Annotated in this window: 49 protein-coding genes; 23 read left to right on the top strand and 26 right to left on the bottom strand. The window is 72.7% G+C overall.

What is annotated here, in order from left to right; genetic code table 11:
- Window positions 1-324: 324 nt before the first annotated feature.
- On the bottom strand, window positions 325-879 hold the full coding sequence (locus ACFV2J_RS23175; protein ID WP_385440333.1) for a TetR/AcrR family transcriptional regulator: 555 nt from the start codon (window positions 877-879) through the stop codon (window positions 325-327).
- Window positions 876-1,238, bottom strand: coding sequence for a DUF1304 domain-containing protein (locus tag ACFV2J_RS23170; protein WP_385081696.1), 363 nt, complete (start codon window positions 1,236-1,238; stop codon window positions 876-878). The genes ACFV2J_RS23175 and ACFV2J_RS23170 overlap by 4 nt, the downstream gene beginning before the upstream one ends.
- Window positions 1,239-1,391: 153 nt before the next feature.
- Between ACFV2J_RS23170 and ACFV2J_RS23165 the strand changes: the two genes are divergently transcribed.
- The 6 genes from ACFV2J_RS23165 (at window position 1,392) to ACFV2J_RS23140 (ending at window position 7,725) form a co-directional block, all read left to right on the top strand.
- Window positions 1,392-2,984, top strand: coding sequence for an oxidoreductase (locus tag ACFV2J_RS23165; RefSeq protein ID WP_385081697.1), 1,593 nt, complete (start codon window positions 1,392-1,394; stop codon window positions 2,982-2,984).
- Window positions 2,985-3,191: 207 nt separating this feature from the next.
- Entirely contained in the window at window positions 3,192-5,060 is a 1,869-nt protein-coding gene (locus ACFV2J_RS23160) for an ATP-binding protein (RefSeq protein WP_385081698.1), read from the top strand.
- Window positions 5,061-5,065: 5 nt separating this feature from the next.
- A complete protein-coding gene (locus tag ACFV2J_RS23155; RefSeq protein WP_385081699.1) occupies window positions 5,066-5,476 on the top strand; it encodes a roadblock/LC7 domain-containing protein in 411 nt (136 codons plus the stop codon).
- Entirely contained in the window at window positions 5,473-5,847 is a 375-nt protein-coding gene (locus tag ACFV2J_RS23150) for a DUF742 domain-containing protein (RefSeq protein WP_385440329.1), read from the top strand. The genes ACFV2J_RS23155 and ACFV2J_RS23150 overlap by 4 nt, the downstream gene beginning before the upstream one ends.
- Window positions 5,828-6,433: an ATP/GTP-binding protein gene (locus tag ACFV2J_RS23145; protein ID WP_385081702.1), complete on the top strand. Its 606-nt coding sequence runs from the start codon at window positions 5,828-5,830 to the stop codon at window positions 6,431-6,433. Before ACFV2J_RS23150 ends, ACFV2J_RS23145 begins: the two co-directional genes overlap by 20 nt.
- Window positions 6,430-7,725, top strand: a complete 1,296-nt coding sequence (locus ACFV2J_RS23140) for a cytochrome P450 (protein ID WP_385081703.1) — start codon at window positions 6,430-6,432, stop codon at window positions 7,723-7,725. The genes ACFV2J_RS23145 and ACFV2J_RS23140 overlap by 4 nt, the downstream gene beginning before the upstream one ends.
- Before the next feature lie 252 nt (window positions 7,726-7,977).
- Here ACFV2J_RS23140 and ACFV2J_RS23135 read toward each other — a convergent pair whose 3' ends face one another.
- Both ACFV2J_RS23135 and ACFV2J_RS23130 read right to left on the bottom strand, forming a co-directional pair.
- Window positions 7,978-9,606 (bottom strand): amidohydrolase, encoded by a 1,629-nt coding sequence (locus ACFV2J_RS23135; RefSeq protein ID WP_385440324.1) that lies wholly within the window; start codon window positions 9,604-9,606, stop codon window positions 7,978-7,980.
- 42 nt (window positions 9,607-9,648) lie between these two features.
- Window positions 9,649-11,142: an APC family permease gene (locus ACFV2J_RS23130; protein ID WP_385081705.1), complete on the bottom strand. Its 1,494-nt coding sequence runs from the start codon at window positions 11,140-11,142 to the stop codon at window positions 9,649-9,651.
- A gap of 118 nt (window positions 11,143-11,260) precedes the next feature.
- Between ACFV2J_RS23130 and ACFV2J_RS23125 the strand changes: the two genes are divergently transcribed.
- The 3 genes from ACFV2J_RS23125 to ACFV2J_RS23115 all read left to right on the top strand — a co-directional run bounded on the left by ACFV2J_RS23125 (window position 11,261) and on the right by ACFV2J_RS23115 (window position 13,045).
- Window positions 11,261-11,992, top strand: coding sequence for a helix-turn-helix domain-containing protein (locus ACFV2J_RS23125; RefSeq protein ID WP_385081706.1), 732 nt, complete (start codon window positions 11,261-11,263; stop codon window positions 11,990-11,992).
- A gap of 118 nt (window positions 11,993-12,110) precedes the next feature.
- Window positions 12,111-12,572, top strand: a complete 462-nt coding sequence (locus ACFV2J_RS23120; protein WP_385081707.1) for a pyridoxamine 5'-phosphate oxidase family protein — start codon at window positions 12,111-12,113, stop codon at window positions 12,570-12,572.
- Window positions 12,573-12,652: 80 nt separating this feature from the next.
- On the top strand, window positions 12,653-13,045 hold the full coding sequence (locus ACFV2J_RS23115; protein ID WP_385081709.1) for a VOC family protein: 393 nt from the start codon (window positions 12,653-12,655) through the stop codon (window positions 13,043-13,045).
- Window positions 13,046-13,080: 35 nt separating this feature from the next.
- Here ACFV2J_RS23115 and ACFV2J_RS23110 read toward each other — a convergent pair whose 3' ends face one another.
- Window positions 13,081-13,419 (bottom strand): DUF4235 domain-containing protein, encoded by a 339-nt coding sequence (locus tag ACFV2J_RS23110; RefSeq protein ID WP_385081711.1) that lies wholly within the window; start codon window positions 13,417-13,419, stop codon window positions 13,081-13,083.
- A 76-nt stretch (window positions 13,420-13,495) separates the two neighbouring features.
- On the opposite strand from ACFV2J_RS23110, the gene ACFV2J_RS23105 reads away from it, so the two are divergent.
- Complete coding sequence (locus ACFV2J_RS23105; protein WP_385081713.1) at window positions 13,496-14,599, top strand: cation diffusion facilitator family transporter; 1,104 nt, start codon at window positions 13,496-13,498, stop codon at window positions 14,597-14,599.
- Between the two features lie 186 nt (window positions 14,600-14,785).
- On the opposite strand, the gene ACFV2J_RS23100 is transcribed toward ACFV2J_RS23105, so the two are convergent.
- A complete protein-coding gene (locus tag ACFV2J_RS23100; RefSeq protein ID WP_385081714.1) occupies window positions 14,786-15,229 on the bottom strand; it encodes a nitroreductase family deazaflavin-dependent oxidoreductase in 444 nt (147 codons plus the stop codon).
- Window positions 15,230-15,641: 412 nt separating this feature from the next.
- A complete protein-coding gene (locus ACFV2J_RS23095) occupies window positions 15,642-16,268 on the bottom strand; it encodes a LysE/ArgO family amino acid transporter (RefSeq protein WP_385081715.1) in 627 nt (208 codons plus the stop codon).
- Window positions 16,269-16,689: 421 nt separating this feature from the next.
- Here ACFV2J_RS23095 and ACFV2J_RS23090 point away from each other — a divergent pair, with 421 nt between their 5' ends.
- On the top strand, window positions 16,690-17,877 hold the full coding sequence (locus ACFV2J_RS23090; RefSeq protein ID WP_385440317.1) for a cytochrome P450: 1,188 nt from the start codon (window positions 16,690-16,692) through the stop codon (window positions 17,875-17,877).
- A 19-nt stretch (window positions 17,878-17,896) separates the two neighbouring features.
- Window positions 17,897-18,091, top strand: a complete 195-nt coding sequence (locus ACFV2J_RS23085) for a ferredoxin (protein ID WP_385081737.1) — start codon at window positions 17,897-17,899, stop codon at window positions 18,089-18,091.
- A gap of 130 nt (window positions 18,092-18,221) precedes the next feature.
- Here ACFV2J_RS23085 and ACFV2J_RS23080 read toward each other — a convergent pair whose 3' ends face one another.
- Window positions 18,222-18,809, bottom strand: coding sequence for a TetR/AcrR family transcriptional regulator (locus tag ACFV2J_RS23080; RefSeq protein ID WP_385081717.1), 588 nt, complete (start codon window positions 18,807-18,809; stop codon window positions 18,222-18,224).
- 108 nt (window positions 18,810-18,917) lie between these two features.
- Here ACFV2J_RS23080 and ACFV2J_RS23075 point away from each other — a divergent pair, with 108 nt between their 5' ends.
- Window positions 18,918-19,376 carry a nuclear transport factor 2 family protein gene (locus ACFV2J_RS23075; RefSeq protein WP_385081718.1) on the top strand — a complete coding sequence of 153 codons (459 nt, stop codon included), beginning with the start codon at window positions 18,918-18,920 and terminating at the stop codon, window positions 19,374-19,376.
- Between the two features lie 210 nt (window positions 19,377-19,586).
- On the top strand, window positions 19,587-20,135 hold the full coding sequence (locus tag ACFV2J_RS23070; protein ID WP_385081719.1) for a flavoprotein: 549 nt from the start codon (window positions 19,587-19,589) through the stop codon (window positions 20,133-20,135).
- A 31-nt stretch (window positions 20,136-20,166) separates the two neighbouring features.
- Here ACFV2J_RS23070 and ACFV2J_RS23065 read toward each other — a convergent pair whose 3' ends face one another.
- The 7 genes from ACFV2J_RS23065 to ACFV2J_RS23035 all read right to left on the bottom strand — a co-directional run bounded on the left by ACFV2J_RS23065 (window position 20,167) and on the right by ACFV2J_RS23035 (window position 28,379).
- A complete protein-coding gene (locus tag ACFV2J_RS23065; protein ID WP_385081720.1) occupies window positions 20,167-21,867 on the bottom strand; it encodes a glycosyltransferase family 39 protein in 1,701 nt (566 codons plus the stop codon).
- Window positions 21,868-21,992: 125 nt separating this feature from the next.
- Window positions 21,993-23,312, bottom strand: a complete 1,320-nt coding sequence (locus tag ACFV2J_RS23060; protein ID WP_385081739.1) for an alpha-glucosidase/alpha-galactosidase — start codon at window positions 23,310-23,312, stop codon at window positions 21,993-21,995.
- Window positions 23,312-24,319, bottom strand: coding sequence for a carbohydrate kinase family protein (locus ACFV2J_RS23055; protein ID WP_385440312.1), 1,008 nt, complete (start codon window positions 24,317-24,319; stop codon window positions 23,312-23,314). The genes ACFV2J_RS23060 and ACFV2J_RS23055 overlap by 1 nt, the downstream gene beginning before the upstream one ends.
- On the bottom strand, window positions 24,316-25,134 hold the full coding sequence (locus ACFV2J_RS23050; RefSeq protein ID WP_168531607.1) for a carbohydrate ABC transporter permease: 819 nt from the start codon (window positions 25,132-25,134) through the stop codon (window positions 24,316-24,318). Before ACFV2J_RS23050 ends, ACFV2J_RS23055 begins: the two co-directional genes overlap by 4 nt.
- On the bottom strand, window positions 25,131-26,093 hold the full coding sequence (locus tag ACFV2J_RS23045) for a carbohydrate ABC transporter permease (RefSeq protein WP_385081723.1): 963 nt from the start codon (window positions 26,091-26,093) through the stop codon (window positions 25,131-25,133). Before ACFV2J_RS23045 ends, ACFV2J_RS23050 begins: the two co-directional genes overlap by 4 nt.
- 124 nt (window positions 26,094-26,217) lie before the next feature.
- On the bottom strand, window positions 26,218-27,516 hold the full coding sequence (locus ACFV2J_RS23040) for an ABC transporter substrate-binding protein (RefSeq protein WP_385081724.1): 1,299 nt from the start codon (window positions 27,514-27,516) through the stop codon (window positions 26,218-26,220).
- A gap of 8 nt (window positions 27,517-27,524) precedes the next feature.
- On the bottom strand, window positions 27,525-28,379 hold the full coding sequence (locus ACFV2J_RS23035; RefSeq protein WP_385081726.1) for an endo alpha-1,4 polygalactosaminidase: 855 nt from the start codon (window positions 28,377-28,379) through the stop codon (window positions 27,525-27,527).
- 291 nt (window positions 28,380-28,670) lie between these two features.
- Between ACFV2J_RS23035 and ACFV2J_RS23030 the strand changes: the two genes are divergently transcribed.
- Window positions 28,671-29,621 carry an alpha/beta fold hydrolase gene (locus tag ACFV2J_RS23030; RefSeq protein ID WP_385081727.1) on the top strand — a complete coding sequence of 317 codons (951 nt, stop codon included), beginning with the start codon at window positions 28,671-28,673 and terminating at the stop codon, window positions 29,619-29,621.
- Window positions 29,622-29,623: 2 nt separating this feature from the next.
- Here the strand turns inward: ACFV2J_RS23030 and ACFV2J_RS23025 are convergent, their stop codons facing one another.
- Window positions 29,624-30,445 (bottom strand): phytanoyl-CoA dioxygenase family protein, encoded by an 822-nt coding sequence (locus tag ACFV2J_RS23025; RefSeq protein WP_385081728.1) that lies wholly within the window; start codon window positions 30,443-30,445, stop codon window positions 29,624-29,626.
- A gap of 64 nt (window positions 30,446-30,509) precedes the next feature.
- Here ACFV2J_RS23025 and ACFV2J_RS23020 point away from each other — a divergent pair, with 64 nt between their 5' ends.
- Window positions 30,510-31,400, top strand: a complete 891-nt coding sequence (locus tag ACFV2J_RS23020) for a helix-turn-helix domain-containing protein (protein ID WP_385081729.1) — start codon at window positions 30,510-30,512, stop codon at window positions 31,398-31,400.
- Window positions 31,401-31,564: 164 nt separating this feature from the next.
- On the opposite strand, the gene ACFV2J_RS23015 is transcribed toward ACFV2J_RS23020, so the two are convergent.
- The 3 genes from ACFV2J_RS23015 to ACFV2J_RS23005 form a co-directional block, all read right to left on the bottom strand.
- Window positions 31,565-32,056: a universal stress protein gene (locus ACFV2J_RS23015; protein WP_385081730.1), complete on the bottom strand. Its 492-nt coding sequence runs from the start codon at window positions 32,054-32,056 to the stop codon at window positions 31,565-31,567.
- Window positions 32,057-32,072: 16 nt separating this feature from the next.
- Window positions 32,073-33,329 (bottom strand): arsenic transporter, encoded by a 1,257-nt coding sequence (locus tag ACFV2J_RS23010; RefSeq protein ID WP_385440339.1) that lies wholly within the window; start codon window positions 33,327-33,329, stop codon window positions 32,073-32,075.
- A 151-nt stretch (window positions 33,330-33,480) separates the two neighbouring features.
- A complete protein-coding gene (locus ACFV2J_RS23005) occupies window positions 33,481-35,865 on the bottom strand; it encodes a SpoIIE family protein phosphatase (protein ID WP_385081731.1) in 2,385 nt (794 codons plus the stop codon).
- Window positions 35,866-36,115: 250 nt separating this feature from the next.
- Here ACFV2J_RS23005 and ACFV2J_RS23000 point away from each other — a divergent pair, with 250 nt between their 5' ends.
- Window positions 36,116-39,214 carry a glycoside hydrolase family 2 TIM barrel-domain containing protein gene (locus tag ACFV2J_RS23000; RefSeq protein ID WP_385440303.1) on the top strand — a complete coding sequence of 1,033 codons (3,099 nt, stop codon included), beginning with the start codon at window positions 36,116-36,118 and terminating at the stop codon, window positions 39,212-39,214.
- On the opposite strand, the gene ACFV2J_RS22995 is transcribed toward ACFV2J_RS23000, so the two are convergent.
- Both ACFV2J_RS22995 and sigJ read right to left on the bottom strand, forming a co-directional pair.
- The gene (locus tag ACFV2J_RS22995) at window positions 39,125-40,672 is read right to left on the bottom strand and encodes a cytochrome bc complex cytochrome b subunit (protein ID WP_385081733.1); all 1,548 of its coding nucleotides are present in this window, start codon (window positions 40,670-40,672) and stop codon (window positions 39,125-39,127) included. The genes ACFV2J_RS23000 and ACFV2J_RS22995 overlap by 90 nt on opposite strands.
- On the bottom strand, window positions 40,669-41,604 hold the full coding sequence (sigJ, locus tag ACFV2J_RS22990; RefSeq protein WP_385081734.1) for an RNA polymerase sigma factor SigJ: 936 nt from the start codon (window positions 41,602-41,604) through the stop codon (window positions 40,669-40,671). Before sigJ ends, ACFV2J_RS22995 begins: the two co-directional genes overlap by 4 nt.
- A 184-nt stretch (window positions 41,605-41,788) precedes the next feature.
- On the opposite strand from sigJ, the gene ACFV2J_RS22985 reads away from it, so the two are divergent.
- From ACFV2J_RS22985 to ACFV2J_RS22975, 3 genes are all read left to right on the top strand, one after another.
- On the top strand, window positions 41,789-43,402 hold the full coding sequence (locus ACFV2J_RS22985; RefSeq protein WP_385081735.1) for an MFS transporter: 1,614 nt from the start codon (window positions 41,789-41,791) through the stop codon (window positions 43,400-43,402).
- Window positions 43,399-44,016 (top strand): hemerythrin domain-containing protein, encoded by a 618-nt coding sequence (locus tag ACFV2J_RS22980; protein ID WP_385081736.1) that lies wholly within the window; start codon window positions 43,399-43,401, stop codon window positions 44,014-44,016. Before ACFV2J_RS22985 ends, ACFV2J_RS22980 begins: the two co-directional genes overlap by 4 nt.
- A gap of 562 nt (window positions 44,017-44,578) precedes the next feature.
- Window positions 44,579-46,507, top strand: coding sequence for a ricin-type beta-trefoil lectin domain protein (locus tag ACFV2J_RS22975; protein WP_385440298.1), 1,929 nt, complete (start codon window positions 44,579-44,581; stop codon window positions 46,505-46,507).
- A gap of 330 nt (window positions 46,508-46,837) precedes the next feature.
- On the opposite strand, the gene ACFV2J_RS22970 is transcribed toward ACFV2J_RS22975, so the two are convergent.
- Together ACFV2J_RS22970 and ACFV2J_RS22965 are read right to left on the bottom strand one after the other, a co-directional pair.
- A complete protein-coding gene (locus ACFV2J_RS22970) occupies window positions 46,838-47,806 on the bottom strand; it encodes a 2-hydroxyacid dehydrogenase (RefSeq protein WP_385092926.1) in 969 nt (322 codons plus the stop codon).
- Window positions 47,803-48,972 carry a lactate 2-monooxygenase gene (locus tag ACFV2J_RS22965; protein ID WP_385092929.1) on the bottom strand — a complete coding sequence of 390 codons (1,170 nt, stop codon included), beginning with the start codon at window positions 48,970-48,972 and terminating at the stop codon, window positions 47,803-47,805. Before ACFV2J_RS22965 ends, ACFV2J_RS22970 begins: the two co-directional genes overlap by 4 nt.
- Window positions 48,973-49,085: 113 nt before the next feature.
- On the opposite strand from ACFV2J_RS22965, the gene ACFV2J_RS22960 reads away from it, so the two are divergent.
- Window positions 49,086-50,267 (top strand): PucR family transcriptional regulator, encoded by a 1,182-nt coding sequence (locus ACFV2J_RS22960; RefSeq protein ID WP_385440294.1) that lies wholly within the window; start codon window positions 49,086-49,088, stop codon window positions 50,265-50,267.
- A 45-nt stretch (window positions 50,268-50,312) separates the two neighbouring features.
- Here ACFV2J_RS22960 and ACFV2J_RS22955 read toward each other — a convergent pair whose 3' ends face one another.
- The 3 genes from ACFV2J_RS22955 to ACFV2J_RS22945 all read right to left on the bottom strand — a co-directional run bounded on the left by ACFV2J_RS22955 (window position 50,313) and on the right by ACFV2J_RS22945 (window position 53,462).
- Window positions 50,313-51,032 carry a cyclase family protein gene (locus tag ACFV2J_RS22955; RefSeq protein WP_385440291.1) on the bottom strand — a complete coding sequence of 240 codons (720 nt, stop codon included), beginning with the start codon at window positions 51,030-51,032 and terminating at the stop codon, window positions 50,313-50,315.
- The gene (locus tag ACFV2J_RS22950) at window positions 51,032-52,627 is read right to left on the bottom strand and encodes a purine-cytosine permease family protein (protein WP_385092935.1); all 1,596 of its coding nucleotides are present in this window, start codon (window positions 52,625-52,627) and stop codon (window positions 51,032-51,034) included. The genes ACFV2J_RS22955 and ACFV2J_RS22950 overlap by 1 nt, the downstream gene beginning before the upstream one ends.
- A 271-nt stretch (window positions 52,628-52,898) precedes the next feature.
- On the bottom strand, window positions 52,899-53,462 hold the full coding sequence (locus ACFV2J_RS22945) for a hypothetical protein (protein WP_385092937.1): 564 nt from the start codon (window positions 53,460-53,462) through the stop codon (window positions 52,899-52,901).
- A 350-nt stretch (window positions 53,463-53,812) separates the two neighbouring features.
- On the opposite strand from ACFV2J_RS22945, the gene ACFV2J_RS22940 reads away from it, so the two are divergent.
- Both ACFV2J_RS22940 and ACFV2J_RS22935 read left to right on the top strand, forming a co-directional pair.
- Entirely contained in the window at window positions 53,813-54,256 is a 444-nt protein-coding gene (locus tag ACFV2J_RS22940; protein WP_385092940.1) for a protease inhibitor, read from the top strand.
- 369 nt (window positions 54,257-54,625) lie between these two features.
- Complete coding sequence (locus ACFV2J_RS22935) at window positions 54,626-56,200, top strand: bifunctional phosphatase PAP2/diacylglycerol kinase family protein (protein ID WP_385440286.1); 1,575 nt, start codon at window positions 54,626-54,628, stop codon at window positions 56,198-56,200.
- Window positions 56,201-56,270: the final 70 nt, after the last annotated feature.

The raw sequence follows: 56,270 nt of genomic DNA, 5'->3' as shown, positions 1-56,270 counted from the left end.
GGGTGCGGGAACGCCGTTCCCGCACCGGTGGGCGGGCTCCGAAGCTCACGGACCGATCAGGAGAAGCGCCGCACCTCGACGCCTTGTGTGGTGTGCACGTGCGCTCCGGGCGACGTCACTGTCGCGGGCTTTCCAGGTATGACCGTTTATGTGCGCAATGTGTGACACCCGTGTCGGCCGCCGCGGGTGTCGAACCGGCCGGAGGGCCGTGATCACGGTCCCGGACGTCACGATCCCCGGGCCTCGGCTGTCATGTGCTTGTACAGCGCCTCAGGGGGCGGGGGCGGCCCGAGGTGAAGGACGCGGTGGTCCGCGGGTGAGGTGTCACCGGCTCATGTGCAGGGCCACCAGCAACTGCCACACCTGGTGGGCCACTTCCTCCGGCGTGCCGTCCAACTGGCCGTGCAGCCAGTCCGCGAGCACCCCGGCGAAGGTGGCGGCGACCGCGGAGGCGACGAGGGCGGCGTCCGGGGCGCCCGCGAGGGTCCGCTCGGCCAGACTGCGGGCGCGCAGGTCCCGGTGCAGGACGTGACCGAGCGGGCCGCCTCCGCCCGGGCTCAGGAGGGCCCGGTAGAGACCGGCGTGCGGCACGAGACCGCTGAAGAACGAGAGGAGCGCGGGCGGCGCCGACACCGGGTCGGGCCGCCCGCGCCACGCGTGCAGCGCGTCCACGGCCTCGCGCACGACATCGGCGCAGGCGTCCACCGCGAGCGCCTCCAGGTCGGCGTAGTGCACGTAGAACGTGGCCCGGCCCACCCCGGCGCGCCGCACCAGCGCGGCGACGCCCACCTCCTCCAGCGGGCGTTCCGCGCACTCCGCGAGGAGCGCCTGCCGCAGCCGTTCCCGGGTGCGGGCCGCCCGAGGGTCCCCCGCCGTCACCGGGCGACGAGGACGGCGGCCAGGGCGAGCGCGCCGGGCAGCGCCTGCGCGAAGAGGATGCGCCGGTTCGCGGTGACCGCTCCGTACACCCCGGCGACCACGACGCACACCAGGAAGAACACCCGCACGCGGAAGCCGGTCGGATCGGCGGCGAGCAGGCCCCACACCAGGCCCGCGGCCAGGAAACCGTTGTAGAGCCCCTGGTTGGCGGCCATCGGCGCGGTCGCCCGGGCCATCTCCGGATCGAAGCCGTGCAGCCCCCGCCCCGGCTTCTTCTCCCACAGGAACATCTCCATCACCAGGATGTACACGTGCAGCGCGGCCACCAGGCCCACCAGCACGTTCGCGACCGTCTCCATCGTCGGTGAGCTCCCTCATGTGATCCGAAATCCTGGACAGGTGTCCACTATAACTGGACAGCTGTCCAGGAAGTCCAGGTGTACCTCTGGTTGTGCCGTGCGCCCGCTGGGTAGAGCGATGCAGCGGTTTCCTTTGCATGAGGGGGAGTTCACGTGTCGGGCAGCCTCGCGCCAGGCGGATGGAGCGGGAGCGAGCGGGGAATGTGGGCCGCCTTCCGCAGGGGCGAGTGGTACGCGGACGGGGGCGAGGTACGAGCGGCGGTCGTCCGCAGACTGCTGCTCGCGCCACCGCCCGCCGAACCGGGCCACCTGCCCCGGCTGCGGCTGAGGGACGTACGGATCACCGGGCGGCTCGACCTCGCCGAGGCCGTCGTCGCGGGGACCCTGCGGCTGCGCAACTGCCGCTTCGAGCAGATCCCCTGCCTGGACGGCGCGGCACTGGGCGCCCTCGAACTGCGCGACTGCCGGCTGCCCGGACTCACCGGGGTCGGCGTCACCATCGGCGGGAAGTGCGAGATCACCGGGTGCCGGGTGGAAGGACCCGTTGATCTGTACGGCGCCTCGATCGGCGGCACCCTGCACCTGGAGAACAGTCGTCTGACCGGGCACGGTGAGCGACGCGGCGAACGCGCCCTGCAACTCCTGTGCGCGACCGTCGGCGGCGACATCCAGGCCGGCTCGGGCCTCGTCGTCGACGGCTGCACCGACCTGCGGGACACCTCCGTGCGCGGCAGCGTCGTGCTCACGGGCGCCGAACTGCGCAACCCGTCGGGGACCGCCCTCAAGGCCAACAGGCTGCACATCGGCGGGAACCTGAACTGCCGTGGCGGCCTGGTCGCCGAGGGCACCGTCGACCTGTGCGACGCCCGGGTGGGCGGCGGAGCCCTCTTCGAGGACGCCTCGCTCTCCGCCGGGCCCGCACCGGCCCTGCGCGCCCACGGCATAGACGTCGGGGCCGAGTTCAATCTCTGCGACGGGTTCACCGCACTCGGCAGGCTCTCCATGAGCAGCGTCACGGTGCGCAGCCGGTTCTGCTTCAAGGACGGCCTCATCGACGTGCCCGCCGGACAGCCGGCCCTCATCAGCCGGCGCTCCACCGCCTCCGAACTCGACCTGCGCTTCAGGGAACCCGTCAAAGGCGCGGTCTCCCTCAGCCACACCCGCGTCACGGTGCTGAACGCCACCCCGGAGAGCTGGCCCAGGGCACTGCGCATGGACGGCATGGTCTACGACAGCCTGCTTCCCCAACTGCCCGCCAGGCAACGGCTTCCGCTGCTCGCGCGGGACCCCGAGGGGTTCACCCCGCAGCCCTACGAACAACTCGCGGCCACCTACCGGCAGCACGGCCACGACCGTGACGCCCGCACGGTGCTGCTCGCCCAGCAGCGCAGGCTGCGCGGCACACTGCCGTGGCCGGGACGGGTGTGGAGCGGCTTCCAGGACCTCACCGTCGGCTACGGATACCGGCCGATGCGCGCCGTGTGGTGGCTGTGCGCGATCATGCTGAGCGGCATCCTGCTCTTCACGCGCTGGCCGCCGCAGGCGGTCGACCCCGGCAAGCCGCCCCACTTCCAGGCGGCCGTCTACACCTTCGACCTGGTGCTGCCGCTCGTCGACTTCGGACAGGAACAGGCGTTCAGCCCGCGGGGCGGCCTGCAGTGGGCGGCCGTGGTCCTCGTCTGCCTGGGCTGGCTGCTCGCGACGACGGCCGCCGCGGGCGCCAACCGCGTGCTCCGCCGGACCTGACACCCGTCCGCGGACTCCTGCCGGAGAGTGACGGCGTACGCGCCGGTCCGCGGTGCTCGGTTGATCCTTTTGATCTAGAACCCGATAAGCTCCCCTGGAACAAGGCGAGTTGAGACGGACACACTCGATCGTCCCGTGCCGCGCGTACGACGCGTACGGTGCCCGCACACCCCCCTGTGTCCGAGCGTGCTGGTTTGAAGGATGCAGATGGAACTCGCCACTTCGCCCCCGGCGGCGCGGGCACCCGTCGTCTGGTACAGCTGGTGGCTGATGCCGGTCGCGCTGGGAGCCGGAACCGTCGCCGCCGCGGTCGCCGGACCCGACCAGGCCCAGATCCCCGCGGCCTTCGCCGGCACGGCGGCCACCGCGGCAGGCGCGGTCTGTGTACGGCTCCTCCTGCGCACCCGCTCCCAACTGCGCCGCACCGCGGACGACCTCCGCGGCGCGCGGGCCGAGCAGACCAGGCGGACCGAGCAGTCGCGGCAGCACGTGGCCGGTCTGGAGCGGAAGTTCGCCACCGAACGCTCGGTCCTCGACGGGCAACTGGCCGAACAGGACCGCGCTTTCGAGGACCGCCTCGCCGAGCGGACCCGGACCTACGAAACCCGCATCGCGGAACAGGCGGACGACCACGAGGCGCGTCTCACCGAACGGTCCGAGGAGTACGAGGCACGGCTCGCCGAGCAGACAGAGGCCCACGAGGCACGGCTCGCGGCGCAGACCCAAACCCACGAGGCACGGCTCGCGGAAGAGATCCGGGTCCAGGAGGCCCGCCTCGCCGAGCAGGCGCGGGCCCACGACGCGCGGCTCGCCGAGCAGACAGAGGCCCACGAGACGGGGATCGCCGCACGGACCCAGGTCTGGCAGGAGCGGCTCGCGGTGCAACTGGCGGTCGTCGGCAGGCTCGGTGACACCTATCTTCCCGGCGCCCTCGAACGCCTGCGGGCCGGCGAGGCTGTCGACGACATCCTGCCGGAGGTCGCGCGGGATACGGACGCGAGCCCCGAACTCCGCGCCGAACTGCGGAAGATCCTGCGCACCGCGTTGATCGGCGTCGAGGCGGAGTTCGACCGCTCCACCTCGGCCGAGCAGGCCGTGATCAGCATCGGCAACCGCATGCACGTGCTGACCAGCAGGCTGCGCGGCCGGCTCCACGAGATGCAGGGCGAGCACGGCCGGCTGCCCGCGGTGGCCCGGGGCCTGATGGAGCTGGACCAGGAGATCGGCCCCGCCGACCGTCTCGCCGCCAGCATCGGTGTGCTCGGCGGCTCGGACCGGCCCGGACGCCAGTGGCAGGAGCCGCAGCGCCTGCTCAGCGTGGTACGCGGCGGAATCGGCCGCATCAAGGACTTCGACCGCGTCCAGGTCCGTCATCTGCCCGAACTCGGCGTCGACGGCGCTCTGGTGGACCACCTCACGCTGATCTTCGCCCACCTCCTGGACAACGCGGCACGCTACTCGCCGCCCACCGAACCGGTGCTCGTCTCCGGCCGTGAGGTACCCAACGGGGTCGGCATCGAGATCCAGGACGCGGGCAAGGGGCTGAGCGAGGAGAAGAAGCACGAGGCCGCGCACACCCTCGCGGGCACCGCGGCCGGGCCGGGCCTCGGCGGCATCTCGGAGGACGCGAACCTCGGCCTGCGCGTGGTGGGCACCTTGGCCCGCCGCTACGGCATCCGGGTCACCCTCGCCGACTCGCCCTGGCTCGGCACCTCGGTGGTCGTCGTCGTACCGCACAAGTACTTCAGCCCGCTGCCCGCCACGGTCACCGACCCCGCCCCGGCCGCCGGGAGCGCCGCGGACCAGGGCGCGAGGGACGACGAGGGGCCGGACACCACTCCCGGCGGACTTCCCCGGCGCCGCGGCGCGCGGACCGGGGCCTCGCGGTCCCGGTCCGGTGGCGCGCCCGTCCCCGGCCCGGCGGTCCGCAGCGAGGAATCCGTGGCCGCGGTACCCCCCTACGCGTCCTTCGCCGGTCTTGCCGCCTTCGCCACGGCGGGACGGGAGAGCGCGCCGCCGCGCGGGACGGCCGCCGGACCCGAGTCCACCGAGCACCGCACCGAAGAGAGCGACTAGTTCACATGACGCAACAGGGAACCGACGTGAGCTGGGCGCTCCGCGATCTGACGGAGAGCATCAAGGAGATCCGCTTCGCCCTCGTGGCCTCCAGCGACGGCAAGGCCATCACCTCCTACGGTGCCGACGACCCCGACGATGTGGACCGGTTCGCCGCCGTGGTCGCGGGTCTTCAGGCACTGGCCCAGCCGGTGGCCGAGCAGTTCCCCCGCTACGCCGGGGGGCTGCGGCTGGCGATGATCGAGGTCGACGGCGGTCATCTGTTCGTGGTGCGGGCCGGCGTGGAGACCTACCTCGGAGTGCTGGCCCGGGAAGGCCTCGACCAGGGCCTTCTCGGTCACCAGATGAGGGATCTGGCCCGCAGGATGGGTGAACTCCTCGGCACCGAGCCGCGCTCGGAGGAACACCCTGGATGAGTGCTCCCCGCCGGCCGACGGACCCGTCCGGCCTTGAGCGCTACTACGTCCTCACCGGCGGCCGCAGCGGGCCGGGCGACGGGCCGGCGGCGGACCTCGACGTCGCGACCCTCGTCGTCTCCCGCGCCGTACCCGCCCCGGGCATGCAGCGCGAGCACGAGGACATCCTCCGGCATTGCCGCGAGCCGCTCTCGGTGGCCGAACTCGGCGCCCGGCTCGAACTGCCCTTCAACATCCTCGCGGTGCTCCTGGCCGACCTGCTGGACGCGGGCCGCGTCGAGGCCCGCCATCCCGTCCCGGCGTCGGACGCCGGCGGTGGGCCCGGCCGCACACTCCTGGAGGAGGTACTCCGTGGACTCCAAAGGCTTTGACCGTCCCGACCGGGGGTCGGACGGCGGCCCCCGCTCGGTGAAGGTGATGATCGCCGGCGGCTTCGGCACCGGCAAGACCACCCTGGTGGGCTCGGTCAGCGACATCGAACCGCTGACCACCGAGGAGACGCTGACCGAGGCAGGCGCCGGCGCCGACGAGCTGGTCGGGGTGGCCGGCAAGACGCGGACCACCGTCAGCATGGACTTCGGCAAGATCTCCCTCAACGACGAACTGGTGCTGTACCTGTTCGGGACGCCGGGCCAGGAGCGGTTCTGGTTCCTGTGGAACGGCCTGTTCAAGGGCGCCCTCGGGGCGGTCGTCCTGGTGGACACGCGGCGTCTGGCCTCCAGCTTCCGGGCCATCGAGGAGATGGAACGGCAGGACGTGCCCTTCGTCATCGCCCTGAACGTCTTCCCGGACTCTCCGCGGCACCCGGTCGAGGAGATCCGCGACGCCCTCGACCTCCCTCCGGACACCCCGATCGTGACCTGTGACGCCCGGGACCGGGCCTCCGGCCGTGACGTCCTCATCGCCCTCGTACGCCACCTTCAGGAACGCTCCGCCGCCGCTCGGGAGCCACGATGAACGACCGGTCCGCGCACGACCCCGACGCCCCCCGCCGCTGCCCGGTCGCCCACGGCGGCGCCACCGGCCCGGAGGAGGGCGGTGCGGACGGCGGCACCACCCGGCTGTACGGACCCGGGGCGGCGACCGATCCGCACGGCATCTACGCCCGGCTGCGCAAGGAGTACGGGGCGGTGGCCCCGGTCCTCCTGGAGGGCGACGTTCCCGCCTGGCTGGTCCTCGGCTACCGGGAGAACCGACGGGTGCTCGACAACGCCCGTCAGTTCAGCCGGGACGCCCGCATCTGGCGGGACCGGAAGGAGGGCCGTGTCGACGCCACGTCACCGCTGATCCCGATGCTGGGCTGGCGGCCCGACTGCGTGTCCCAGGACGGCGCGCCGCACCGCAGACTCCGCGGCGCGGTCACCGACAGCCTGCGCACCGTCGCTGGACGGGGCATCCGGCGCCACGTCGCCCACTTCGCCCACCGGCAGATCGACGCGTTCGCCGGCACGGGCAGCGCCGACCTGGTGGGTGAGTTCGCCGAGCACCTGCCGATGCTCGTCCTGACCCGGCTGTTCGGTCTTCCGGCGGCCGAGGGGCGCAGGCTCGCCGTCTCCTGCGCCCAGGTCGTCAAGGGCGGCGCGGACGCCCTCGCCCACAACGCCCTGATCACGCGCACCCTCGCGGATCTCGCCGAGCGCAAACGCGCGGAGCCCGGCGCGGACTTCACCACCGGGCTGATCGGGCACGAGGCCGGCCTCGACGAGCACGAGATCCTCAGCCATCTGTGCCTGGTGCTGGTCACCGCGCACACCACGACCAGCAATCTGCTGGCCCGGGTGCTCCAACTGGTCCTGACCGACACCTCCCGGCTCGCCGGACTGGTCAGCGGAGAGCTGGACGTCTCCGCCGTGGTCGAGGAGGTGCTGTGGAACACCCCGCCGCTCGCCGTCCTGCCGGGGCGCTTCGCCGCCGTGGACCTCGAACTCGCCGGGCACCACGTCAAGGAGGGCGACCTGCTGGTGCTCGGGCTCGGCGCCGGGAACCTGGACCCGGAGATCCGGCCCGACGCGGGGGCCCCGGTGCGGGGCAACCGGTCGCACCTCGCGTTCAGCGGCGGCGCGCACGAGTGCCCCGGACAGGACATCGGCCAGGCCGTCATCGGGACGGCGGTCGACGTCCTGCTGCACCGGCTGCCCGGCCTGCGGCTGGCCGTGCCGGCCGGTGAACTCACCTCGACGGCCTCGACCTGGGAATCCCGACTGGACCGGCTGCCGGTCGAGTTCGAGGCGCAGACCGGGGAGGAGTGAACGGACGGTACCCCCGCCCGGCCGGGTGGCCGGCACGGGCGGCACGGCCCGACGGGGTGCCACACCACCAGATGGTTGCCCAGCCGGGCGCCGGGCGCCTGAACGCTCTTGCCATGACCTCGGCGCAGTCGCCTCGGCGCAGTCACCTCGGCGCGGTCGCCTCGGCGCCGTGACCTCGGCGCCGGGTGCCCGGCGTCCGCGACTCCGTCCGTGCGGCCTCGCGCGCGACCCCGGCGGCGCGGACCGCCGCCGTCAGGCGCCCGGTGCCTCGTGGACCCGCTCACCCCCCACATAGGTCAGGGCGACCCCCGTCGCGCCGATCTCCTCGGGCGGTCCGGCGTACGGGTCACGGTCCAGCACCACGAGATCCGCCAGCGCCCCCGCCCGCACGCTCCCGGTGTCGTCGAGGTGGTTGGCGTACGCGGATCCCGCGGTGTACGCGGTGAACGCGGCCGTCAGCCCGAGGCGTTCGGCCGGCAGGAACACCGGCCCGGTCCGGTCCGGGGCCACCCGGTTGACCGCGACGTGGATGCCCTGGAGCGGATCGGGACTGCTGACCGGCCAGTCGCTGCCCGCCGCGAGGCGCGCCCCGGACCGCAGCAGCGACGCGAACGGGTACTGCCGGGCGGCCCGTTCGGGTCCGAGGAAGGGAATCGTCAGCTCGTCCATCTGCGGTTCGTGCGCGGCCCACAGGGGCTGGATGTTGGCCGTGGCGCCGAGCCTCGCGAAGCGGGGTACGTCGTCGGGGTGCACGACCTGGAGGTGGGCCAGGTGCGGACGTGTGTCGTTCGTTCCGTTCGCCTTCCGTGCGGCCTCGACCGCGTCCAGGGCGTCCCGTACGGCCCGGTCGCCCAGTGCGTGGAAGTGGCACTGGAAGCCGAGGGCGTCCAACTCGCTCACGTACTCGGGAAGCCGGGCCGGGTCGATGAAGCTGTTGCCCCGGTTGGCGGTGGCGCAGCCGCACGGGTCGAGATAGGGATCGAGCAGGGCGGCGCTGCCGTTCTCCGCGACCCCGTCCAGCATCAGTTTGACGCTGGTGGCGCGGAACCGGCCGTGGCTCAACGCCGCCCTGCGTTCGACGAGTTCGGGGATCTGCTCGGCCCCGCGTTCCCGGTCCCACCACAGCGCGCCGACGACCCGCGCGGTCAGCGAGCCCTCGCGGGCCGCCGTCAGATACGCGTCCGACGGGTCCTCCATCCCCACGAAGGCGCCGACGAGCGCGTCCTGCCAGGCGGTGATGCCGAGCGCGTGCAGATGGCGTTGGGCGCGCAGCAGCGCGGCGAGCCGGTCCGCCGGACCGGCCTGGGGGGTGAGCCGGCCGACGTGACGCATGGCCCCTTCCTGGAGCATCCCGGTGGGCTCGCCCGAGGCGTCCCGCTCGAAACGCCCGTCGGCCGGGTCCGGAGTGTCGCGGGTGACACCCGCCAGCTCCAGGGCGCGGCTGTTGGCCCAGGCGCCGTGGTGGTCCCGGTTCGGCAGGTACACCGGCCGGTCGGGTACGACCGCGTCCAGCACCTCCTTGGTCGGCGTACCGCCCTCGAACGCCTCCATGGACCAGCCGCCGCCGGTGATCCACTCCCGGTCGGGGTGCGCGTCGGCGTACGCCCGGACGGCGCGCACGGTCTCCTCGGCGGTCCGCGCGCCCGTCAGGTCGCACTGGGCGAGTTCCAGTCCCGCCGGGACCGGGTGGAGGTGCGCGTCCTGGAAACCCGGCAGGAGCAGCCGTCCCGCGAGGTCGACGACCTCGGTCCGGGGGCCGGTCAGGTCGCGGGCCGCGGCCCCGACGGCGGTGATCCGGTCGCCGGTGACGGCGACCTCGGTGGCGGTGGGGCCCTCGGGCGTGAGGACCGGTCCACCGGTGAACAGGAGGTCAGCGTGCATGAGTCCGTTCCTGGGTCGGGTGTCGGCGGTGCGGGGGAGGGGTCAGCGGGGTGCGGCCAGCAACTGGGGCGCGTCGGCGTCGGTGCCGCGGCCGGTGCGGAAGTACGGGGATCTGCGCACCCACTTGGCCCAGGCGGCCGCGATGAACCCGGAGGCGATCATCAGGGCGGGCACGAGCAGCAGGAACCACCCGTTGTCCGCGCTGACTTCGAGGTGATCGGTGGAGATGTAGAAGGACCAGGCGAGGTAACCACCGAGGCCGAGCAGGGCCGCGGCGCTCACGGAGGGGAGCACCACAGCCCGTATCCCCTGACGCCAGTCCTCGCGCAACAGGCCGCGGAAGCGCACCGCCGCCGCGAGCGCGGTGAGCGCGTAGGACAGGGCGACGACGATCCCGACGGCGTTCACCGTGGCCATGATCATGTCGGCGAGCCGGGGGATGACCAGGGCGAGCGCCGCCACCGCCGCCGCCAGCGCGCCGATCAGCAGGGTCCCGGCCGCCGGAGTCCCGTACCGGGAGCTGACCTTGGCCCACACCGGCCCCAGCGTGCGGTCCCGGCTCATCGCGAACATCCCGCGAGCCGTCGGGATCACCCCCGCCTGCAAGGAGGCGACGGCCGAGAACATCAGCGCCACCAGAGGCAGCGCGGCGAGCGGCTGAGAGGCGAGACGGTCACCGAAGTACGCCAGCCCCTGGGCGCCGTGACCCGCCAACTCGTCCTCGGACAGCACGCGTTGGAAGGCGACCGAGCCGAGGAGAAACAGTCCGAGCATCGTGACCAGCGTGATGATCCCGGCCCGCGAGGCGTCCTTGGGGTCACGCACCTCCTCGTTCACGGTGAACGCCGCCTCGAACCCCCAGTAGCAGAACACCGACAGCAGCATGCCCTGCGCCAGGGCCGAGGCCGAGGGGATCTGGAACGGGTCGAACCAGCTCAGCCGGAAGGCGTGCGGACCGGTGACGATGCCGTATCCGCAGAACCCCAGCAGGACGACGTACTCGAAGACCAGCAGCCCGCCCTGCAACCGGGCGGCGGCTTTGACCCCGGTGACCGCGGTGAGGGTGACGGCGACGAGGACCACGACGCCCACCGCGGTCGTCTGGGCGGTCGAACCCGGGTCCAGGGCGAGCCCGCCCACCTCGTGCAGCCCCGCCTCACCGGCGAGTTGCAGCATGGCCGAACCGGTCACGGCGGTGGTGTAGGCGAGAAAGGCCACGGTGGCCACGATGTTCACCCAGCCGACCAGGAAGCCGAGCCAGGGAGTGAGCGAACGGCCCACCCAGACATAGCCGTTGCCCGCGTTCGGCTCCACCTTGTTCAGCCGGGTGTAGGCGCCCGCGATCCCCAGGACCGGGAGGAAGGCCAGCAGCATGATGGCGGGCAGATGCAGGCCGACCACGCCCGCCGTCACGCCCAGCCCGATGCCGATGCTGGTGGTCGCCGCCGTACTGGACGCGGCGATCGCGACGCCGTCCACGACACCGAGGGACTTGCGCAGGGACGGGGGATCCACACCGTACGGCTGCTGCGTCATGGCCTGCTCCGATCGCACCCGGGGCCTGGTTCCGGCCCGATGACCGGAAATGAAACTGCCCGGGGCCTTAACAGGTCAACGCCGTTGACATAAGGTGCCCGCACCGGAGGGAGAGCCCATGGCCGAACGAGTCGTCCCGCCCGCCGCCCGGCGGCGCAGACGCCCCACCAAGACGGGGGTCGTCCTCTCCGAGGAGCTCATCGTCGAGACGGCGCTGCGGCTGCTCAAGGAGCACGGCGCCGACGCCCTCACCGTCCGCCGGCTCGGCCTCGCCCTCGGCGCCGATCCCACGGCCCTGTACCGGTACTTCCGCGACACGGACGACCTGTTGCTCGCCATCGCGGACGAACTCATCGGCCGTACGCTGCGCACCTGGCGTCCCACCGGGGACTGGCGGGCCGACCTGCGCGACCTGGGCCTGCGGATGCACTCCGGATCGCTCGCCCATCCACAGGCCGCGGTGCTCAGCTCGTACCGCGTCACGGGCCGGGCCCACGAGATCGCGGCGGTGGAGACGATCCTCGGTGTGCTGCGCGGCGCCGGCTTTCCCGACGTCGAGGCCGTGCGGATCTACCACGCGTTCGTCGACCAGGCGCTGGCCTTCGCGGCCCTCGACGCGGCGAGCGTGGCCCTTCCCCGGGCCGCCCGCGAGGCGGAGGCGGGGGTGTGGCGGGCGACGTACGCGCGACTGTCCCCCGCCACGCACCCGCACATCGCGGCGACGGCCCGTCACCTGGTGTCCGACATGCGGCGCAGCGCCTACCCGGCCGCGCTCGACCTCCTGCTGTCGGCGGCGGCGGCCCGGCTGGACGAGATGCAGCAGCCCTCGCGGACCCGGCGGACGGAGTAGACCCAGCGGGCGGAGTGGACGACACGACCGAGGGGACCTCCCGCCTGTCACACCGCCGCACGCTGCCCCGTCATTTCCCCGGACCTGTCCCCGCACGGCCTCAGGAGGCTGACCGCACATGACCCCGCCCGCCCGTACCTTGAAGCAGCGCACCCAGGACACGCTCCACCGGCTGGAACAGGACGTCGACGTCTGGGTGTCCACCGCGGCCCCCGACGGGGCGGCGCCCCACCTGATCCCGCTGTCCTACCACTGGGACGGCACGACACTGCTGCTGGCGACGCCCGCGGCCAGTCCGACGGGCCGCAACCTGCGGACGACCGGCAGGGTACGCCTGGCCTTCGGGCCGACCCGCGACGTGGTCGTCGTCGACGGCACCGTGGAGACACTGGAAGCCGCCGGACTGCCCGCCGGTGCGGGCGACGCCTTCGCCGAGCGGACCGGCTTCGATCCGCGCCGCCTCACCACCGCCTATCTCTACTTCCGGGTCACTCCGCGGTGGGTACAGGCCTGGCGCGAGGCCGACGAGATCGCCGGCCGCGACCTCATGCGGGACGGCGAGTGGCTCGTGGACGACTGATTCCGCAGGACGGGGTATCCGGGAGGCGCGGGGCAGCGACGGCCCGGCCGACCGCGCCCCCGATCCCCTACGGAGGAAGCATGGCACTGGTACTGGCAGGCGTGGTGGTGCTGGACTGCGCCGAGCCCGAGAAGCTCGCCGCGTTCTACCGTGAACTCCTCGACGGCGAGGAGACGGACACGAGCGCGAACCGCATCGACATCAGGGGTGCGGACGGGACGCGGATGGGGTTCCGCAGGGACCTCACGGCCACACCGCCGAGCTGGCCCCGCCCCGAGAACTCCCTCCAGGTCCATCTGGACTTCCAGGTGACGGACCTGGACGAGGCGGAACGCCGGATCGTCGGTCTCGGCGGCCGCCCCATCGAGACCAAGGACGCCGCGGGACCCTTCGAGGAGCGGGGCTACGCCGACCCGTCGGGGCACTCGTTCACCCTGTGCCTCACGCCCACCATGGCGCCGAAGCTGGGCTGAACCCGCCGTCGCCCCGGGCCCGGCGGACACGGCCGTCAGCTCCTGAAACCCGGGGCGCCCTTGGCTCTGCCCTTCCCCTTCCCCTTGTCCGGGGACGGCCAGACCCCCGTCGAACGCTCGACGGCCTTCGCGCCCGTGCGGTCCGCCGCGCTGCGGGCGACGGCGAACAGCGCGCCCTGGAGGGCCGCGGCGAGCAGCACCTCACCCCAGCCGCGGTCCTTGTCCAGTGCGTCGGGAGCGTCCTCCTCGTGACGCACCGCCTTCCACGCCGCCTCGAAGGCCAGCCCGGCCAGGGCCCCGCTCGCCCAGCCCAGCGCGAACCCCAGCGGCTTGTAGGCGAGAGGGAGCTTGAGTTTCTTCCGCTTCTTGGGCATGTGGGTCTCCTCCTGTGGTCCGAGTCGACGGTGCCACCGAATCCGGGCCCCTGGTAGAGGGCCGCACCATCCGCCGATGTGTGAGCCGCGCGGGCCTGGGCAATCGGACGGGGTGAATCGGACATCGCAGGACCGGTCGGACCGGCCGAAGCCGTCGGAACCCTCCACGGAGCCGCGGGAACCGGCGCGGTCGGAGCCGTCGCCGAAGCCGAAGGGGCAGGACCACAAGACGCGCCTGACCGTGTTCGTGGCCCTCGGAGCCAACCTCCTGATCGCCGTGGCCAAGGCGGTGGGCGGGCTGCTCACGGGCTCTCCCGCGCTGCTCTCCGAGGCGGCACACTCCGTGGCGGACAGCCTGAACGAGGTCTTCCTCCTCGCGGCCCTGCGCCGCAGCCGCCGGCCCGCCGACCGCCGGCACCCGTTCGGCTACGGCAAGGAGAGGTTCTTCTGGTCGCTGCTCGCCGCCGTCGGCATCTTCGTGATGGGCGGCTGCTTCTCGTTCTTCCAGGGATTCGAGGCGCTGAAGAAGGGCGGCGAGGAGTCGTCCGGCGGCTATGTGGCGGGGCTGGCGGTCCTGGTCGTCGCCCTGCTCGCCGAGGGCGCGTCCCTGTTCCGAGCGGTTCACCAGGCGCGCGGTCAGGGCGGCGTCGGAGGGCTGCGCGACCCCGCCCTGCGCACGGTGGTCGCCGAGGACGGCACCGCGGTGCTGGGCGTCACGCTCGCGATCATCGGCATGGCGCTGCACATGATCACCGGGCAGATCGTGTGGGAGGCCTCGGCCTCGTTCGCCATCGGAGCGCTCCTGGTGGGCGTCGCCTACTGGCTGGGCCGCGACGCGCGCGAGCAGCTCATCGGCCGGGCCGCCGACCCCGAATCGAGCGGCCGGATACGGGCCCTGCTGGAGGCACAGCCCGAGATCGACAGCGTGGAGTCGCTGCTCACCATGGAGATCGGCCTCGACTCGACCCTGGTCGCCGCCCGGATCGACCTCGTACCGGGCCTGGACAGCGAGGAGGTCGAGGAAGTCGCCGTCCGCATCAAACGCTCCGTCGCGCACACCGTGCCGGAGGCGGACCAGATCTTCCTGGACGTGACCGACGCGGCGGCGGCCCGGGCCGCCGCGCGCGAGGACGGGACAGCGGAAGACCCCGCCGCGACGGGGGAGCGCGGCGGGGCCTGAGGCACGGGTGCCCGGCGGGCTACGGCTCATGCACGCCGCGTCCACGGGATCCCGGCGGCGGCTTCAGGCGCCCTGCGAGGGACTCGGCGCGAACGCGGCCAGGGCCCCCGGCCGGGCGCCGCCGGGACCGCGGTCACGCATTGCGCGTCGTTGCCGGAGGAGCCGCCGCACGGGCGTCCGCACCGCTCAGTCCGTCGGCTCCAGCACGAAGACGGGGATCTCGCGGTCCGTCTTCTTCTGGTAGTCGGCGTACGAGGGGTACGCCGCGACCGCGCGCTCCCACCACTCGTCCTTCTCCGCACCGGTGACCTCACGCGCGCGCAGGTCCCGGCGCCGGGCGCCGTCCTGGAGTTCGACGTGCGGATCGGACTTCACGTTGTAGTACCAGACCGGGTGCTTGGGGGCTCCGCCGAGCGAGGCGACCGCCGCGTAACGGCCGTCGTGCTCGACGCGCATCAGCGGGGTCTTGCGGATCTTTCCGCTCTTCGCACCGCGGGTCGTGAGAATGATGACCGGCAGTCCGGTGTCCTGCAGTGTGGTCCCCTCGGTGCCGCCGGAGCTCTCGTACAACTCCACCTGCTCGCGCACCCACTGCGTCGGGCTGGGTTCGTACTCACCCTCAAGAGGCATGACTTCCGTCCCATCTCGCGTCGTACTGAACCTGTCTCGGCATGATTCAACACCAGTGCGGACGCGATTCATCCGCACCATGACGCCGTGGGTGATCGCGGACGCGGGAGCCGTGCGGGACGGTGGAGCCGTTCCCGGCGGGGGACGACGACGAGGCGGCCCCATGCCGGCGGTCACCGCACACGTTCCGACGACCCGTGGCGTGACCGGGGAGCCGCCGCGCCGGATCGGCGCCGGCGGCCCCGAAAGGATCACGGAGCTGTACGCCGAACGGATCGACCGGAAGCTCAGCCGGCCACGGGCCGAGCACGGGCGCGCGGCGACCCCGTGGATCCGTCCGCGGTCCACCCGTACCGACGCGGGCGCCCGCTTCCGCGAGCCGGGCGCGCACCACCGGTCCGCGTGGTCACGGTCAGGCGACGAGCATCCGTACGGCCAGCACCATGATCACGGCGCTGGAGGTGAGCGCCGTGACCAGCCGTCCCCGGTGGCCCGTCAGGACCCGGCCCAGCAGCGCGCCGCCGCCGGCGATCAGCAGTTGCCAGCTCGCCGACGCGAGGAACGCGGCGAGCACGAACACCCCCTGCTCCAGGGGCCGTACCGCCTCGGTCGCCCGGCTGCCGAGGACCAGCGCGGCGAAGTAGACGATGGTGGTGGGGTTCAGGAGGGTGATCCCCAGCAGCGTCAGATACGCGCGCGCCGGGTGCGCCGGATCCTTCGTGGCGCGGGCGGTGAGCCGCCGCTCGCGGTACTGGCGCAGCGCGGTGACGGTGCTCCGTACCGCCAGGGCGACCAGGACCAGCCCGGACACCCAGCGCAACGGTGTCAGCACCGGCTGGAGCGCGGTGGCGAGCGCGGCGCCGCCGAGCGCGGCGACCAGGGCGTACACCCCGTCGGCGGTCGCGACGCCCAGGGCGGCGGACCCGCCGATCCGCAGTGACGTACGCGCGGTGAGGGACACTAGATAGGTCGCGACCGCTCCGACGGGGATGGCGATGCCATAGCCCGCGAGCAGCCCCGCGACGAGCGCGGCGGTCACGATCGGGGAAGCGAGGGCCTCCGCGGTCGGCCGGGCTGCTGCTGGACCCGCACCGGACGAGTGGCGGCGGAGGTCGGCGGCAGGAAGGCTTCGAACATGGACATGCGCAGATCCTCGGGCCTCCGCGGCGGTCCGTGCAAGCGAATTACGAGGGTCGCCGCCGGAGTCGCGAGGGACACCGCCGAGCCACCTGGGACGGGTGCCGACCGTGCCGTGAGCGGGCGGTTCGAGCCACGGTCCCTGCCACGCGCCGGCCCGCCGCCCCGCGAGGACCCGGTCGGCGCCCCACCGGGCGACGGCGTTCGGCCAGACCGCCCGACCGGAGCATCTGGCCGAACTTCGAGTGGCTCTGTAGATGCCTGGGGCATCTAATGAGAGCGGCAAGATCGGCAAGAGGGAACCATCGCATGCGAGGTCACTCATGACAGAACCCGTTGCCTTCCCCCAGGACCGCACGTGTCCTTACCACCCGCCCACGGCGTACGCCCCCCTGCGCGAGGCGCGCCCCCTGTCGCGGGTCTCCCTGTACGACGGGCGCAGCGTGTGGGTCGTCACCGGCCACGGCACCGCCCGTGAGCTGCTCACCGACTCGCGGCTGTCGTCCGACCGCACCCGTCCGGCGTTCCCGATGCCCACGGAGCGGTTCGCCTCCGCCCGCGACCGCCGGGTGGCACTCCTCGGGCTCGACGATCCCGCGCACCACACCCAGCGCCGCATGCTGGTCCCCAGCTTCACGCTCAAGCGGATCGGGTCCCTGCGCCCGCGCATCCAGGAGACCGTGGACCGGCTGCTCGACGCCATGGAGGAGAAGGGCGCGCCCGCCGAACTGGTCGGCGACTTCGCGCTCCCCGTGCCGTCGATGGTGATCTGCGCGCTGCTCGGCGTCCCCTACGCCGACCACGAGTTCTTCGAGGAGCAGTCCCGCAGGCTGCTGCGCGGCCCCACCGCCGCGGACACCCAGGACGCCCGCGACCAGCTGGACGCGTACTTCGGGTCGCTCATCGACCGCAAGCAGAAGGACCCGGGCGAAGGACTCCTCGACGAGCTCATCCAGGACCGGCTGCGCGACGGCGAGGTGGACCGCGAGGAGCTGATCAGCCTCGCGACGATCCTGCTGGTCGCCGGTCACGAGACGACCGCGAACATGATCTCGCTGGGCACGTTCACCCTGCTCAGGCATCCGGAGCAGCTGGCGGAGCTGCGCGCGGAGCCGGCACTCATGCCCGCCGCGGTGGAGGAGCTGCTGCGCTTCCTCTCCATCGCCGACGGTCTGCTGCGGGTGGCGACCGAGGACATCGAGGTGGCCGGGGCGACGATCCGCGCCGACGACGGCGTCGTGTTCTCGACCTCCGTCATCAACCGTGACGACTACACCTTCCCCGAGCCGGACGCCCTGGACTGGCACCGTCCGGCCCGTCACCACGTCGCGTTCGGCTTCGGCATCCACCAGTGCCTCGGCCAGAACCTCGCGCGTGCCGAGATGGAGATCGCCCTGCTGTCGCTGTTCGACCGGTTGCCCGGTCTGCGGCTGGACGCGCCGGCGGACGACATCCCCTTCAAACCCGGAGACACGATCCAGGGGATGCTGGAACTCCCCGTGACCTGGTAAGAGGCTTACCGGCATGACCATCGACATCGCTATCGACAAGGACGTCTGCATCGGTGCGGGACAGTGCGCGCTGACCGCTCCGGGCGTCTTCGCACAGGACGACGAGGGATTCAGCGAGGTGCTCCCCGGCCGTGAGGACGGCGGCGGTGACCCGCTGGTCCGGGAGGCCGCGCGGGCCTGCCCGGTGGGCGCCATCACCGTCTCGGAGGCCTGAGGACACCTCCCGCGGACCCGGGGACGCCTTCCTCGGGTCCGTACCTCCCTACGTCCTTACCTCCCCGTACCCCCTGCGTACGTCCGTACCTCCGTCGCGGCCCGGGCGGGTCCGGTGCCGTGGCGTACGGCTAACCGGTGTGCCTGCCGGACGAGATGATCGTCGCGGCCGCCGCCGACGCGTGTCCTGCCGCGTCCGCCCCGCGCGCGATGCCCGCGGTGACCATGGCTCCCTCGGCGAGCAGACACAGCTGATCGGCGAGGACGTCCGGCAGCCCCGCGTCGGTCACCAGGACGCCGAGATAGTCCCTGAACGCCTTCTTGTGGGCGCGGACCTGACCGGTCACGCGCGATGAGGTGGCGCCGAGTTCGCCGTAGGAGTTGATCCAGGCGCACCCGCGGAAGTCCGGTTCCCCGAACCACAGCCGGAGCCAGTCGAACACGGCCAGGATCCGCCGCTCGGGTTCCTCGTACCGGTCGACGTGGTCGGCCAGCCGGCGCCGCCAGCGGATGTCGCGCCGCTCCAGGTAGGCCTCGACCAGCAGTTCCTTCGCGGGGAAGAGCTGGTAGAGCCGCTTGAGGGAGACGCCCGATGCGCCCCGGATGTCGTCCATGCCGACGGTCTGGATGCCGCGGGCGTAGAACAGCTCCTCCGCGGCGTCCAGCGCCTGTTCCCGGGCCTGCGCGAGGGCTTGTCCGCGAGCGCTCGTGATGTCCATGGGCAGGGGGCTCCTTGACGCGAGAACCAACGTTCTCTACGTTAGCAGCCGGTCCGGAGAACGTACGTTCTCGCTCCTTGCTCCGCCCGTCCGGAAAGGAAACCGCTCATGCCCGCACGCCCGCCCCTGCCGCCCTTCACCCGGGAGACCGCCCTCCAGAAGGTCCGGGCCGCCGAGGACGCCTGGAACACCCGTGACCCCCACCAGGTCTCGCTCGCCTACTCGGAGGACTCGGTCTGGCGCAACCGCGACACCTTCGTCACCGGCCGCGCCGCGATCGTCGACCTGCTCACCGCGAAGTGGGCGCGCGAGCGGGATTACGCCCTGCGCAAGGACCTCTGGTCCTTCGACGGCAACCGCATCGCCGTCCGCTTCCAGTACGAGTCCCGTGACGCGGACGGCCGTTGGTGGCGGTCGTACGGGAACGAACTGTGGGAGTTCGACGGGCAGGGGCTGATGACCCGCCGCGAGGCGAGCATCGACGACGTGCCCATCGAGGAGAAGGACCGCCGTCTCTTCGGCCCGCGCTCCGACGCCGAAGGCGGGGCGTCCCTGCCGCTCCGCTGAGGGCTGTCCCGTGATCCCCGGTGGGCGCACGACGACAACTACGGCACCTCGCCGCGTTGTCGGACCGCCCGAATACACCAAGCAAGGGGACGACCCTCCGCCTTGCGACGCACCGCATCCGACGCCGCGCGCTGATCCACCGGGGATCACGGGACAGCCCTCAGGGTCCCTCGATCCCGGTGGCGGGCGACAGCACCTAGGGTTCCCCGGGTGACCGAACGCACCGGGCCGACCCCCGCCCCAAGGCCCTTCCTCTACGTCGTCGTCTGCGCGGCGGGCGTCGCCCGGGACGTCGGGGGGCTGATCGCCGCCGCACAGGAGCGGGGCTGGGAGGCCGGCGTCATCGCCACCCCGCAGGGGCTCGGGTTCTTCGACACGGCTGCCGTCGCGGCACGGACCGGCCGTCCGATCCGGTCCGCGTGGCGGGCCCCCGGCGACCCGCGCCCCTTCCCGGCCCCCGACGCGGTGGCCGTCGCTCCGGCCACCTTCAACACCGTGAACAAATGGGCGGCCGGCACCGCGGACACCCTCGCCCTGGGCACCCTGTGCGAGGCGTACGGTCTCGGCGTCCCGATCGCCGTACTGCCCTGTGTGAGCGACGCGTTGGCGGCCCACCCCGCGTACCGCGCGAGCCTCGACCGGCTGCGGGGCATGGGTGTCCGGTTCGGCGAACGCTACTCGGGGGAGCCGGACGCGGACGGGCGGCGTGCGGAGTTCCGCTGGGAGCGGGCGCTGGACCTGCTCGACGCCCGCACCTGACGGCGGACGGGGCGACGGGCGGCCCCGTCGCCTACGGTCTGCGGAAGATCGTGATCGAGTGGCCGACGTCGTCCACCGGCGTACTGCCGTCGAGCAGCGCGGCCAGACGGCCGTCCGCCTTCGCGACCGAGGAGTCCGAGACGGCGAGCAGACCGTGCACCTCGCCCGGCGGCGCCTTGCGCGGATCGGCGGCCTCGATCCCGTAGGCGGAGGGCACGCCGCTGCCCTTGTAGACGAGCCAGACCCGCTCGTGCGGATACCGCTCGGACAGACGGTCCGCGAGCCGTCCCAGGTCCTGACCCCAGTCGACGTTCGAGTCGTGCAGCCGCAGACGGGTCATCGACGGTCCGCCGAACGCCTCGTTCGAGTACGGCAGGTAGTACGGGAACGCGCGCAACGAGCTGACGGCGACGGACAACACCAGTACCGCCGCGGCGAGACGGGCCCGGCGGGGCCGCAGCGCGAGGACCCCGGCCGCCGCGACCGATAGGAACACCGGCACGAACAGGGCGTACCGCACCCCCAGATCACGGGATCCCGTCATGGCGACGGCGAGCAGCACGGCCGGAGGCAGCAGGACGTACGGGGCGGCGGCGCGCAGCCGGGGCACGCCGGCCATCGTGGCCGCGCCGGACAGCCAGAGCACGAGCATGCCGAGCGGTGTCTTCACCAGCAGCGCGGCCGGCAGGTAGTACCAGAGCGAACCGCGGTACACCCTGCCGAAGAGGAATCCGCTCCACGTCGCGTTCTCGAAGCCGAACTGGACCCGCATCCCGTCGCGGTACGGCCGGGGGAGGGGCAGCCAGTGCAGTGCGAGCCCGCGCAGACCGTGCACGGCGGGGACGTCCGCGGGCGTGGCCCAGCGCAGTCGCGGGTCGACGACGAGATAACAGGCCCACACCACGACGAGGGCCAGCACCGCCACGCCGACCGCCACCGCCATGCTCAGCGCGACGAGCCGCCGCCGTGCGTGCGGGCCGGGGCCGGGCGCGCGGCGCGCGTGCCAGGAGGACCGGAAGGAGAGCACCGCCAGGAGCAACAGCACCGGGACCGCCGGCAGGGTGCTCATCTTGGTGGCGAGCGCCGCGCCGAGGGCCACCCCCGCGAGCGCCAGATGCGGTACCGGCCGCCCGCGCCGCGCCCGCCACACCAGCCAGGCCGACGTCAGCACGAATCCCGCCGCCGGAACGTCGAGGGTGGCCAGCGAGCCGTTCGCGATCACGTCGGGAGACAACGTGTACAGGGCGAGCGCCACCAACCCGCCCACGGAACCGACCAGTTCACGGGCGAACGCGAGGACGACCAGACCGAACAGCAGCGTCAGCACGATCACCGGCAGCCGGGCCCAGAACATCACCTGCCAGGGATCGTTGCCCGACTCGTACAGCAACCGCCGTCCGAGCGCCGTCTGGTCGTCGGTCGCGTGGGCATCGAGGTGGGGGTGGGCGAACACCAGCCCGGCACCGATGATCAGTTTGCCCAGCGGCGGGTGTTCCGGGTTGTAGCGCAGGCTGTGTTCGCGCGTGTAGACCACCGCGGTGCCCACGTACACCGGCTCGTCGATCGTCGGTGTCTGCCGCGCGGCGGCCGTGACCATGGCCACCGCCATCTGCGCGAGCAGGGCGGCCACGGCGAGCGCGAGCAGCCACCGCCGGTGCCGCCGCAGTCGTGCGTAGCGGTGCGGCGGCTCGGTGGTGCTCGTCGGCAGGCGGCTTTCCCGTCTGTCCGCCATGGAGGTCGACATACCTCTTGATACGTCCGCCCGGGGGCCTGCCGCTCATCCGACACGGCCCGGTTTCGGCGCCCGCGCGCCGCACGGGCCGTCCGGGTGCGGCGGAAGGGCGGCCGGGCGGGTGTTCAGTGGCCGAGTTCGGCCCGCAGTTCCGGCTGGAGCAGGGCGCCGTGGGCGCGTACGAGGTCGTCGCACAGGTCCCAGATCCGTTCGACGGGCAGCGCCGCGGCCGTGGCGGGGTCGGCCATGGCCGCGTGCCGGATGTGGCGGGGATCGTGGTCGGTGGCCGCTCGTACGACCAGGTCGTTCACGGCGACATAGGCGCTGTTGAGGGCCGCGCACTGCGGTGGAAGCGAGCCGACGCGGGTGGGCTGGACGCCCAGCGCGTCGGTCAGGCAGGGGACTTCGACCACGGAGTCGGCGGGCAGGTTGTCGATCAGCCCGCGGTTGGGCACGTTCCCGTAGATCGTGCGCGGGGTGTCGGTCAGGGTGCTGTGGATGATCTGCGGGGCGTACTCCAAAGTGCCTTCGACAGGCAGCGGCGCGTCCTTGGCCAGGGCGTCGCGGGTCCGCTCGTAGCTCGCCGTGTTCTCCTCGATGATCTCCAGATAGGCGCCGACCGGCAGCCTGAGGCGTTCGATCTCGCTGTCGTGGTGCAGATACCAGGGCACGTACTCCGAGGAGTGCTCGCTGGTCTCGGTGGGGTAGTGGCCCAGCCTGCGGTACATGTCGACGCGGACCCGGCGCAGCAGGCCGGGGTCCCTGGCGATCGCCTCGTCCAGCAGCGGGTGGAGGTCCTGGCCGGCGCGTTCGAAGCGGAGCACCCAGGCCTGGTGGTTGACCCCGGCCGCCAGATAGGACACCTCCTCGAACGGCACGCCGACCAGCGCGGCGAGGTCGTGCATCGTCCAGTGCACCGAGTGGCACAGGCCCGTCACGCGCAGGTCCGGGGCGACGCGGCTGAGATAGAGGACGTTCATCGCCATGGGGTTGGTGTAGTTCAGCAGCATGGCGTCCGGGCACAGTTCGGCCATGTCCTCGGCCAGCGCGCGCAGGACCGGGAAGGTGCGCAGGGCGCGGAAGATGCCGCCGATGCCGAGCGTGTCACCGATGGTCTGGCGCAGGCCGTGGCGGGCCGGGATCTCGAAGTCGGCGCGCGTCGCCTCGTTCATGCCGACCTGGATGATGTTGATGACGAAGTCCGCGTCGGCCAGGGCCGCCCGCCGGTCCAGGTGCGCGGTGATCACCGGCTTGGCCCCACGGGCGGCGGCGATGCGCAGGGCCGCGCCCTCCGCCGTCGCGAGCCGCTCCGGGTCGATGTCGTGCAACGCGATCCGGACGCGGGCCAGTTCGGGGAAGGCGAACAGGTCCGCGAGCAGCCCCTGGGTGAACACCACGCTCCCGGCCCCGATGAAGGCGATCTTCGCGGCGGTGACGTCGTACATCAGTGAATCCTTCTTTCCGAGTTGTCCGAGGTGGCGGCGCGGGCCTCGTCCCACGTGGGCTGCGCCGCCGTTCCGCCGTGACCGCGTGTGGAGAGCGAGCCGCAGGCCACGGCGGTGGCCAGGGCCGAGGCGAGGTCCAGTCCACGCAGGGTCGCGGCGACGAATCCGGCGTCGAAGCTGTCGCCGGCGCCCACCGTGTCGACGGGTTCGACGGGCACCGCGGGCGCGTGCAGCAGTCGTGTCCCGCGCAGGGCGAGGGCGCCGTTCCCGCCGTCCTTGACGACGACGGTCGGTGGCTGCCGTAGGGGCGGGGACGCCCCGTCGCCGTTCACGAGTCCGTCGCGCGGTGATCCGGGGTACGGTCGGGCCCCCGTGCCGGGATACAGACCGAGGGCGCGTGCCTCGGCCGCGTTCGGCAGCAGGATGTCGGTGACCGCGAGGACCGGATCGAGGAGGCCACGGTCCCAGCGGCCGGCCGGGTCGTCGTTGGTGTCGAGCGAGGTCGTCGCCCCCGAGGCGCGGGCCCGCGCGAACACCGCTCCGAGGGAACGCGCCAGACGGGGCATCAGGAAGAACGACGCCGCGTGCACGTGCCGGGCGGCTGCCAGCAACTCCTCCGGGACGTCCTGGGCGCCGGTCGCCGTCAGACAGCCCGGCGCGGTGAGGATGGCCCGGTCGCCGTCCTCGGTGGTGACCACGACCGTGAGGGGCGTGGCCAGTTGGGGATCGGTGACCAGGAAACTCACGTCGACCCCCCGTCCCGCCAGCGCGTCGCGCACGAACACGCCCGCGGGATCGGCGCCCACTCGGCCCGCGAAGGCGACCCGCAGCCCCAGCCGGGCCGCCCCGCACGCCATGATCGCCGCGGATCCGCCGAGCACCAGCCCGGCGTGCGGGACGAGTTGTTCACGCTGTCCGTAGGCGAGTGGCGCGGCGAGCGGACCGGCCACCACGTCCGGATTCGCGTCGCCGATCACCACGAGATCGAAAGCCCGCACCGCCGTCACCCCTTCAAACCGCTCGACGTGAGCGACTGCACGAACGTCTTCTGCGCCAGCAGGAACGCCACCAGGACCGGCAGCACGGTGATCACGTTCCCCGCCATCACCGCCGACCACCGGGTGTGGTGCTGTCCCTGGAAGGTGGTCAGCCCCAACTGGAGCGTGTACCGGGTGTCGTGGTTGAGCGCGATCAGCGGCCACGACAGGTCGTTCCAGGTCGACAGGAACGTCAGCACCGCGACGGTGGCCAGCGCGGGCCGGGCCAGCGGCAGCACGATCGAGAAGAGGACCCGCAACCGCGAACACCCGTCGATCCAGGCGGCCTCCTCCATCTCCCGCGGCAGCGAGAGGAAGAACTGCCGGAACAGGAACACCGCGAACGGGGTGACCAGCGACGGCACGATCAGCGCGCCGAGCGTGTCGATCAGTCCCAGTTCCTTCATCACCAGGAAGGTGGGGATCATGGTGAGCTGGAACGGGATCACCATGGTCGCCAGCATCAGCCCGAGCAGCAGCCGCGACCCGGCGAACCGCATCCGCGCGAACGCGTAGCCGCCCAGCGCCCCGAACAGCAGATTCGATCCCACCGCGACCGAGGCGACCAGGAAGGAGTTGGCGAACCAGCGCGGGAACAGCGCGTTTCCGAGCACGTACCGGTACCCGCCGAGGTCGATTCCCTTCGGCCACAGCGCGGGCGGGAACCGGTTGATCTCCGCGTTCGTCATCACGGAACTGAGCACCAGCCACACCAGCGGCAGCGCGAAGCACAGCGCCAGCGGCGCCAGCAGCAGATGCCAGCCGCTCACCTTCGGCGTCCTCATCGGACCGCTCCTTCCGTACGGTTCTGGCGGCGCCGTGCGACCCGCAACGCCGCGCCGACCACCATCAGGGCCGCCGCCAGCACGTACGCCGCTGCGGCCCCGTACCCGGCCGTGAACGTCTGGAAGGCCTGCTGCCAGACGAAGTAGACGACGACCGTGGTCGAGCCGAGGGGGCCGCCCTTGGTCGTCACGTAGATCAGGTCGAAGACCTGGAGCGCCGTGATCACCTGCCACAGGAACAGGAACACGGTGACCGGCGTGAGGGTCGGCAGCACGATGTGACGCAGGATCAGCGTGCGGCCCGCCCCGTCGATGCGGGCGGACTCGACGAGTTCGGGCGGCACGTCCTGGAGCGCGGCCAGATAGACGACGACGCAGAAGCCGACGCCGCTCCACAGCGAGATGAGGACCAGCAGGTAGATCGCCTGGTCGGGGTCGGACAGGAAGCCCTGCGGTGAGATGCCGAGCTGGTGCAGCAGCGAGTTGGCGACCCCGAACTCCGGGTCGAGGATGAACGAGAACAGCACGCCCTGGGCCGTGGCCGACACCACGAACGGGATGAAGACGAGCGTCCGGTACAGGCCGACAAATCTCAGACGCCGGTTCAGGGCCAGGGCGAGCGCGAGGCCTCCGACCAGACTGAGCGGCACGTAAAGGGCCGTGTACAGCAGGGTGTTGCTCACGGCCGTGTGGAAGGCGGGGTCCTCGGCCAGGGCCCGGTAGTTGTCGAGGCCGACCCAGCGGCCCGGCGTGACCAGGTCGTCGGCCCGGAAGGACAGCAGCAGCGACCACAGGACGGGGACGATGCCGAGGCCGAGGATCACGACGACCGCGGGGCCGATGAACCCCCAGGCGGTGGCCGTCTCACGGCGGGCGCGACGGCGGGCGGCGCGCCGTGCGACGGCCGGGGGCACCGCGGCCTGCGGGGCGAGCGTGATGGCGCGGGGCAGAGTGGACAAGACGGCCTCCCTCACCTGGAAGTCACCTGAGAGCCCGGGATTCACCTGGACCTGGACGACGGAACGCGGAGGACGCGTCGGAACGCGTCGGTGGATGCCGGACGTTCTGGGGTGCCCGGCCGGGTCAACGGGGGATGAGCAGGGCGGCGTCGGACCGTTCCGCGCACCGGCGCAGGGCGCCTGCGGGGGAGTCCTTGCCGAGCAGCACGGAGACGATCGCCTCGCCGAGTGCCTGGGAGATCTGCGGATAGGCCGCGTGGACGGGACGCACCCGGGCGGAGCCCAGCGCCTCGGTGAACACGTCGAGGCCCCTGGTCCGTTGGGAGTGCCGCCGCCACTCAGGCCGGGCGGCGGTGGCCGAGCTGAGCGGAAGGCTGCCCGCCGAGAGGTCCCAGCGGGCGTCCTGGGCGGGCCGCATCATCCAGCGCACGAACTCGACGGCCGCCCGTGAACGGGCCGAGCCGTTGTCGAACACCGTCCAGGTGTCCGGGCCCGAGATGGTGACCGGCCGGCCGCTGTAGGTCGGCAGCGGCACGACGCCGTAGTCGACGCCGGCGCCGATGATGTCCGGGAGCTGCCAGGGGCCGGTCCCCACCATGGCCATCCGGCCGGCCATGAAGACCTGGTACATCTGCTCGCCGCCGGGCTTCGGATCGACGTACACGCTCTTGTCACGGCTCAGCCTCGCGAGGGTCTCCAGAGCCCGTACCCCCTGGTCGGCGAAGCCGATGTGCCTGCCGTCGGCGGCCACCACGTCCCCGCCCAGGTCCCAGACCATCGGCCACAGCCGCCACACCGTGTCCTCGTCGCCGGTCCCGGGCCAGCCCGTACCGAAGACCCCGCGGCTCTGCGCGGTCAGTCTCCGTGCCGTGTCGGTGAACTCGTCCCAGGTCCAGCCGGCCCGCGGGAAGTCCACCCCGGCCTGCCGGAACAGCTTCCGGTTGTAGACGACGGCCAGGGAGTCGAGCAGCGCCGGAGCGGCCCGCACCCTGCCGTTGACGGTGATCCCCTCCCGGACCGGGGTCCAGAGGGACCGCCACGGCGTGGGACCCGCGTGCAGCGCCGACGTCAGGTCGACGACACGGGGACTGCGCGCGATGCTGGCCAGGTCCGAGCCGAAGATGTACGCGATGTCGGGATAGGAGCCCGAGGCCAGCGCGGCCGTCACCTTCTGGAGCATCGCGTCGGACAGCACACCGCCGCCCGCGCTGTCCACGCGGATACCCGGATGGGTGCGGTTGAACTCGGCGACGAGCGCCTCCACGGCCTTCCTGCCCGTGTCGCTCTGCCCGTGCCACAGCTCGACGGTCACGGTGCCGTCGGCGCCGACGCCGTCGGAGACGCCACCACCACAGGCGGCGAGGAACGGGGCGGCGGCCGCGCCGGCGAGCAGCCGGCGTCGCGCGATCGAGGAGGTCATCATGCCCCCCGTCAGCGCGTCCGGCGGACGTAGTCCGCGCTGCCCGGCGTCGAGACGTCCACGTCCCGGCGTACGATGCTCAGCCGATTCCCGTACCGCGCGCGGGCCTTGCGCAGCCCGCTGTCGGTGTACTCGATGACCACGACCCGGTCGTGGAACGCCTTCGCGTACGTGCCGCACTCGTCGTACTCGCCGCACTCCTCCGCGACCGCGAAGTCGAGGCCGGTCCGTGCCCGCTGCCCGGCCAGCTCCGCGGTGTTCTTCTGCCCGATGGCGAGCCCGCGGGCGTGCGCGCGGTCGGAGAGCAGCGTGATGAACGCGGTGGCGTCACCGGCGCTCAGCAGGTGGTGGGAACGGGTGTAGCTGTCGTAGTTGTCCGGCTCCACCGCGTCGAAGCCCCGGTCGGCGCAGCCGTCGATCCACCGGCCGACCCGGGCGGCCACCCGCTCGCGCTTGTCCGGAGTACCGATGTCGAGCAGCGCCTCGTCCCAGTCGCGGTCGACGACCACCCCGCCGTCCGCGTCCCGCAGCAGCAGGTCGGCGGGCCACCGCCGCTCCTCGCCCGGCTGGACCTGGAAGGCGTTGACGTAACAGATGTTGTAGAGGCCGGGCGCGGGCGTCGCCGTACGGTCGCGGCTGACGATGCGGACACCGGACGGCGGCCGGTAGGCGCCGCCGATCTGGTAGTCGAAACCCGCGTGGAGCGGGGGGAGCCGCACGGCCCGCGGGCTCTGTCCGGAGGTCGCGTGCTTCCGGGGCGGCTTACTCTTCGCCGGGCCGGAAGCACAGCTGACCAGTGCCACGAGCGCCACCAGGGCAGCGGCCGCCCCCGGACCGGCGACGCGGAGAACACGTTTGACGGGCATGTCCGCTCCATCAATCGCGAGTACGACCCCGCCTCGGACGCTCCCGCGATCCTGGCGACTTTGGCCGGACTTGAACCGTGTCCGTTACCGGCTGGGCGCACCTCTGGGTGCCCGGCTGCACGCCTCGGCACGTCAGGATCAAAGCGCTTGGACGCCGCCCGCGTCAAGGCCGCTGCCCCACGGTGGGGCCGCCGCCCCGCGTCAAGGCCGCTGCCCCGCGGCAGGGCCGCGAGGCGCCCGCCGACACGCGATGTCCTCCGGGAGCGCGGACCCGGGCCCTATTGTCACGACATGACCGGAGACCGTATCGCACTGGCCGTCCACGACCACGGGGGCGACGGCCCGCCGCTGCTCCTGCTGCACGGAGCCGGCCGCACGCTGGCCGACTGGGCCGCCGTGGCCCCTCTCCTGACGTCCTGTCACCGGGTGCTCGCCGTCGACCTGCGCGGACACGGTCTCTCGCCCTCCGGGACCTGGAGCCTGTCCAGGGTGACCGAGGACATCGAAGGGGTCCTGGAGGAGTACGGCCTTCCCGGCGCGCTCCCGGTCGGACACTCCCTCGGCGGGATGATCGCGGTGCGGTACGCGCTGGACCACCCGGCGGTCACGCCCGGCGCGGTGAACCTGGACGGATACGGGTGGGGCCGCCCCGACCAGTACGTGGACCTCGACCCCGCCCGTGTCGCCGAACGGCTCGTCCAGATCAGGGAGTCGGCGGCGGCCGCGCTGCCGGGCGGCCCGCTGCCCGTCGACGGTCTGCAGACACTGCTCGCCCAGCAGCGCGTCCTGTCCGGTCAACTCGGCGTCCCGTACGAGCTGCTGGAGACGGCACTGCTGCGCTCCGTGGGCCACACCCCGGACGGGCAGCTGGAGTTGAGGCCGCGCCGGGAGCACGCGCTCGAGATGCTGGCGGAGATCGACTCGCTCGACCTGTTCGGCCTCTTCGCGCGGTTGGACCGCCCGCTGCTGCTCGGGCGCGCGCTGCGTCCCGGGCCCCCGGTAGCGGGCAAGGAGTGGTTCGACGACCTGATGACTGCCTACGGGAAGGGGCTCGCCCGGGACCTCGCCGCGCTGGCCGAACTCCGCGCCCACGTACGCGTCGTCGGGATCGACGGCACGCACGCGATGCTCCTCGAGAACCCCGGCGCGGTGGCCGGCGCGGTCCTCGCCTTCGCCGCCGAAGCGTTCCGCGGATCCCCCTCGGTCCCGCGTCGGTACGCGCTGCCCGAACCGGGGGAGTGACGTCAGTGGGGGGACGTGGCGGCGAACTCGTCGCCGCACGGGCCGGCCCCCTCGCTCTCGGGCAGGGCGACCGGCTCGCCGTCCATGGTCAGGGTGCGGTAGTGGCCCCCGATGCGGGCCGTGGACCGCCCGACGTAGTGACCGATGAAGCAGCGGCGGAAGCGGTCGGCGCTGCGGTTGGGGCCGGAGCCGTGCACCAGGCTGCCGTTGAAGAACAGCACGTCACCCGGTGCCATGTCGACGGGCACGGCCACCAGACCGGGTGGCGGCGGCACGTACTCGCGGACGAAGGACAGCTCCTCGTCCGCCTCTTCGGGACAGAGGATCTCCCCGCGGTGGGTGCCCGGCACGACCTCGAGCCCGCCGTTGTCCCGGTCGATCGTGTCGCACGCGATCCAGGCGGCCACGCAGGTGCCCGGCTCGACCCGCAGATAGAAGTTGTCCTGGTGCAGCGCCTGGCCGCGGGCACCGGGCGGCTTGAAGTAGAACATGCTCTGCGCGGCCAGGACCTCCTCGCCGAGCAGGGCTTCGAGGATCTCCCGCAGCCGGGGATTGAGCAGCGTGCGCCGGGACAGCGCGCTGATGCGGTGCGGGTGCATCACCCGGGGATGGCCGTGCAGCGGATCGGCCGGCCCGCCGGTCCTCGTCGCGCGCGGCTCGAAGTGTCCCGGTACCGGCCCGGCGGCGTGCAGCGCGGCGAACTCCGCGCACAACGCGTCGATCTCGGCGCCGGTGAACAGCCCGCGGACCACCGCGAAGCCGTTCTCCGCGAACGCCCGCTCCCACCCGAACGGCCGTCGCCCGTTCCTGTCCGTGACCGTCATCCGACCGTCCCTTCCGCTCGGGGGACGAGGTGCCCCACGCTAGGCCGACGAGCCTTCCGGGAGGATGCCTGTGCGTGCTGACGTCCTGTCCGAGCCTGCTGTCCCGTCCCCGCCGCCGGGCCTGGTGACCATCGGGCGCTACGACCAGCGGCCGGGATACCGCGTCCACCGGCCCGACGGCAGCGACAGCTGGCTGTTCACCTGGACCACGGCCGGCCGCGGGAGCCTCCGGCAGGGCGCGACCCGGACGACGGCCGGCGCGGGCGACCTGGTGGTCCTGGGCCCCGGCGTACCGCACCGCTACGGCGTCGAACCGGGCGCCGGCCACTGGGCGTTCTGGTGGACGCACTGCCGGGCCAGGCCCTCCTGGGACCGGTGGCTGCGGCCGTACGCCCTCGACGACGGGGTGTACGCCGTGCGGCCCGCGCGGAGCCGGGAACGTATCGCGTCGGCGTTCCGGCGGATGTTCGCCGACGCACGCTGGACGGGGGACGGCGAGCCGCCCGGCGGGACGGAACCGGCCGACGGCGCGGTCGCGGTGGCGCACGGCACCGCGGCCAGGGAACTGGCCCTGTGCTCCCTGGAGGAGATCGTGCTGCTCGGCGCCGCCCCGGCGGAGCGCGGCCGGCCCGGGGTGGACGCCCGGGTGCTGCGGGCGGAGGCGCTGATCGCCGCGGACCCGGGCGCCGCGCACACCGTCCGCTCGCTGGCCGGGGCGGTCGCACTCTCGCCGTCGCGGTTCGCGCACCTCTTCACCGAGCAGCTCGGCCGCTCTCCCATGCGGGCGCTGCGGGAGGCACGGCTGCTGCACGCGGCCCGGCTTCTGGAGGCCACCGGGCTCCCGGTGGAACGGGTGGCCGAGGTCTCCGGATTCACCAGCGCTCCCCACTTCCAACGGTCCTTCCGGCAGCGCTACGGAACCCCGCCGGGGGCGTACCGGCGCGAGACCCGCTGAAGCGTGAGTCCCGCCTGCCTTACGGCGCCCGGCACGCCCGCTCGCCGTACCGGGCGAAGGCCCGGGCACGTCCGGCGCGCGGGCTCGCGCCGGCCACGCGGGGAGTACGTACCGGACGCCGCGGGGCCCGTCCTCCGGGCGGGTGACGGCACCCCCGCAACGCCCTACGGGTGGTGCGGGGGAGGCGGCGGCAGGGTCGTGACGTCCGGTGCCGACTCCGGCCAGACCAGCAGCACCGGACAGGGCGCGTGGTCGACGACGAAGCGTCCGGCCGGCCCCAGACTGTGCGGGCCCAGCCGGGCCCGGTCGCCGTCGCGGGCGAGCACGAGCAGATCGGCGCCGTCGGCCGCGGCGACCACCTCCCGCTCGGCACGGCCGGCGCGCTCCAGACGCTCGCAGGGACGGCCCAGACGCTCGGCCGCCGCGTCGAGCAGCCGTACGGCGGACGAGGCGCCGAGATCCTCCAGCAGCACCTCGGGGTCGCGCTCCCGGTGCCCCCGGCCGAGCAGCCCGGCGAAGGCGCCGTGCGCCAGACCGGGCACCCCCGGCTCGCTGACGTGCAGCAGCACGGTCTCCGTCGCCCGTGGCGCGTGCTCGCGCACCGCGTCCACACAAGCCGGCCAGGTCCCTTCGACGAGCCAGGCGATCACCCGCATGGGCAGCGTCCTCCGTTCAGCCTCCGATGACGTGGAGCGAGGTCCACAGTGCCAGTACGGCGGGGACCAGCGCGGCCGGCACGGCGATCAGGCCGAGCCGGGTGAACTCCTTGAGGTCCACGCCGTGTTCGTGCTCGTGGACGATACGCCGCCACAGCAGGGTCGCCAGGGAACCGGCGTAGGTGAGGTTGGGGCCGATGTTGACGCCGAGCAGGACGGCCAGCACCGCGCCGGAGCCGGACGTGGCGGCGAGCGGCAGCAGCACCAGGACCGCGGGCAGGTTGTTGATCAGATTGGCCAGGACGGCGGCGAGCGCCGCGATCCCGAGCAGCGCGGGCAGCCCGCTGCCGTCCGGCAGGATCCGGCCGAGGGCGTCGGAGAGTCCGTTGTCGACCACCGCGCGGACGACGACGCCCAGGGCGAGGACGAAGGCCAGGAAGGCCGGAGCGGTGGCCCGGACCACGGTGAGCACGGTGGCGCGCCCGCGCACCATCGCCCGGACGGCGAGCACCAGCGCCCCGGCCGCCGCCGACCACGCCGGATCGATCCCGACCGCGGAGGCGACGACGAAACCGGCCAGCGTGCAGCCGACCGTGACCAGCGCGAACAGCGGGAGCTCCGGCGGCTCGTCGCGGGTGGGCTGCGGAGCGGCGGCGGCCAGGTCGCGGGCGAAGAAGCGCCGGAAGACCACGTACTCGGCGCCGATCGCGACCAGCCACGGAAGGACCATGAGCGCGGCGAACCGGGTGAAGCTCAGCCCGCTCGCGGTGAACGCCAGCAGGTTGGTGAGGTTGGAGACGGGGAGCAGCAGCGAGGCCGTGTTCGACAGGTGCGTGCAGGCGTAGACGTGCGGTTTGGGGCGGGCGCCCATCCGCGCCGCGGTGGCGAAGACGACGGGCGTGAGCAGCACGATGGTGGCGTCGAGGCTGAGCACCGCGGTGATCGCGGAGGCGAGCGCGAAGACGGCGGTGAGCAGGCGCCGGGGCCGCCCCGCGGCCCAGCGCGCCATCCACGCGCCGCACGCGTGGAAGAGGCCCTCGTCGTCGCAGAACCGGGCGAGGACCAGTACGGCCGCCAGGAAGCCGATCACCGGCCCCAGGTGCGCGGCCTCCTCGCGGGCGTGCGCCCACGAGATCGCGCCGGTGGCCATCACCAGCAGGGCGGCCGGGACCGCGACGACCGCCTCGGGCCAGCCGAACGGCCGCACCACCGCGCAGACGAGCACGGCGGCGAGCAGCACGACGGACAGTGTTTCGGCGAACGGGGTGTTCAGGGTTCGGTCCTCCAGGGCACGGTCGGGTGCCCGTCCATCACATCAGATGCCGCACCACCTGCCCCGACGGGACGCGGTCAGACCTCCGGAAGCGCGTCGCGCCTCCGGCGGCGGGTCGGACCTCCGGGGCCGTTCGGACCTCCTGGGCCGTTCAGATGTCCGAGTGCAGGCCGAGTTCCGCCCAGATCGTCTTTCCGTCGGTCGTGTGCCTGCTGCCCCAGCGCTGGGTGAGCTGGGCGACCAGCAGCAGCCCGCGCCCGCCCTCGTCGAAGGTCCTGGCCCGGCGCAGATGCGGCGCGGTGTGGCTGCTGTCGGAGACCTCGCAGATCAACGTGTCCGCGTCGTGGATGAGCCGCAGCCTGATGGGCGCATCGCCGTACCGGATCGCGTTGGTCACCAGCTCGCTCACCACGAGTTCGGCCGTGAAGGTCGCCCGGCTGAGTTCCCAGCGGCCGAGCTGCTCCACGACCTGGCCGCGGACCGGCGCGACCAGGGCCGGGTCGGCGGGAATGTCCCAGGTCGCCACCTGGGAGGACGGCAGGCCGTGGGTCCGGGCGAGCAGCAGTGCCACGTCGTCCGGGGCGCCGCCGGCGGGCAGCAGGGCCTGGAGGATGGCGAGGCAGGCCCCGTCCAGCGAGTCCGCCGACCGCTCCAGGGTGTCGCACAGCAGGTCGCGGCCGATGTCCGGGTCGCGTTCGCGGCTCTCCACCAGTCCGTCGGTGTAGAGGGCGAGCACCGTGCCCTCGGGGAGGGCGAGTTCGACGGACTCGAAGGGGAGCCCGCCCAGCCCCAGCGGTGGTCCCGCGGGAAGGTCGATCTGCCGGGCCGGGCCGCCCGGCGGAAGCATGACGGGCGGTGGATGGCCGGCCCGCGCGAGCGTGCAGCGCCGTGTGACCGGGTCGTACACCGCGTAGAGGCAGGTCGCGCCGACTTCGCCCGTGGTGTCCTCGGAGCCCGCCTCGGCGGACAGCCGTACGACGAGGTCGTCCAGGTGGGTGAGCAACTCGTCCGGGGCGAGGTCGATGTCGGCGAGCGTCCGGACGGCGGTGCGCAGCCGGCCCATGGTCGCGGAGGCCTGGACGCCGTGGCCGACGACGTCACCGACGACCACGGCCACCCGCATCCCGGACAGCGGGATCACGTCGAACCAGTCGCCGCCCACCCCGGCCCGCGCGGCGGGCAGATAACGGGAGGCGGCCTCCAGGGCGGCCGTGCGCGGCAGTGTCCGGGGCAGCAGGCTGCGTTGCAGGGAGAGCGCGGTCTCGCGTTCGCGGGAGTAGCGCCGGGCGTTGTCGATGCAGACGGCGGCCCTGGCCGTCACCTCCTCGGCGAGCAGCACGTCGTCGGCGGTGAAGGGGTCCAGGCGCCGGTATCGGGTGAGGACGGCGACTCCGAGGGTCTGGCCCCGGGCCGTGAGCGGAACGCACATGGTGGCGTGGATGCCGTACTCCGCGGCGCGTTCGGCCCGCAGCCCGTCCCAGGAGAGCCACTCCGACAGGGTGGCGGAGTGGTCGGGCGCCACGATCGTCCGGCCGGCCGTCAGCGAGTCGGCCTGTGGCGAGGTGAGGGGGTAGACGTCCAGCTGCCCGGGCTTGAGCACGGCCTCGGGCGAGCCGGGCTGCACCGACCGGTGGGCGGCACGGCGCAGGGTGACGGGTGTGGCCGGCGGTCCGAGCGGGGGTTCGCCCCCGTGTTCCGGGGGGTCCAGCAGGTCGACGCTGACGAAGTCGGCCAGGACGGGTACGCAGACGTCGGCGAGTTCCTGGGCCGTTCGGGTGACGTCGAGGGAGGTGCCGATGCGTACGCCGGCCTCGTTGACCAGTTGCAGGCGTTCCCGGGCGAGGTAGTGCTCGCTGAAGTCGTGCGCGGCCAGGCACACCCCCACGACCTTGCCGCCGGCGTCGGTCAGCGGGGCGATCCGGGCCAGCCAGGCGTGCGCGCGGTGCTCACCGCCCGCTCGCAGATACGTCTCGACGTCGCGTCCGACTCCGGAGACGAGGACGTCGTGCAGATGGCTCTCCAGGTGCTCGCTCTCCTCCTTGCCGCCGATCTCCGAGATGCGCAGGCCCCGGATGCGGGCTTCGGGGAGGCCGATGACGTCGGCCATGGCGTCGTTGACCGCGAACAGGCGCAGCCGCCGGTCGTAGACCGCCACGGGGCACGGGGACTGGACCGGCACCGCCGTGGTCAGCGGATCTCCCGGCTCCCGGCGGTCCCGGGGGTCCAGCGGTGTGACCACCAGCCAGCCGTCCGGGCCGCCGTCCGGCGACCGTCTGCGGTGGGCGAGCAGCCATACGGGGAGTGGGTGTCCGTCGCGGTGGCGCAGGGTGAGAGTGCCGGTCCAGCGGCTGCCGACCGGTCCGCCGGGCAGCTCAGAGCGGTCGGCGAGGAGACCGGAGGCGGGGCGGCCCTCGACTTCTCCGGGAGCGTGGCCCAGCAGACGGCGGGCCCCCTCGCTCCACTGGAGCAGGGTGCCGTCGGCGCCGATGACCGCCCGCGCCGTGGCCGCCTCGTCGAGGGGGTCGAGCGGGGTCATCGTCGCCACTCCCTTGCCGGTACTCGCGGTGAACACGCGTCACTGGGGTCTCAGCCTAGTGCGCGGGCGCGTCGCGCACCCCGCACACGGGCCGCCCGGGAGCGCATCGGCAGGGCGCCTTCCGGCCGATGTGGCACCCGGCGCGGAAGTGGGTGCCCGCCCCTTGACGTCCGCATGTGTCAGACCGTCAGAATCTGTTTGTTCACGATCAGTTGTGATGAGTTATGGGCCCTGATGAGGGAGAGCCGCCTTGACAGTCACTCGAAGATCGGTATTGATCGCAGGAACCGCCGCACCCACGGCCGCGGCGTTCGCGGGCGCCGCCGACGCCCGGGCGGCCTCGTCCGGGCACGCGACCGGCCGCAGCACCGTCGAACTCCGCGACGGCTGGCGCTTCGCCCTGGTCGACCCGGGCGGGATCACCGACCCGACCGGGGCGTACGAGGGCGCCGCGCGGCCCGGTTACGACGACTCCGCCTGGCGCGAGGTGGCCGTCCCGCACGACTGGAGCATCGAGCAGACCCCCACCACGGAGCACGGCACCACCAGCGGCACCGGGTTCTTCCCGGGCGGCCTCGGCTGGTACCGCATCGCCTTCACCCTGCCTCCCGCCCTCGCCGGCAAGCGGATATCGGTGGAGTTCGACGGCGTGTACATGGACTCGTACGTCTACTGCAACGGCACCGAGGCCGGCCGACACCCCTACGGATACACGGGGTTCGCCCTCGATCTCACCGAGCTGCTGCACACGGACGGCAGCACCGCCAACGTCATCGCGGTCAAGGTCCAGAACCAACTCCCCAGCAGCCGCTGGTACTCGGGCAGTGGCATCTACCGCGACGCCCGTCTCGTGGTCACCGAACCGGTGCACGTCGAGCGCTGGGGCACCCACGTCACGACCCCGGACATCACCGAGCGACGGGCGGTCGTCCGCGCCCGCACGAGCGTGGTCAACCGGACCGGCGCCGCGGCCGAGGTCCAGGTGATCTCGACGGTCGTCGGCCCCGACGGCCGGACCGCGGCCCGCACGTCCACCACCGCGACGGTCGGCGACCGCGCCGACGAGACCCATGAACTCGTCGTCGAGCGACCGAAGCTGTGGGACTTCGCGACCCCGGGCCACCGCTACACCCTGGAGACCGAACTGCGCGTCGGCGGCACGACCGTCGACACCTGCCGCACGTCCTTCGGTATCCGTTCGTTCCGCTTCGACCCGGACGAGGGTTTCCATCTCAACGGCACCCACGCCAAGATCAAGGGTGTCGACCTCCATCACGACCAGGGCGCCCTCGGCGCGGCCGTCAGCGTCGACGCCGTGCGCCGGCAGATGACCGTCATGAAGTCGATGGGGGTCAACGCCTTCCGCACCTCCCACAACCCGCCCTCTCCGCAGATGATCCAGGTCTGCGAGGAGCTGGGCATCGTGATGATGGTGGAGGCCTTCGACTGCTGGCGCACCGGCAAGACGAGGTACGACTACGGCCGCTTCTTCGACGAGTGGTGCGAGAGGGACGCCACCGAGATGGTCCTCGCGGCCCGCAACTCGCCCGCCGTGGTCCTGTGGTCCATCGGCAACGAGATCCCCGACTCCACCTCGACCGCCGGACTGGCCATGGCCGACCGTGTCATCGGCGCCATCAGGGCCGCGGACGACACCCGGCCCCTGGTCATCGGCTCCGACAAGTACCGGCGCGTGCCCGCCAAGGGCTCCGCGGCCGACCTCATGCTCGCCAAACTGGACGGGCTCGGTCTCAACTACAACACCGCACAGTCGGTGGACGCGCTGCACGCCGCCTACCCCCGTCTCTTCCTCTTCGAGTCGGAGTCCTCCTCCGAGACCTCCACCCGCGGCACCTACCAGGAGCCGCAGCACCTCAACACCGGCGAGAACCACACACCGGGCCGGCGCGCGACCTCCTCGTACGACAACAACCTCGCCTCCTGGACCATGAGCGGCGAGTACGGCCACAAGAAGGACCGGGACCGGAAGTGGTTCGCGGGCCAGTTCCTCTGGTCGGGGATCGACTACATCGGCGAGCCCACGCCCTACGACGTCTTCCCGGTCAAGGCGTCGTTCTTCGGCGCGGTCGACACCGCGGGCTTCCCCAAGGACATGTACCACCTGTTCCGGAGCCAGTGGGTGAGCGAGCCCATGGTCCATCTGGTGCCCATGACCTGGAACCACGACCTGGGCGACACGGTCGAGGTGTGGGCGTACGCGAACGTCGACACCGTGGAGCTCTTCCTCAACGGAAAGTCCCTCGGCACAAGGAAGTTCGACACGAAGCGAACCGTCGACGGCCGTACCTACCTGGAGACCACCGAGGCGACCGGCGACGACAAGACGTTCACCTCGGGCCCCTACCCGGGCAGCTACACCAGCCCGAACGGCAGCGCGGGCAGACTCCACCTCACCTGGAACGTGCCCTACGCACCTGGGGAGCTGAAGGCGGTGGCCCGCCGCGACGGGCGAACCGTCGCCACCGACGTGCTGCGCACCGCCGGCCCACCGCACCGGGTCCGCCTCACCCCGGACCGCAAGTCCACGCCCGCGGACGGCCGTTCACTGGTCTTCGTGACGGCGGAGGTGGTCGACGCCCGGGACGTGGTCGTGCCCGACGCCCAGCACCTGATCGAGTTCGAGACCCACGGAGGCTCGCTCGCCGGTCTCGACAACGGCCGGGAGGAGAGTGCCGAGCGCTATCAGGCGAGCACCCGGACCGCCTTCCACGGCAAGGCACTCGCCATCGTCCGCAGCGGCACGCGCCCGGGAACACTGCGGGTGACGGCCCGCTCCGAGGGCCTGCGGAGCGGCACCGTCTCCGTGCCCGCCACCACGGCGCGCACGACGGCGACCACCCCGGCCCCCCGCTTCGCACCCGACCCGGGACCCGGCGCCCCCGCCTACCCGTTCGCCGACGCCGGTTACTCGGGGCGCCCGGACTCCCTGCCCGCCGCCATGCTCGACGGTGACCCGGCCACCGGCTGGTCCAACGCCTTCGTCAAGTCGGCGACGGCTCTGCTGCCGGCCTTCAGCGGAGCCCCCCCCGAGGACTGGGTCTCGGTCACCTGGGCGCGCCCCCGTGCCGTCGACCGCGTCGAGGTCTCCTTCACCGTCGACGCGACGCACGCCCTGCCCGCCTCGGCCGAGGTCTCGGTGTGGGACGGCGAGCGGTACGTGCCGGTGAGGGGAACGGCCGTCGACTGGGCCACCGCGTCCGACGCCCCGACCGTGATCACCTTCGACCGGGCCCGCGGGTCACGGCTGCGGATCCTCCTGACCAGCGGGCACCCCGGAGCCCCCGACGGCGGGCTGCGCATCAGCAGGCTGGAGGTCCCGGTGGTCTGAGCGATCGCGATGCTCGTGCTCGGTCAGCGTGTGGAGCTCGGCCGGGCCGAGCGGGCGGTGCGCCTCGACGTACTCGCCGTGCGGCAGGCGGGTGATCACGCCGGTCGCACGGCCGTGCGCCACCAGCTCGCGGTCCCGCTGCCGCAGCCCCAGACAGAGGCGGCGGGTCACCGTGAAGACGAGGACCGGGACGACGAACAGGGAGACCCGCACGGCCCAGGTCACGGCGTTGATGGACAGATGCAGACGGGTCGCCACGATGTCGTTGCCGCCGCCCGCGAGCAGGATCAGATACACACTGATCCACGCCGCCCCGATCGCCGTACGCACCGGCCGGTTGCGCGGGCGGTCCAGGAGATGGTGCTCGCGCCGGTCCCGGGTGAACCGGGCCTCCACGAACGGGTAGACGCCGATGGCGACCAGGAGCAGGGGGAAGACCACGACGGGGACGAGCACACCGAGGACCAGTGTGTGCCCCCCGACCTGGATCTCCCACCCCGGCATGACACGCACCAGGCCCTCGGCGAAGCCCAGGTACCAGTCCGGCTGGGCGCCCGTCGACACCTGGTCGGCGCGGTAAGGGCCGTACGCCCAGACCGGGTTGACGGTCGCGACCGCCGCGACCAGCGTGATGACGCCGGACACCAGGAAGAGGAAGCCGCCCGCCTTCGCGAGGTACACCGGCAGGAACGGCGTCCCCACGACGTTGCGTTCGGTCTTTCCCGGTCCCGCGAACTGGGTGTGCTTGTGGTACACGACGAGGATCAGATGCGCGACGACGAGCGCGGCCATGATCCCCGGGATCAGCAGGACGTGCAGGGAGTAGAAGCGGGACACGATGTCATGGCCGGGGAACTCCCCGCCGAACAGGAAGAACGACAGATACGTGCCGACCACCGGCACCGACAGCAGTGCGCCGTCCACGAACCGCAGCCCCGTCCCGGACAGCAGGTCGTCCGGCAGCGAGTAGCCGAACAGGCCCTCGAACATGCCGAGGAGCAGCAGCGTCCAGCCGAACACCCAGTTCACCTCGCGGGGTTTGCGGAACGACCCCGTGAAGAAGTGCCGCATCATGTGCGTCAGCATCGCCGCCAGGAAGATCAGCGCGGCCCAGTGATGGATCTGCCGGATGAGCAGCCCGCCGCGCACGTCGAAACTGATGTCGAGCGTGGACGCGTACGCCTCCGACATGCGGATGCCGTTCAGCGGGACGTAACCGCCGTGGTACGTCACCTCGTTCATCGACGGATGGAAGAACAGCGTCAGGTACACCCCGGTGAGGACCAGCACCACGAAGCTGTACAGGCAGATCTCGCCGAGCAGGAAGGACCAGTGGTCCGGGAAGACTTTGCGCAGATACCGCCTGCCGAGGGTGTGCAGGCCGAGGCGGCCGTCGAACCAGTCGGCGAGACGCTCACCGGAGGACGTCCTCCCCGATGTGGTCACGGTGTCCGTCATGCGTGCTCCTCCTCGGTCTCGTCGGTCTCCTCGGCCCGCCGTACGCGCGCGAGCTTCTCGGGGTTGGTCACGATGTACACGTCGGACACCTGCTCGCCGTCCGGGGTCAGGTCCATGACCATCACGGCGTACGGCGACTCGCCCGCGAAGAGCACCGCGGAGTCGTCGCCGTTGACCCGGCGGTAGCGGATGTCGAGGCCGCTGCCGCGCCGGGCCGCGTAACCCGCGAAGAGCCGGGCCGCCTTGTCCCGGCCGTGCACCGGTCGCAGCCCCGCCGGCGCCTTGCCGCCGCCGTCCGTCCACACGGTCACGTCCGGCGCGAGGATCTCCATCAGCGCGGCGATGTCCCCGCCGAGCGCCGCCTCGACGAAACGCTCGGTCGCCTGGCGGCGGACACGGGGATGGGCCCGGTAGAGCGGGCGGCGGGCGTGCACGTGCTCCCGCGCCCGGTGCGCGAGCTGGCGCACCGCCGCCGGACTGCGGTCGATGACCTCCGCGATCTCGGTGTGGGCATAGCCGAACACCTCGTTGAGGACGAAGACCGCCCGCTCCAGCGGGGTCAGTGACTCGAGGACCACGAGCATCGCCAGCGACACCGACTCGGTGCGCAGGGTGCGGTCGGCCGAGTCGCCGGGGGCGGCCTCGTCGAGCAGCGGCTCCGGGAGCCAGGGCCCCACGTACGTCTCGCGGCGCCGGGTGATCGCGGCGCGGCGGGCGAGGGCGTGGTTCACGGCGATCCGCACGAGATAGGCGCGCGGGTTGGTGATCGCCTCCAGCGGCGCACGCCGGGCTCGGCCCGTCCACGACAGCCAGGTCTCCTGGAGGACGTCCTCGGTGTCGGCGACGCTGCCGAGGATGTTGTAGACGATCGCGAAGAGCAGCTCGCGCTGGTCGACGAAGACCTGCGTGGCGCTCTCGGTCCTCTCGGACATGCCATTCCTCCCCTGGGTGCGCTCACCACTGCGAGCCCCGGAGGGGGTCCGAATGTGACATGAGGAGGCCGGAAAGTGACGTACGTCTCACGGCGTCACGCGGTCCCCGCGCCCCGCCCTCTTGAACGTGAGTCCGATGCCCGGCACCGCCCGGCACCCAACTCGGCACTAGGAGACAGACATCGTGTTCAAGAAATGGCACGGCAATCCCTGGGCGATCCTCATCACGCTCTCCCTGGGCTTCTTCATGACCCTGCTCGACCTGACCATCGTCAACATCGCGATCCCCGACATGGGGCAGGACCTCGACGCCTCCCTGGACGAGATCCTCTGGGTCGTCAACGCCTACACGCTCGCCCTGGCCGTGCTGCTCATCACCGCGGGCCGGCTCGGCGACCTGCGCGGCAAACGCGCCCTCTTCCTGTCCGGCGTCGCCCTGTTCACCCTCGCCAGCCTCGCCTGCGGACTGGCACGGGACCCGGCCCAACTGATCGCGTTCCGGGCGGTCCAGGGCCTGGGCGCCGCGCTGCTCATGCCACAGACCCTGTCGATCATCGCGGAGGTGTTCCCGGCCGACCGGCGCGGTGCCGCGATGGGCGTCTGGGGCGCGGTCGCGGGCATCTCCGGCGCGCTCGGCCCGATCATCGGCGGCGCGCTGATCACCCACCTGGACTGGCGGTGGATCTTCTTCGTGAACCTGCCGCTGGGGGCGCTGGTGCTGGTGCTCGCCGTGGCGATCATCCCGGCCTCGCGCGGCACGGTCCGCCACCGCTTCGACACCCCCGGCGTCCTGCTCGCCTCAAGTGCCCTGTTCTGCTTGGCCTTCGGGCTGACCGAGGGACAGCGCTACGACTGGAACGGCTGGATCCTGGCCCTGTTCGGCGCCGCGGCGCTGCTCTTCGCCGGGTTCCTCGGCCATGAGCGCGGCCGGCAGGGCGACGACCCGCTCGTCCCGTTCTCGCTCTTCAGGGACCGCAACTTCACCCTCATCAACTTCGTCGGTGTCACGGTGTCCTTCGGTGTGATCGGGATGTTCCTGCCGCTGACGATCTACCTTCAGTCCGTACTGGGCTTCAGCGCCCTCAAGTCCGGGCTCGTCCTGCTGCCCCTCGCGATCGGCTCGTTCGTGACGGCGGGACCCGCCGGAGTCCTCGCGGACAAGGTCGGCGGCAAGTTCATCCTGATGACCGGGCTGCTGGCCTGGGCCGCGGCCCTGGTGTGGATCGTGGCCGCGGTGGACGTGGGGTCGAGCTGGACGGCGGTCGCCTTTCCGCTGCTGCTCGCGGGCCTGGGGGCGGGGTTCACCTTCGCGCCGATGGCCACCGAGGTCATGCGCAACGTGCCCGCGAGGCTCTCCGGAGCCGCGTCCGGCCTCAACAACGCGCTCCGACAGGTCGGTTCGGTGCTCGCGGGTGCCGTCGTCGGCGCCGTGCTCCAGGCCCGGCTGGCGTCCGCGCTCCCCGACCAGGCCCGGGAGCGCGCCGGCCGGCTGCCGGCCGCGTACCGCGACGGTTTCCTCGGCGCCTTCTCCAAGGGGGAGGCCGACGTGAACGCGGGGCAGTCGGCGCGGGTGCCGGCCGGCGTCCCGCGCGACGTCGCGGACCGGATGCGTGAACTCGGCGGCCAGGTCTTCGGCCACGGGTTCGTGCACGCGATGGGACCCGCCGTCCTGGTCGCCGCGGCCGTTCTGCTGAGCGGCGCGCTGGCCTGTCTCGCCGTACGCCGTCACCGGGGGCCGTCGGCCAACCCGCACGCCCTGCCCGTGTACGAACCCGAACTGGAGGAAGCGGCCTCATGACCACCGACACCATCGATCTCACCGTGATGTACGCGGCCCACGAGGCCTTCCGGCGCGACCTGGAGCGCCTCGCGGAGGCCGCGAAGGACGGCACCGCGTCCTCTCCTCGGGTCCGCGCGGGCTGGGACAACTTCAGGCACCAGCTGCACCTCCACCACACCGCCGAGGACAGCGATCTGTGGCCGCGCGTGGAGCGCGGGGTCGCGGGGCGGCCCAGGGACGTCGCCCTGCTGGCCGCCATGGAGGCGGAGCACGCCGGCCTCCATGCGCTGCTGACGGCCGTCGACACCGCGCTGCGCGACCGGTCGGCCGAACTCCCCGCGTGTGTGCACGCGTTGGCGGCGGCACTCGACGACCACCTCACGCACGAGGAGGACAGCGCCCTTCCGCTCGTCCAGGAGGTACTGACGCCGGCGGACTGGGGCGCCTTCACCGGGAAGATCCGCCAGGCACAGGGGCTGCGCGGGGCCGCGCTCTTCGTGCCGTGGATCGTCGACGGTGCCCCGGCCGCCGACCGGGCCCGGTTCCTCGGCGCGCTGCCGCCGCCCGTGCGGGTCCTCAACCGGCTGTTCTGGGAAGGGGGTTACCGCAGGCGCGGGTTGTGGAGGGCCTGAACCCGAGAACACCCGGGCGGGGCCTCGGCTCCGTCCGGCCGCCCGGCGTGCGTCCCGGGGCCGCCGGCCGAGGGCGGGAGGATCGGGGCCGGCGGCCGGTTTCGCGCGGGAGAGCCGCCGTCCCGCGCGGGGCCTCCGAGAAGGGCCGGGTTCCAGTGGACCATCGGGTCGCGTGCGCCGGGAGCGTGTGACGGGCTCCGGCGCGAGCGCGCGGTTCACACGGGGCGCGATGAAATATCGAAAGCCGGTGCGAGCGGGGCGAGTTGTCGAAGCAATTGACCAACTTTCAAAAGTGCGGATGTTGCTCGGTCGCCTTGTTGGTCATGAGCGTGTTGTGCGAGGGTGAACTTACTGCGTGTGGTCAATGGCCGGGTGTGAAATCCGTGTTCGTCATTTCGGATTGTCAGCGAGCTCGAAAGGCTCCGGACGAAGGTCTTCGCCGGCCTTCCCGCCCGGCTGTTCTCCCGGCGCATCGCCAAAAGGGCACGCACAGGGCGGGGCCGCTTTTCGACGGCCGGAAACAGCCCGTGTGCCACCTTGCACCGTGGAAGGAACCCGCTCCGTGCTCACCCCCCACCCCCCTCGTCCCGCCCATCCTCCCGGCGGTGCCTTCGGCGCGTGCGACGAGAGTCTCGCCGCCCGGCTGAGAGGCCGACCGGAGGGCGGGGCCACGCAGTCCGTCGCCCTGCTGATGGCACGGCACTGGCAGGCGACGTACGACTACTCGGTCATCTGTCTCGCCTCTTCGTCGCACGTCGCCTCGATGATCGCCGCGACCTCCTTCCACTACGCGCTCGACTGCCTGATACGCGGTGAGTCCGGAGCGGCCCTGCGGCCCCGGCTCCTGGTGACGGTGCGGGACACCGTCAAGGAATGGTCCGCGGAGGACCGGATATCCGGTGTTCTGCCGGATGTGGGGAAACCCGCCGGTGGCCGCGGTATGCGGGTGGCGGGATCCATGACGGCCGAAAACCGGAGGCTCGCCGAGCGTGCCTTCCACGCGCTCCCGGGTTCCGCCCAGTGTCTGCTGTGGCACACCGAGGTCGAGGCCGAACCCATATCCGTACCGGCCGGTCTGTCGGGCATGGACATCGGAACCGCGACGGCCGCTCTGGATCGGGCACGCGGGCAATTCCGCCAGGGTTGTGTGCGCGCCCATCGGGAACTCGCGCCGAGCGCGGAATGCGGTCGCTACAACCGGCTCCTGGATGTCCCGACGCGTTTCGGCGGCGCGCTGTCGCCGGAAGACCGGCACCATCTCGCGGGGTGCGCCCACTGCCGACACGCCGAGGAGCAACTCGACCACTGTGAAGGCGAGTTGGGTGTTCTGCTGGCCGAAGCGGTGCTCGGCTGGGGCGCCCGCCGCTATCTCGACACCCGTTCGGGGGGCGTGCGGCCGGGAGTGCGCCCCCTGGACGGACCGGCGCCCGGAGGCGGACGTTCGGACGCTCCCGGCGACCTCCGGGGCGAGGGTGCCTCGGGAGGTCGCGGAGGGCCGGGCGGGAACGGAGGCCGCGCGGCGGACGGCCCTCCCGGGAGCGGCGGACGCCATCGGCTGCTGGCGGGGATTCCCGCGCCGGGCCACCGTGTCCCGGCCGGGCAGGCGCGCTCCAGGGCCCTGCTCACGGGGGCGGGCACCGTCTCCGCCCTGCTGCTAGTGAGCGTCCTCGCGGTGAGCCTGCGGCCCTCCGGCGACGGCGGCGCCGACCCGGCCGCCTCCACCGGCGTCGGCAGCAGCCACACCGTTCCGGCCGCCCCGGGTTCCTCGCCACCGAACTCGGCCGGACTGCCCACCGGTACCGAGCGCACCCGGCTGCGCAACCTCGCCGCCGGCCTGTGCCTCGACGTCCGGGGCGGCAGGGCGACGTCCGGCGCGGAGACCGAGCTGGCCGTCTGCTCCTCCGCCAGGACCCAGCAGTGGTCGTACGGGGACGACGGGCTGCTGCGCAGTGCCGCCGACCCCGGAATGTGCCTGGACTCCGGGGCGGTCGACGGTGTCGTCGCGCTGAACCGCTGCGCCGGTCCGGGGGACGCCCACGGCGACGACGTCCGCTACGACCTCACCGTACGGGGCGAGTTGCTGCCTCGCGCGCGGAGCGGGCTCGCGGTCACACCCGGCTCCACGGACCCGTCCGCCGTGGTCGTGGTCAAGGACCGAAGCGGTGCCGACGCGCAGCGCTGGCGCCGGGACCCTTCGTCGGCCGCACCCCAGTCGCTGTCGATCGCGGGCACGGCGGGCACGGCGGGTGCGTCGGAGCGACCCCTCACCGAGCCGGCGTCCGCCGGCGGCACGACGAGGGGACGGCGGGGCGGACAACCGGGCCAACCGTCCGCCGAGCGGTGGACGGGCGAACCCGGCGTCCCGGGGGCGACCGCGCCGGACGCGCCCGAGGAACCTCGCCCGGTACGCGCGGACGATCACGCGAACGCCGTCGCCGTGCCACCGCCGCCGGTGCGACTGCCCATGGCGGCGGACGGGCCGGTCCTCTGAGGCACGCGGTCCCCCGGCGCGCACGAGCCGCCGGGGGACCGGGGCGTGCCGCGCAGGTCCCGTCGTCGTCCGGCCGGAGGGCGGGCCAGGTCTCGTGAGGCAGGAGTCGCGGGGCGGACGGGACCTCCGCGACCCACCCCGGTCCCGCCGGAAGGGACCGGGGTGCCGGGCGAGCCGGCGCCGTGCCGCGAGGACGTACCGTGCCGTTCCGCGGCGTCGGCGGGTGTTGGCCTGTGCCGTTCCGCGGCGTCGGCCCGTGCCGTTTCGCGGCGTCGGCCCGGGCCGTGTCGCCGGGACGGGTGAGCCGTGTCGTGGGGGCGGCGGAGCCCTCTACGACACCACGTCCCGCGGCGGCTTGCCCGCCACGAAGTCCGCGGCGTTCTGGACCGCGGCCAGCGCGATCCGGACCAGGGTCTCCCGCGTGACCCCCGCGACGTGCGGCGAGAGCACCACGTTCGGGGACTTGAGCAACCGCAGTGCCGCCGTGGGCGGTTCGGGATCGAAGACGTCGAGACCCGCGCCGGCCAGAGCACCCGCGTCGAGAGCGTCCGCGAGGGCGTCCTGGTCGATCAGGGCGCCCCGCGAGGTGTTGACGACGAAGGCGGTGGGCTTGAGGAGCGCGAGGCGTTCGGCGTCGAGCAGGTGCCGGGTCGTCTCGGTGAGCGGCGCGTGCAGCGTGACGTAGTCCGACGTCCGCAGCAGCTCGTCGAGTTCGACATGGCGGGCGCCGCCGAGCCGCGCCTCCGCCTCCGCGCCGACGGACTGGGGACCGGCGTACACGATCGACATGTCGAAGGCGACCGCGCGCCGGGCGACCTCCTCACCGATGTGACCGAGCCCGACGATGCCGAGGGTCTTGCCGGACAGCTCGGTGATGGACCGCTGAAGCCGCGGCAGCGCCCAGTCGGCGTCGACGAGCGCGGTGTGGGCCGGGATCAGCTGCTTGGCGAGGGCGAGCATGAGGGCGAAGGTCTGCTCGGCCACGTTCTGCTTCTCGGCGCCGCTGGAGCCGATGTTGCACACCGGCACCCCCTTGGCGCGGGCGGCGTCCAGGTCCACGTAGTCGAAGCCGTGGCTGGCGCACTGCACCAGTTCCAGGTCCGGTGCGGCGGCCAGGTGCTCGGCGGTCACCGGGGCGAGGCCGGTGATGATGACCTGGGCCTCGCGCAGCGCGCCGGGGTCCTCGTCGGTCGTCTCGACGACGGTGACGCGGACCTCACCGGGGAAGACCCCGGCCAGCGCGGCTCCGGCGGTGCGACCGCCCACGTGTGCCGAGACCACGGCGAGTACGTTCTTCACGGTGTTTCCTCGATCAGGTCGTCGGGGCCGAGGCCGGTCGGGCGGGAGTGTCCGGACAGGGCGAGGGTGAGGTCGAACTCCGCGAGCAGACAGCGGATCACGTGTTCGACGCCCGCCTGTCCGTCGAGGCCGAGCCCGTAGGCGTACGGCCGTCCGACGAGCACGGCCCGTGCGCCGAGGGCGAGCGCCTTGAAGATGTCGTCGCCGGTACGGACGCCGCTGTCGAACAGGACGGTCAGCCGGTCGCCTGCCGCCTCGACCACCCGGGGCAGCGCGTCGGCGGCCGCGACCGACCCCGCCACCTGCCGCCCGCCGTGGTTCGAGACCACCACACCGTCCATCCCCGCGTCGGCCGCGCGCCGGGCGTCGTCCGGGTGCAGGATGCCCTTGAGGACGATCGGCCCGTCCCAGTTCTCCCGCAGGAAGGCCAGGTCCGGCCAGGTCTTCCCGGGGTCGGCGAACATCCCCACGAAGTGCATCACGGCCGCGTTCGGGTCCTCGTGCACCGGCTTGGCCAGACCCGCCTGGAACGCCGGGTCGGAGAAGTGGTTCGCGGTGCCGACGCCGTGCAGGAACGGCAGATACGCCTGGTCGAGGTCACGGGGACGCCAGGCCAGCAGGGGAGTGTCCAGCGTGACGAACAGGGCCGTGTACCCAGCGGCCTTCGCCCGGGTCAGGAAGCTCCGGGTGACCTCGCGGTCCTTCGCCCAGTACAGCTGGAACCAGCGCTCCGCGTCGCCCATCGCCTCGGCGACCTGCTCCATCGGCGTACTGGAAGCCGAGGACAGGATGTACGGGACACCCTGCGCGGCGGCGGCCCGCGCGGCGGCGGACTCCGCGTCCGGATGCATGATCGAGAGGACGCCCACCGGCGCCAGCGCCAGCGGCGCGGGCAGCGCACGCCCCAACACCTCCACGGACAGGTCGCGTTCGTGGACGTCACGCAGCATGCGCGGCACGATCCGGCGCCGGTCGAGCGCCTCCCGGTTGGCCCTGGCCGTACTGCCGTTGCCCGCGCTGCCCGCCACATAGCCGACCGGACCCGGTCCGAGCCGTTGCTCGGTGAGCTCCTCCAGCCGTGTCAGATCGGTCGGCAGCCGCGGTACGGCTCCCGTCATCCCGTTCAGATAGATCTCGTACTGGAAGTCGGCCCAGTGCTTCGCCATCCGTACGTCCCGCCTCTCGTCCCTGAGACCGCGCTGTACGCCGTCGATCCTGGCGAGTGTGACAAGGTCCGTCCACCGTGGTGCGCACATCGCGCGGCTGGGATCATCACCTGGTGACAAAGAGGCCCGTGGACGTCAGGGAACGCGTCCGGCAGGAGATGGTCGCAGATCCGCGTGTCGTGGAGGCGGTCGTCGCCGCCGTGCACGAACGGGTCCCGGCCTACGCCGCGCTCGACGACAGCCGGCTGCCGGAGGTACGGGCCATCGCGGCCTGGGGCCTGGAGCGTCTGCTCCACCTGTGGGCCACCGACACCGGCCTGGGAGCGTCGGACCTGCGGCGCTTCCGGGGCATCGCGGCGGCCCGCGCGGCCGACGGGCGCCCCGTGCAGGCGGTGCTGCGCGCCTACCGGGTCGCGGCGACGGTCCTCACGGACGAGATCGCCGCCCGCGCGCCACGGCTGAGCGCGAAGGACGCCCTGGCGCTCACCAGGATGCTGCTGACCGCCCTCGACACCCTCTCCGAGGAGATGGCCACCGCGTACGCCGCCACCAGCGAGGACCTCGGGGCGGACCGGGACCGGGCGCTGCGGCTGCTCCTCGACGACCTGATCGCGGGGCGGCACGCCTCGGTGGGCGCGCTGACCGACCGCTCGGCCCGCCTGGGCGTCCAACTCCCCGACCCCGCCTGCCTGCTGGTGGCGGAGCCGGCCGGCCCGGACCGCCCCGAACCGACGCACGACGTGGTGACGGCCCTGCGGGACGCGCTGGACACCGTCGGCACCCCCGGCGTCACGTCCCCGACGACCGTACGGGGCCACCGCGCCGTCCTGCTGCTGCCCGCCGCTGCCGCCACGGCGGCCGGACCGGCGCTCCACGCGCTGGACCTGCGCGGCTGCGCGATCACGACGGAGAGCCTGGACCGGATCGCCCTCGCCCACCGGCTGGCCGCCGACGCCCTCGACACCGCGCCCGCCCACGCCTACCGGGGAGGCCGGCTCCTCACCGACGCCGACGCCCATGTCCTCGCGCTGCTCGCCGGGCATCCGGCCGCGCCCCCGGACCACATCGCCCGTCTGGTGCTCGGGCCGCTCACCGATCCGGGGCAGGGACACCTGCTGGCGGCGCTCACCGCGTACCTCGACACGGGTTCGGCGAACGCCGCCGCACGCGAACTCCATCTCCACGCCCAGTCGCTGCGCTACCGACTGCGCCGCGTCAGTGAACTGACGGACCGCGACCCACGAGACGCGTGGCAACGGCTCACCCTGGACATAGCCCGCACCATCAGGCCCTGAGCGGCCGGCCCGTCCGCTCAGCCCCGTCCGCTCAGCCCCGTCCGCTCAGCCCCGTCCGCCCGGCGCGGGAGAGGGACCGACCGGCGGCCGGGTCTCCTGTGCCGGGTCACCGACACGGGCCGTGGCCCTGACCGGTGCGCCGTCCGCTCCCGCCAGGCGCAGCGGGAACAGGAAGACCTCGACGGACCGGCCCGCCGCCTGGGCCTCGGCGAGGCGGTCGAGTCCGGTCAGGTTCTCGGCGACGACCCCTCCCGCGCCGCAGAGCACCCGGTGGGCGGGCAACTGCGCCCCACCCGTGGGGTCCACGCTCAGCGCGTCGACGGCCACGGTGCGCACGCCCGCGGTGACCAGAGCCCGGGCGGCCTCCGGGGTGAGCCACGGGTGCGCCGCGTAGTGGTCGGTGCCCCAGTGCGCCGACCACCCGGTGGCGAGCAGGAGGATCCCGTCCGGTCGCGGGCCGAGGAGGCCGAGGGCCGGCGCGAGGTGGTCCGGGGTGATCGGTTCCCGCGCCGCCAGGCCCCGGACGTCGGCCACCACCGCCGCTCCCGCGAACCGTTCCAGCGGCAGATCGTCCAGCGTGGGCCATGACTCGTCCACGTGGTAGGGCGCGTCCACATGCGTGCCGGACTGCGAACCCATGTGCAGCCCGAGGACGTTGACGCCGTGCTCGGCGACGTTCAGCGCCCTGGTCACCTCGACCCGGGGGTCACCGGGATAGACGGGCATCCCGGTGACCACGGGGACGGACAGATCGACCCAGCCCATCAGTCGCCCTCGGCGGCGAGGACCGGAGCCGAGCCGTCCGTGTGGGAGCCGCCCGGATCGGTGCCCGGCCCGGTGATCGCCGGGACGGGGACGTCGACCGTACGGGCGAGCCGCGCGCCCTGCGGCCCGTACACGGCGCGGGGCTCGGGGAAGACCCGCAGCAGCGTCAGGAACAGCACCGCGGCGACGGCCAGCGACAGCGGCAGACTGATGTCGACGCCGCCCGCCAGATCGCCCAGCGGCCCGACGAACTGCCCGGGGATGTCGGTGAACAGCACACCGACCACCGCGGCCACCCACCAGGCCGTCATGCCCCGCCAGTTCCAGCCGTGCGAGAACCAGTAGCGGCCGCCACGCCGGCGGCGGTTGAAGACCTGCAACGCGTCGGGGTCGTACCAGCCGCGCCGGGTGTAGAAGCCCAGCATCATCACGACCATCCACGGAGTGGTGCAGGTGATGATCATCGTGGCGAACGTGGAGATGGACTGGACGAGGTTCAGACCGAAGCGGCCGACGAAGATGAAGGCGATCGACAGGACCCCCACCACCAGCGTGGCCTGGACCCGCGACAGCCGCGGGAACACCGACGAGAAGTCGAGCCCGGTCCCGTACAGCGAGGTCGTGCCCGTCGACATGCCGCCGATCAGTGCGAGCAGACACACCGGCAGGAAGAACCAGCTCGGGGAGACGGCCAGCAGTCCGCCCACGAAGTCGGGGGCGTCCGGATCGACGTACTCCGGAGCCTTCGTCGCGATGATGCTGGCGGTGGCCAGTCCGAAGACGAACGGCAGCAGGGTCGCGATCTGCGACAGGAACGCGGCGCCGACGACCCTGCGGCGCGGCGCGTCGGCCGGGATGTAGCGCGACCAGTCGCCGAGGAACGCGCCGAAGGACACCGGGTTCGAGAGCACGATCAGCGCCGAACCGATGAAGGACGGCCAGAACAGCGACCGGGTGGCCGCGTCCGCGGAGGCGGTGAAGACACCCGCGTAGGAGGGGTCGAAGTCACCGGCGAAGGCGAACGCGCCGAGCAGGAAGAGCACGGTCGCCGAGGCCACCGCGATCTTGTTGACGAAGAGCATGAACCGGAAGCCGTAGACGCACACGGCGAGCACCAGACCGGCGAACAGCGCGTACGCGACGACGTACGACAGATTGCCGCGCTCCAGGCCGAAGAGCCGGTGGGCGCCGCCGACCAGGGCGTCGCCGGAGCTCCACACCGAGATGGAGAAGAAGGCGACGGCGGTGAGCAGGGAGAGGAAGGAGCCGACCACCCGCCCGTGCACGCCGAGGTGCGCGGACGAGGACACGGCGTTGTTCGTGCCGTTGACCGGGCCGAACACCGCCATCGGACAGAGGATCAGCGCGCCCGCCACCACACCGAGGAGCGTGGCCGCGAGTCCCTGCCAGAAGGAGAGGCCGAAGAGGATGGGGAAGGCCCCGAGAACACAGGTGGAGAAGGTGTTCGCGCCGCCGAAGGCGACCCGGAACAGGTCGAGCGGGGACGCGCTGCGGTCCGCGTCGGGGATCCGCTCGACGCCGTGGGTCTCGACCTCGGTGAGGGACGGAGAGGGGGTCGGGGAGTTGTCGGACAAGAGTGCTCCAGCGAAGTGCCTGTACCCGGACGGGCGGTGGAGCGCGTTGTGGCGCCGGGAGAAGGATGGCCGGTTGTCGCCGCTGGGGTGTGCGGAGTGAGCGGGGGCCGTCCTCGTGGGGTCCGCCGACGATAAGGCGGCACCGATCAGCGGCACCAGAGGACGGATCATCCACCCTCACGGCCGCCGTGGGATGTTTCCTCCACCATGGCGGCCGGTCCGTCATCGCCACTTCACCACTCGTTCACTCCGCCGGTCCGTCGTCTCCCGGCTACTCCTCCTCGTCGGTCTCGGCGGCGGGAGTGTCACGCGGCCCGGCGTCCGGCCCCTGGGCCCGGACCCGCTCCACGTGTTCGAGCGAGTCGCGCAGCTCCGTCAGCCAGTCGTCGGTGTGGCGCTGTACGAGGCGGACGCACCAGGCGAGCGCGTCGCTGCGGCTGCGGGCCACGCCGGCGGCGATGAGGGTGTCGAGGACCTGGCGCTCGGGCTGGCGCAGCCGGGTCATGACGGGCGCGGCGACGTGGGTGAACAGCGCGCGTTCGCCGCCGCACTCGACCCCCCAGGACACCTTCCTGCGGAAGCGGTGCTCCGCCTCGCGCGCGACCGCGACCCGGTCCTCGCGGGTGCGCTCACGGAACTCCTGGACGCGTGCCTGGACGGCGGCCGCCCGCTCGGCGTCCGAGGCGCCCTCGGCGAGCCTGGGCTCCGGGACGCGGCCGACGACGGTGATCTCCTCGCGGTCGACGGTCACCTCCGCCAGGCTCTCGAAGAGATCGTCGGGAAGGCGGCCGGCGAACCAGCCGCGCACCTGCTCTCGGTGCTCTGCTGTAATCATGTAATGACGATTACTCGACCGCGCTGGATGCGCAAGGGGCGCGGGGCGCTGTCCGCCGTGGGCTGAAGGGGGCGGCGCGGGGCCAGGAGGCGCGCCGAGCGGAATGTTTCAGGCCTATTGCGAAGCCGGGGAAATCCGGCCAGGAAGGTGCCCCGGGCGATCATCGGCCGCGCCGTTGTGGGGGTCGAACGTTCGAGTTTCGTTACTTCGCGCCAGTGATTCAATACTCAAAGTTACCGAAACGCGTGGGGTCGATGTGTGTTTCCCGTGTGGACTCGGCAGACTCGCGCTCGCCGCACCGACACACACCGAGCCGGTGCCGCATTCAACCGAGCGGAAGGATGCACACAATGCCGAACACCGCGCGCTGGGCAGCGACTCTCACCCTCGCGGCCACCGCCGTCTGCGGGCCCCTCGGAGGGTCCGCCCTCGCCACCCCCGCCGCCCCCGCCCTCGCCCCCTCCGGGCTGTACGCCCCCTCGGCCTTGGTGCTCACCACGGGGCACGGACAGAGCGCCGACACCGCCACTCCGGAACGCGCGGTCACGCTGAACTGCGCGCCGACCGCCTCCGGCACCCACCCCGCCGCCGTCCAGGCCTGCGCCGAACTCCGCGGTGCCGGCGGCGACTTCGACTCCCTGTCGGTCAGAGACGGCGCCTTGTGTACGAAGCAGTTCGATCCCGTGGTCGTCACGGTGGCCGGCGTCTGGCAGGGCAAGCGGGTCACGTACGAACGGACCTTCGCCAACGAGTGCGTGAAGAACTCCTACGGGACGACCGTCTTCACGTTCTGAGAGACCGGGATCGCGCGCTTTTCGTGAGCATCGATCGGGGCGCGTAGCTGGGGAGTGCGAGCCCCGTCGCGGAGCGCAGCGTGATCTCGCACCGAGGGTCGGCCGGGCGGAGTGGGGCCTCCGGCCGGCCCTCGGCATGTTCCGGGCCCGCCCGGGTGGCTCAAGCCGCCCGGGCCTCACGCGGTTTGGCCCACTGGGAAGTTCTTGGAGCGCCGCCCCGGGGACGGCACCCACCGGGCCCGTCGGCCGCCACGCCGGGCCCGGCCGGGGCCGCGGCGGCCCCCACCGCGGGCTCCGCGCGGAGCAGTCGGGTCACCGTTCCGAGTCTGCGGGAATGCGCGGACCGGCCCGGTGCCGTAGCCCTGGATCATGAGTGTTCTGGGTGACGTGGACCGACGGGTGTTCCGGCATGTGGCGGCGGCGCGGCTGCCGGGTGCGGATCCGGCGCTGCGGAGGCTGAGCCACGCCGCCGATCACGGCCGGCTGTGGCTCGGCGCGGCGGCCGGCCTCGCGCTCGTCGGAGACGGCACCGGCCGACGGGCGGCGCTGCGGGGACTGGGCGCGCTCGCGCTGGCCTCGCTGACCGTCAACACCGTGGCCAAGTGGAGCACCCGGCGCCCCCGCCCGCTGCTGGACCTCGTACCGCCGATCCGCCGCCTCGCCCAGCAGCCGCACACCACCTCCTTCCCCTCCGGGCACTCCGCGTCGGCCGCGGCCTTCGCCACCGGAGTCGCCCTGGAGTCGGCCGGACACGGCGCCCTGGTCGCGCCCTTCGCGGCGGCGGTCGCCTTCTCACGGGTGTACGTGGGCGTGCACTACCCCGGTGACGTGCTGGCCGGAGTGGCGATCGGAGTCGGGGCGGCCGTTCTCACCGCGCGCTGGTGGCCGCCGCGCCCGGCGCTCCCGGGGCGGGAACGGCCCTCGGTCTCCGCCCCGGTCCTGCCCGGCGGCGCGGGTCTCGTCGTCCTCGTGAACGCCGGGGCGGGCACCGAGGAGGCCGGGGCGCCGTCGCCCCTCGAACGGCTGGGCGCGCTGCTGCCCGGGGCCGAACTGGTCGAACACGGCCCGGGGGACGACTTCGCCGCGCTGCTCGACCGGGCGGTCGCGCGGGCCGTGGCGGCGGGCGGTGCGCTCGGGGTGTGCGGGGGAGACGGCAGCGTCAACGCCGCCGCGCGGGCGGCGGCCGAACGCGGGCTCGCGCTGGCGGTGTTCCCCGGCGGCACGTTCAATCACTTCGCCCAGGACGTGGGCGTCCCGGGCTTCGAGGACACCGCCGCCGCGGTCGGCCGTGGTGAGGCGGTGCGGGTGGATCTGGGCGTGGCGAGGCCGGGGACCGGTTGCGAGGTGCGGTTCCTCAACACCTTCAGCATCGGCCTGTATCCCGAACTCGTCCGGATCCGCGAGCGCCTGGAGGACCGCTGGGGCAAGGGGCCCGCCGCGGCGGTCGCCCTGGTGCGGGTCCTGCGTACCGCGACCCCGGTCGAACTGCGCCTCAACGGCCGTGACCGACGTCTGTGGCTGCTCTTCGCGGGCAACGGGCGCTACGAACCTGAGGGTTTCGCTCCTGCCTTCCGGCCCCGCTTGGACGACGGACTCCTCGATCTGCGGCTCATCGACGGCGCTCACCGCCTCGCCCGCACCCGGGTGGTGGTCTCCGCCCTCGTCGGTGCGCTCGGCCGCTCCCGGGTGTACCGCGCCGAGGCGGTGCCCTGGGTCGAGCTGGCGGAGCTGGGCGGCACGCGGACGCTCGCGTACGACGGTGAAGTCGCGCCCGCGCCCGAGGGGTTGAGGCTGGAGAAGGAGCGGCGCGCACTCGTCGTGTACCGGCCGGCCGCGGAGCGGAGCGCGAACGGCGGGCCGGGCGGGCGGGCCGCCGCGGCCGGCGGCCGCCGCGACGGGAGGAGGGGCGGCCCGCGCCCCCGCCACAGCCGCCCCCCCGGTTAGGGGGGGTAAAACCCGGTTAAAAAATTGGTTAGGGTTAAAAAAAAAAAAACTGGCGCACAAAAAAGAAATT

The sequence above is a fragment of the Streptomyces sp. NPDC059668 genome (genome assembly GCF_042734135.1).
GTDB lineage: Bacteria > Actinomycetota > Actinomycetes > Streptomycetales > Streptomycetaceae > Streptomyces.
The sequence above is the reverse complement of the archived record's forward strand: the minus strand, read 5'-3'. Positions and strand labels throughout refer to the sequence as shown.

Bases quoted from the DNA above. Each gene is read 5' to 3' on its own strand.
- ACFV2J_RS23050 (WP_168531607.1), bottom strand. From the start codon at position 25,134: ATGAGGACGCCGAAGGTGAGCGGCTGGCATCTGCTGCTGGCGCCGCTG.
- ACFV2J_RS22995 (WP_385081733.1), bottom strand. From the start codon at position 40,672: ATGACGGACACCGTGACCACATCGGGGAGGACGTCCTCCGGTGAGCGT.
- ACFV2J_RS23120 (WP_385081707.1), top strand. From the start codon at position 12,111: ATGACCCCGCCCGCCCGTACCTTGAAGCAGCGCACCCAGGACACGCTC.
- ACFV2J_RS23005 (WP_385081731.1), bottom strand. From the start codon at position 35,865: ATGACCCCGCTCGACCCCCTCGACGAGGCGGCCACGGCGCGGGCGGTC.
- ACFV2J_RS23020 (WP_385081729.1), top strand. From the start codon at position 30,510: ATGCCTGTGCGTGCTGACGTCCTGTCCGAGCCTGCTGTCCCGTCCCCG.
- ACFV2J_RS23060 (WP_385081739.1), bottom strand. From the start codon at position 23,312: ATGTACGACGTCACCGCCGCGAAGATCGCCTTCATCGGGGCCGGGAGC.
- ACFV2J_RS23100 (WP_385081714.1), bottom strand. From the start codon at position 15,229: ATGCCTCTTGAGGGTGAGTACGAACCCAGCCCGACGCAGTGGGTGCGC.
- ACFV2J_RS23090 (WP_385440317.1), top strand. From the start codon at position 16,690: ATGACAGAACCCGTTGCCTTCCCCCAGGACCGCACGTGTCCTTACCAC.
- ACFV2J_RS23075 (WP_385081718.1), top strand. From the start codon at position 18,918: ATGCCCGCACGCCCGCCCCTGCCGCCCTTCACCCGGGAGACCGCCCTC.
- ACFV2J_RS23160 (WP_385081698.1), top strand. From the start codon at position 3,192: ATGGAACTCGCCACTTCGCCCCCGGCGGCGCGGGCACCCGTCGTCTGG.
- ACFV2J_RS22955 (WP_385440291.1), bottom strand. From the start codon at position 51,032: ATGGGCTGGGTCGATCTGTCCGTCCCCGTGGTCACCGGGATGCCCGTC.
- ACFV2J_RS23130 (WP_385081705.1), bottom strand. From the start codon at position 11,142: ATGACGCAGCAGCCGTACGGTGTGGATCCCCCGTCCCTGCGCAAGTCC.
- ACFV2J_RS23015 (WP_385081730.1), bottom strand. From the start codon at position 32,056: ATGCGGGTGATCGCCTGGCTCGTCGAAGGGACCTGGCCGGCTTGTGTG.
- ACFV2J_RS22945 (WP_385092937.1), bottom strand. From the start codon at position 53,462: ATGATTACAGCAGAGCACCGAGAGCAGGTGCGCGGCTGGTTCGCCGGC.
- ACFV2J_RS23035 (WP_385081726.1), bottom strand. From the start codon at position 28,379: ATGCCCGTCAAACGTGTTCTCCGCGTCGCCGGTCCGGGGGCGGCCGCT.
- ACFV2J_RS23140 (WP_385081703.1), top strand. From the start codon at position 6,430: ATGAACGACCGGTCCGCGCACGACCCCGACGCCCCCCGCCGCTGCCCG.
- ACFV2J_RS23040 (WP_385081724.1), bottom strand. From the start codon at position 27,516: ATGATGACCTCCTCGATCGCGCGACGCCGGCTGCTCGCCGGCGCGGCC.
- ACFV2J_RS22935 (WP_385440286.1), top strand. From the start codon at position 54,626: ATGAGTGTTCTGGGTGACGTGGACCGACGGGTGTTCCGGCATGTGGCG.
- ACFV2J_RS23030 (WP_385081727.1), top strand. From the start codon at position 28,671: ATGACCGGAGACCGTATCGCACTGGCCGTCCACGACCACGGGGGCGAC.
- ACFV2J_RS23155 (WP_385081699.1), top strand. From the start codon at position 5,066: ATGACGCAACAGGGAACCGACGTGAGCTGGGCGCTCCGCGATCTGACG.
- ACFV2J_RS23025 (WP_385081728.1), bottom strand. From the start codon at position 30,445: ATGACGGTCACGGACAGGAACGGGCGACGGCCGTTCGGGTGGGAGCGG.
- sigJ (WP_385081734.1), bottom strand. From the start codon at position 41,604: ATGTCCGAGAGGACCGAGAGCGCCACGCAGGTCTTCGTCGACCAGCGC.
- ACFV2J_RS22980 (WP_385081736.1), top strand. From the start codon at position 43,399: ATGACCACCGACACCATCGATCTCACCGTGATGTACGCGGCCCACGAG.
- ACFV2J_RS23150 (WP_385440329.1), top strand. From the start codon at position 5,473: ATGAGTGCTCCCCGCCGGCCGACGGACCCGTCCGGCCTTGAGCGCTAC.
- ACFV2J_RS23125 (WP_385081706.1), top strand. From the start codon at position 11,261: ATGGCCGAACGAGTCGTCCCGCCCGCCGCCCGGCGGCGCAGACGCCCC.
- ACFV2J_RS23065 (WP_385081720.1), bottom strand. From the start codon at position 21,867: ATGGCGGACAGACGGGAAAGCCGCCTGCCGACGAGCACCACCGAGCCG.
- ACFV2J_RS23110 (WP_385081711.1), bottom strand. From the start codon at position 13,419: ATGCCCAAGAAGCGGAAGAAACTCAAGCTCCCTCTCGCCTACAAGCCG.
- ACFV2J_RS23105 (WP_385081713.1), top strand. From the start codon at position 13,496: ATGTGTGAGCCGCGCGGGCCTGGGCAATCGGACGGGGTGAATCGGACA.
- ACFV2J_RS23080 (WP_385081717.1), bottom strand. From the start codon at position 18,809: ATGGACATCACGAGCGCTCGCGGACAAGCCCTCGCGCAGGCCCGGGAA.
- ACFV2J_RS23170 (WP_385081696.1), bottom strand. From the start codon at position 1,238: ATGGAGACGGTCGCGAACGTGCTGGTGGGCCTGGTGGCCGCGCTGCAC.
- ACFV2J_RS22940 (WP_385092940.1), top strand. From the start codon at position 53,813: ATGCCGAACACCGCGCGCTGGGCAGCGACTCTCACCCTCGCGGCCACC.
- ACFV2J_RS22965 (WP_385092929.1), bottom strand. From the start codon at position 48,972: ATGGCGAAGCACTGGGCCGACTTCCAGTACGAGATCTATCTGAACGGG.
- ACFV2J_RS23115 (WP_385081709.1), top strand. From the start codon at position 12,653: ATGGCACTGGTACTGGCAGGCGTGGTGGTGCTGGACTGCGCCGAGCCC.
- ACFV2J_RS23135 (WP_385440324.1), bottom strand. From the start codon at position 9,606: ATGCACGCTGACCTCCTGTTCACCGGTGGACCGGTCCTCACGCCCGAG.